Origin of the sequence: Marinobacter sp., assembly GCF_041984545.1 — a bacterium.
Taxonomy (GTDB): Bacteria; Pseudomonadota; Gammaproteobacteria; order Pseudomonadales; family Oleiphilaceae; genus Marinobacter.
On the sequence record NZ_JBHIXV010000028.1, the window covers coordinates 1 to 54,962 of the forward strand.

Genomic DNA, 54,962 nt, shown 5'->3' on the forward strand with positions numbered 1-54,962 from the left:
TGCCGGGTGGTGTGGGAGGGGTGGAGCCTCATGGCTCCCCCCTATCCCGATTTTTCTGGGGTTCCTGTATGGGTTTTCTCTATGGGTTTCTTGAATGTGTTCCCTGAATCGGTCCCAGGAATGGCTTCCGGAAATATTTTGTCCGATTTCTGCCTAGGGCAGTGGCCGTCGTGTCAGCTCTCCGGCAATGGTCTCGATGTCTCCGCTGGCCGTTTTCAGGTTGATCGACCAGTTCAGCGGCTCTTCAGTGCTTGTGGAAGACCGGTGCGAAGGGTAGAGGCGCGGGTCGAGCCAGCCAAAACTGCCGGAGCGTGACAGCTCCACCCAGTCATTGCCGCGCTCACCCGCGTTCTCGTCTGATTGCCGTGCCGGTCTGTTCGGCAGCGCCTGCCAGTCGGGGCTGTTCGGGTTGGCCATCACCGACCTGCCAGTGAACCGGAGGAAGGGCTCGCCCCCGGTGCCCAGTACGGTCACAGGCTGGTTGCCCTGGTAGCGCATCAGGATGCCGGGCCTCGGTCCTTCAAGGATCATAGCCCGGAATCCGGGCAGCGCTGGCTGATGGGTGATGCGTGGCTCGATAATGTCCGGCGGCGCGCCGTCAACGGTGGGCGCGCCGTGGCCCTCTGCCAGTCCTGCGACCGACAGAGAGACCAGCCCGAACAGAACCCGTCGCACCATGCCGGTTTGGCCAGGTTCTGGTGTCATGGGTCTGCTCCCGTATCAGAGAATCTCGATGGTGGATTCGATGATGCCGTCTTCGGTGGTGGTATCGCCGGCCACCTGGGTCGGCGCCATGCATTCCAGATCCTGATTGACCACCGTTATGGGCGCCGAAACCGACGGTACCCGGCCCTCGGGGGTGTTCTTGCTTACGAACAACATGTACTCCCCGGCTGGCACCACGTTGTGGTTGTCCGGCATCTGCAGGGTCAGCGTGTTACCGGCGTTCTTTTCCAGAACCAGCTCAATGGCACGCTGGTCGCCGTCGATTACATGGGTCATCACGGTTCTGCGGATCAACAGGGCCCGGTCGATCTGGTCGGCCTGGTCAACCGTGATGTTGAAGCGATCGCCAACGGTCAGGTTGCGCGGTGCACGCTTGATTGCCGGCCGATCATCGCGCAAGGCGTAGGGCGGCGTGTAGATCTCGAAGCTCGGGTCCCGGCCGTCGTAGGGGGCCAGGCCGAAGTCCTGCAGATCAACAAAGGTCAGGTAGGCGGTGTTGATGGGGGAATGCCCGGCAATCATCACCCGGCCATCCTCCATGAGCACCGCCGTGTTGTGGTAGGTGCGAGGGCGATTGGCCATGGCCATTTCCGTCCAGGTACCGGTTTCCGGGTCGAAGCGTTCGGCGGTGCGTATCGGGCCTTCCAGACCCGGTGCCACCACGCCATCGCGGTTTCCGCCGCTGAACACCATCACACTGCCGTCCGCCATGAGTACGTTGGTGCCGTACCAGCGTGGCTGGTTCAGGGGGCCGGTCAGGCGCGATTCGTAGTCAATCTCGTCACCGTTGGTGGTAATGCGGTCGATCCGGCTCTGGTCGGTGGGCAGGTAACCGCCGGGGTTGGTCAGCAGGGCATAGCTGGGCACGCCTCCGGCGGTCAACAGCTCCACCTCATGGTATTCGCCGTTGGCGTCGGGCTTCAGTGGCAGCATGGTGGACGAGGTAGAACCCCGCATACCACCGGCAATGGCTGTTCTCAGCTCGTCCTCCGACACGCCGAGCTCGGCGCCGCTCTGGAGCAGATCCGTGGGTGATTCCAGAACATCTCCAAGCAGGGAGCCCAGCTGGTCAAGCGAAAGGTTAGTGAGGTTCAGGGTACTGCTCAGGTGACCGAGGCCGGCTTCATCCAGTCGCAGCGGCAGTCCGGCATAACCGATGTCTGTCCAGCTCTGGGTGCGGGGGTTGTAACTGGCCACAATATTCCACAGGGCCTGGTCGTAGCCCTGGCCAAACGGGTTGAAGGCCTGACCACCGGCGTTGTAGAGCACGTGGCCGTTCGGCAACAGGTGCATGCGCGGGTACAGCGGCAGGGACCGGTCGGCGGTGGCCGGGTTCTCTGTCCAGGTGCCGGCACAGGGGTTGTAGGTTTCGGTCTGTACCACATTGCGGCCGCTGTTCACGGGCTCGTCCGGGTAGACCGGTTTCAGCAGTTTGGTAACGCCGCTGGCAACGAAGACATTGCCGTTGCCGAGGGTAACCAGGGAGGGATACCAGCGACCGTAGGTCATGTCGCCACTCTGGCGCCAGGTGTTGGTGGTCTCGTCAAAAATCCGGGAATTCTTGATGCCCTCCAGTTCGGCAACGCCGAGCGGCAGGCCGTCGATTCCCGGCTCGGAATAGTAATCGGTGCCGCCGACCGCCATCACATCGCCGTTGGCCAGACCAACCACGTCGGAGCAGAACAGGGCGCCGTCATTCTTGCTGGTGTTGTCAGCGGTATCCAGCAGTCCGTCCAGCTCGGTTCCGCTGAGCAGGGTTTCGCTGTCATTGCCGTCCGGGTTGGCACCGGCATCCAGCGGTGATGGTTTGAGCCAGGACGGGTTGTCGTTGGCATCCAGCGCCAGCACCCGGGTCTGGTCGTTTACCGAGACTTCACCGAACTCAGCCACGATGGAGAGCTCCACGTTTTCGGTGCCCTCCAGGGCGTTCAGATAGAGCAGCCGGCCGTCCCTGAGCAGGGCCATGGTGCCGGCCGCCGGCTTGCACTCAACCGAGCCGTCTGCGCGGGTAAGGCACTTTTCATCCGTTTCCACGGTCTGTCCGTCAACAATGATGGTGGGTTCGGCGAACGGCTCGCTGAAAAAGCCCAGGGGCCGGTCGCCGGTCTGATCGGCCTGGGTGGTTGTATCGTCGGTGGAACTTCCGACAAGCCCTCCCAGCAGATCTGCGCTGGCTGGCGAGATCCCGGCGGAAACCAGCAGGAGTGAACCGGTGAACTGACAAAATCGATGGGAAAAACTGGACATGGAGTCCTCCTGATCTTGTTGTTGTTGAAGAGGGATGAAGCATCCCTTCAGCAGGAACGGATCAGGGGGCCTGAAAGTTTCAGGCTTTGTGAAAAAAAGTGAAATCAGAGCCCGAGGTCACCAAGCAGGGCGCTCAGTGTGGCCTTGCCTTTTTTCTGGTTGGCTTCGGCGTCCAGATCGCCCAGGCCTTCCCACTTCAGGTCGTCCTCCGGCAGTTCGTCCAGAAACCGGCTGGGGATGGTTTCCAGCTTCTCGCCGTACTGTTTGCGGGTGGCGGCATAGGTGAGCGTGAGGGTCTCCCGGGCCCGGGTGATGCCCACGTACATCAGTCGCCGTTCTTCCTCAATGTTGCCTTCCTCGATGCTGCTGCGGTGCGGCAGGATCTCTTCCTCAAGGCCCATGATAAAGACGTGGGGGAATTCCAGGCCTTTGGATGCGTGCAGGGTGAGCAGCTGCACCTTGTCGCTGTCGTCCTCTTCCTCCCGCTGCTCCATCATGTCCCGCAGGATGAGCTTGGTGATGGCATCCTCGATGCCAAGTTCATCGGCGGTGCCCTTGCCGTCATCCAGCATGCGCTGGATCGATTCCACCAGGTACCAGATGTTCTCCATCCGGCGCTCCGCCTGTTTCGGTGTCCCCGAGTGCTGGTGCAGCCACTCCTCGTATTCGATGTCGGTGAACAGCTGCTTGATGACCGGCACCGGATCTTCCCGGTGCAGCCGCTCGCAGGTGGCATCTACCCAGTGGGCAAACCGGCGCAGCCGGTCCAGGCCTTTCTCGGCCACATGGGTTTCCGCTCCCATGTCGCCCAGGGCCTTGAACAGGCTGACATTGCGGGCGCGGGCATAGTGGCTGAGCTGCTCAAGCGTGCGCGGGCCGATTTCGCGGCGCGGCACATTGACCACCCGCAGGAAGGCGGCGTCGTCGTCCGGGTTGATAAGCAGCCGAAGGTAAGACATCGCATCCTTGATCTCGTTCTTGGAGAAGAACGACTGGCCGCCGGAGATGCGGTAGGGAATCTGGTAGGCCTGCAGCTTCATCTCCAGCAGGCGCGCCTGGTGGTTGCCGCGGTAGAGCACCGCGAAATCCCGGAAGTCCAGGCCCTTCTTCAACTTTTGGTCGAGGATCTCGGTGGCCACGCGCTCGGTTTCGGCGTCTTCGTTGCGGCAGCGCACAATCCGGATTTCCTCACCAATGGTGTGGTCACTCCACAGCGCCTTCTCGAACACGTGCGGGTTGTTGGCGATCACGGTGTTGGCACTGCGCAGGATCCTGGCCGTCGACCGGTAATTCTGCTCCAGCTTGACGATCTTCAGGCTGGGGAAGTCCTCCTTGAGCTGGGCCAGGTTCTCTGGCCTTGCACCGCGCCAGGCGTAGATGGACTGGTCATCATCGCCCACCACGGTAAACGACGCCCGCTCAGCCACCAGCTGCTTCACCAGCTCGTACTGGCATACGTTGGTGTCCTGGTACTCGTCCACCAGCATGTAGCGGATTTTCCGGCGCCACTTGGCCAGCACGTCCGGGTGCGAGCGGAACAGCATCACCGGCAGCAGGATCAGATCGTCGAAATCCACCGCGTTGTACGCCTTCAGGTACTCGTTGTACTTCTTGTAGATGATGGCGATGCGCTGTTCGCGCTCATCGGCGGCCTTGCTCAGGGCCTCGGCGGGCCCGCGCATGGCGTTCTTCCAGGAGGAGATGGTCATCTGTATGTCGTTGAGCTCGTCGCCGGCCTCGGCGCTCGCTTCCCGGAGCATCAGGTCCTGCAGCAGGGCCTTGGCGTCTTCGGCGTCAAAGATCGAGAAACCGGGGTGGTAGCCCAGGTGAGCGTGCTCCTCCCGGATCATGTTCAGGCCGAGGTTGTGAAAGGTGGAGACAATCAGGCCGCGGGTCAGTTTGCGGTCGACAATCCGGCCCACGCGTTCCTTCATTTCCCGGGCGGCCTTGTTGGTAAAGGTTACCGCGGCAATGTGGCGCCCGGGTATGCCCAACTGCTCAATCAGATAGGCAATCTTGCGGGTGATCACGCTGGTTTTGCCGCTACCGGCCCCGGCGAGCACCAGCAGCGGACCGTCGGCGTAGCGAACTGCTTCACTTTGTCTGGGGTTGAGCTTGTTCACAAATAGTCGGCCAGGGTGGAACGAAATGGAGATCACGAGCGTCGGCTTATTCTACACCAGCCGGCGTTTCTGTACCTTGCGGAACTATCGACTATTATTGGAGAAACGGACTCGGTTGTTCATGCACAAATGGATCCTGCTTGATGACATTGCCACTGGAAACCATGAGGCCAGGACAGTTGCGCCTTCTGGTTCTGACTCCGGACTACGCTGATTTTCTCTGGCTGAATGCGCTTCTGGCGGGTGACGTCGAGGTCAACGCGGACGCAACCTGGTGTCCCGACCTCGTGGACTGTGACGATCTGATCCGCAACGCCAGCTTCGATGTCATTGTCTGGGATTGTACGTTCCACGGCGGCTCCGAGGCCGCCTTCCTGCAGTATCTGGCCGTGGCCAGCAATGAAAAGCCGGTGCTGGCCATCAGTGCCGAGCTTCCCGGCGGCCGGGCGCCTGAGCTTCTGGCCTCCGGCGCCGCCGACTACCTGAGCCGCCAGACCCTCGATCACTGGACCTTCCGGCGTGCCGTGAAATGCCTCTGGTACCGGGAGCAGCTGGCCGAATCGGCCCACGGTCAGTTGGGCCGGGAGGTGGCCACCGGCTTTATCAACCGGGATCTGTTCTTCGACCGGCTGCAGCAGGCCCTGTTGCGGGCCGAAAGGGCGGGGCACCGGCTGGCGTTGCTGCACCTGAACATCGACGACTTCCGCAGCATCAACGAATCCTTTGGCTACCAGAAAAGCGACCAGTTGATGATGAAACTGGCCGAGCGACTCCGGCAAGCGCTGCGCCGGGTCGATTCTCTGATGCGCATCGGCGGTGACGAGCTGGCCATCATCGTTGAGAAGGTGGAGGATTCGCTCGACATTACCCGGATCATCCGGAAAGTGGTTTCCGCGCTGGATGAACCCATTACGGTTGATGGACACACGGTGATGGTGAGTGCGAGCCTGGGGGTTGCCACTTATCCCGAAGCGGGCGATAACGCCGAAAACCTCATGCGGCGCGCCAACCGCGCGATGTTTGAGGCCAAGCGGGACCCGGGCACCAGTTACCGCTTCTACGACCGGCAGCTGCATATTTCCGCCGGCTACCAGCTCCGGCTCGAGGCTGATCTGCGAAATGCGCTCCGGGGCAAGGAGCTGGAAGTTTACTATCAGCCCCGGATTGACCTGGCCACTGAGGAGGTCCGGGGCGTGGAATGCCTGCTGCGCTGGAACCATCCGGAGCGGGGGCTGGTGGGGCCGGATGAGTTCATACCGGTGGCGGAGCGCAGCGGCCTGATCGTGCCCATCGGTTATTGGGTCATTGAGCAGGCGTGCAAGCGCCTGCAGGAATCCGCCGAGCTTGGCTTTCCTGGCCTGGTGTTCGCGGTCAACCTGTCGTTTCGCCAGTTCCATGACCGGAAAATGACCGAGACCATCTTCCGGATCATCTTCAATGCCAACGTCGATACCAGTCTGCTTGAGCTGGAACTGACCGAGAGTGCCATGATGCACGACCCGGATTATGCCCAGCGCTGCCTCCGGGAGCTTAACCAGCTTGGCATAAGCTTCGCGCTGGACGATTTCGGCACCGGTTTCTCCTCTCTCAGTAATCTGCAGCACCTGCCCATCTCGCTGGTAAAAATAGACAAGTCCTTTGTCCAGGATCTGGGGCAGTCGGCGGACGCCGAGCACATCATCCGGGCCATCATCAGTCTCGCCCACAGCCTGCAGATCAGCGTGGTGGCCGAAGGCGTGGAAACCGAAGGGCAACTGGAGTTCCTGCGCCAGCAGCACTGCGATGAAATTCAGGGTTATTACTACGCCCGTCCCATGCCCTGGACCGATCTTGTGCAATTCCTGAACAAGCGGGGCGAGGCCGCTTGCCTGCAACAGTAAGCCGCTGTACCTTTGCTGCTTTATTGGCAAAGCATCAAGAACAGAGGTTTCATGAACAGTATCTCCAGGCGCATCGCCGACGAACTCGGAATTCGCGAACAGCAGGTTAACGCCACCGTCGCGCTGCTGGATGAAGGCGCCACCGTTCCGTTCATCGCCCGGTACCGGAAAGAGATCACCGGCTCGCTGGACGACAGCCAGTTGCGGAACCTCGAAGAGCGCCTGCGCTACCTGCGGGAGCTGGACGATCGCCGTGCCACCATCCTCAAGAGTATTGAGGAGCAGGGCAAGCTGACCGACGAACTCAAGGCCAGCATCAACGAGGCCGACACCAAGAACCGTCTGGAAGACCTGTACCTGCCCTACAAGCCCAAGCGCCGCACCAAGGCCCAGATTGCCCGGGAAGCCGGCCTGGAGCCCCTGGCGGACGCACTCTACGACGACCCGACCCAGGATCCTGAAGCCACCGCCGAAGCCTATCTCAACAAGGAGGCCGGCGTGGACGACACCAAGGCCGCCCTGGATGGCGCCCGCTACATCCTGATGGAGCGTTTTGCGGAGGATGCCGAACTGCTGGGCAGCCTGCGGGATTTCATCTGGCAGGAAGGGCAACTCAAGGTTTCCGTAGTGGAAGGCAAGGAGAACGAGGGCGCCAAGTTCCGGGACTACTTCGACCACGTTGAACCCCTGAAAAAGGTGCCTTCGCACCGGGCCCTGGCCATCCTGCGGGGGCGTAATGAGGGTATCCTGGCCTACTCGATAGTGGTCGGTGATGTCGAAGATGACCGCCGGGCACCGCATCCGGCCGAGCAGCGCATCGCGGCCCGCTGGAATATCCGGGACAACGGTCGCGCCGCTGACAAATGGCTGTCAGAGGTGGTGCGCTGGACCTGGCGCGTGAAGCTCTCCACCCAGATTGAAACCGACCTGATGGCGCAGGTGCGCGAAGCGGCCGAGACCGAGGCTATCAATGTGTTTGCCGCCAACCTGAAGGATCTCCTGCTGCTGGCACCGGCGGGCCCGCGCCCCACCCTGGGCCTGGACCCGGGGTTGCGCACCGGCGTCAAGGTGGCGGTGATTGACGGCACCGGCCAGGTTCAGGGCCACGGCGCCATCTTCCCGCATGCGCCCCAGAACCAGTGGGACCGCTCCATCGAGCAACTGGCGGCCTGGTGCCGGGAGTACAAGATCGAGCTGGTGGCCATTGGTAACGGCACCGCCTCCCGGGAAACCGAGAAACTGGTGGCCGATCTGTGCAAGCGCTACCCGGAGCTGAAGCTGGCGCGGATTGTGGTCAGCGAGTCCGGCGCGTCGGTTTACTCCGCCTCAGAATTTGCCTCCCGGGAACTGCCGGACCTGGACGTGACCATCCGCGGCGCCGTCTCGATTGCCCGGCGGCTGCAGGATCCATTGGCTGAGCTGGTGAAAATCGAACCCAAGTCCATCGGGGTGGGGCAGTACCAGCACGATGTGTCCCAGGTGCAGCTGTCCCGCAGCCTGGATGCGGTGGTGGAAGACTGTGTAAACGGCGTGGGCGTGGACCTGAACACCGCCTCCGCGCCGCTGCTGGCGCGGGTGTCCGGCCTGAACCAGACCATCGCCCAGAACATCATCGAGTATCGCAACCAGAACGGCCTGTTCCGAAACCGCAAGCAACTGCTCAAGGTTACCCGTCTGGGCGACCGGACCTTCGAGCAGGCGGCGGGCTTTTTGCGCATTGCCGGTGGCGAGAACCCGCTGGACCGCTCCTCGGTGCACCCGGAGGCCTACGGCGTGGTGGAAGCGATCGCAAAGCGCAACAATCGCAAGGTGGACGATATTATTGGCGATTCCGCGTTCCTGCGTGGTCTGAATCCGCAGGATTACGTAACAGAACAGTTCGGTTTGCCAACCATCAAGGACATTATCTCGGAACTGGAGAAACCTGGCCGGGATCCGCGGCCGGAGTTCCGGTTCGCCAGTTTCGAGGAGGGTGTGGAAACCCTCAGCGACCTGAAGCCGGGCATGGTGCTGGAAGGTTCGGTCACCAACGTGACCAACTTCGGTGCCTTCGTGGACATCGGCGTTCACCAGGATGGGCTGGTGCATATCTCGGCTCTGTCCCACACGTTCGTGAAAGACCCGAGGGAAGTGGTCAAGGCGGGGGATATCGTCAAGGTAAAGGTCATGGACGTGGACATTCCCCGCAAGCGGATTGCCCTGAGTATGCGTATGGATGACCAGCCCGGCGAAAAGAACGAAGGCAAGCCGATGTCCGCCAACCGTGCCGGCGCCGGTCGCAAGGGCGGAGGCAGGAACGCTGGCAGCGCAGGAACGGGCCAGAAATCGCCCCAGGGTGCCATGGCCGGTGCTCTGGCCCAGGCACTGGCCTCGGCACGCAAGGACAGCCGTTAACGGGTTTACACTATTTTCATGGGCCGGTGGCTGGTCAATCCGCCACCCGCCGTAGCAGGAGTCAACCATGGCTGAATCCCGCCATTCCGTTTTTCGCCAGTTCGCGGCCAGCGACTGGGACGGGTTTCTCAAGGGTGTGGAAAAAGAGGGGCTGCGGGTGGACCGCAATGGCTTTATCGCCCAGACGCCCCACCCGGAGGCACTGGGTTCGGCACTGACCCACCCACGTATCACCACTGACTACTCGGAAGCTCTGCTCGAGCTGATCACTCCGGTGTTCGACAACACCCGGGCCATGCTGAAATCCCTGCGGGATATCCATGTGTTTGTGCAGCAGAACCTGGGCGATGAGGTGTTCTGGCCCGCGAGCATGCCCTGCGAGCTCAACGGTGACCCGAGCATTCCCATCGCCGAATACGGCAGCTCCAATATCGGTCGGCTCAAGCATGTGTACCGGCAGGGACTGGCGGTTCGTTACGGGCGCATGATGCAGAGCATTGCCGGCGCCCACTACAATGTCTCTTTCCCCGACCGTTTCTGGCAGAAATGGCAGGCCTTGCTGGGTAACGAGCAGAGTCTCAAGGATTTCAAATCCGACCAGTATTTCTGGCTGATCCGCAATTTCCGCCGGCGCAGCTGGCTGCTGATGCTGCTGTTTGGCGCCTCCCCGGCCCTGGACGCCAGCTTCGTGGACGGCGTCAGCCACGACCTTGAGCGGTTTGACGACCGCACCTGGTATGGTGAATACGCCACGTCCCTGCGCATGGGCGACCTCGGCTACCACAACAACGCCCAGGCCTCCCTGAACATCTGTTTTAACGAACTGAGCACTTACACCCAGACCCTGGATCGCGCCATCCACACCACCTGGCCGGCTTACGAGGCCATCGGCACCCGTCGGGGTGATGAGTTCATCCAGATCAACACCAGCGTGCTGCAGATCGAGAACGAGTACTACAGTGCGGTTCGCCCGAAGCGCACCACGCAGCGGGAAGAAAAGCCCATCCAGGCGCTGGAGGCTCGCGGCGTTGAATACATCGAAGTCCGATGCCTGGATCTGGACCCGTTCTCGCCGGTGGGCGTGAGCCAGGCGCAGATCGATTTCCTGGACCTGTTCCTGCTCGATTGCCTGCTGTCGGATTCGCCGCGCATTGGCGATGCCGAATGCGAACGTCTGGATGACAATTACAAGGACGTGGTGGCCAACGGTCGTTATCGGGAGTTGACCCTGTGCCGCGGCGGGCAGCGAACCCGGGTTACCGACGCTGCCACCGAGCTTCTCGGGCAGTTGGAGCCGCTGGCGGAGCTGCTGGACAGCTGGCAGGGTGGCAGCACCTACCGCGAGGCCCTGGCCGCTCAGCGCGGGGTGCTTGATGGCGATGCGAACGTGACGTCGGCCCGGGTTCTGGAGACCATGCGCTCATCGGGGCTGGGGCATCGGGACTGGGTCATGGAAATGGCGCTTCAGCACCAGAGCCAGCTGAAGCAGGAGGGCCTTGACCCCGAAACCCTGCAGGCTTTCGAGGCGATGACATCGTCGTCCCTGGAGGAGCAGCGCCAGATGGAGCAGGCAGACACCCTGCCTTTCGGTGACTTCCTGGCGCAGTATCTTCGCTCCTGATGCCTTCACCGTAACCGGGTCTCGGTCCGGTGTGGACCTGCCGCACAGAAAACGAACAAAGATTTGTCACCCCCTGGTCAGACTGTTAATTTCTGTAACACAAGGATCGGGGGGAAGTACCATGGCACGGGATATCAGACTTGGCTGGGACGTGGAGGCGCTGAACAAGGCCTACCGGCAGGGGTATATGGCCGCCTCCATGGGTATGGACAAAAGCCGTTGCCCCTACCGGGGCGAAGTGGTCATTGCCGCCTGGGAAGCGGGTTGGGACGATGCCGAACAGGCAGTGAGGGCCCAGACCGATCCTGGCGACGATCTGTTCTCCCGGATTGCCTGAGCCGGCTTTCGGTACCGGCCTATTTCTGCACCACGAATTCCGTAAACAGCACGCCGACGATCTGTTCGCCGGTCTGCTGTTCCTCCAGAACCGCGTTAATCCGGCGTGTTGCCTCCTCCCGCAGGGCCTGTTGCCCTTCCAGAGAAGTCAGCCGGTTAACATCGGTTTGCTCGCCGAACAGCATCACCAGTTCATGCCGCAGGCGTGGCATATGGGCCTCCACCGCCGGTCGGGTTGAGGTGCTGCCTGCTCTCAGACTCACCGCCGCTTTCAGGTAGGTAGGCTTATTGCCCGGCGTGCCCACGTGGGTTACGAAGGCGGGTTCCATGCCAATGTAATCGGTGACGCCTCCTTCTTCGACCGTTTCTTCTTCCGCGGCTTCCTCCTCCTGGGAAAACACCGGTGAGGACGCCATGGCGAACAGCATGAACAGGATCATCAGAACGAATTTTGGCTGGTGTGTCATAAGCTTGAAGTTGTTCGTGGTTTAGGGTTAAGTGGCAGATCAGATACAAACATCGCCGGTAATCCGGAGCATAACAGGACCGGCGCGGGGTTGCAGTTTCCATTAAAGATCAGGGGTATTCTTTTGACCAGCAGATGGGTTTTCGGTTTCATCTTCCTTCTGTGTGCGGCGTTGCTGGGTGTGGCCTTCTACATGGAGCATGTCATGGGCCTCGAGCCCTGCCCGCTGTGCTGGCTTCAGCGTTTTGGCTTCATGGGAGCCGGGCTGGTCAGCTTTCTCGCGCTGCTGCACGGTCCTACCGGGTTCGGTGTCCGGATCTACGGGCTGCTGCTGGTGATCACTGCCGGCGCCGGTCTGGGCGTCGCCGGTCGGCAGCTTTGGCTGCAGAGCCTGCCGGCGGACCAGGTGCCCGCCTGTGGGCCCTCTGTGGACTACATGCTGGAGGTTCTGCCCTGGTTCGAAGTGCTTTCCACGGCGCTTCGGGGCACCGGTGACTGCGCGGAAGTCGTCTGGCGTTTCCTGGGGCTGAGCATTCCCGGATGGACGGCGGTGTTTTTCACTCTGCTGGTGATCACAGGGCTGGTTCTGCTGTTTCGCCGGCAAAAACCCCGGGAATGGATCCGCGGCTGAAACGGTTGCGGTTGACCGCGACCATGGGGTAACTTGATCAAAACCTGAAGCAAGTCGAAACCGGGAAAAGCATCGCAACAGCGAGTGGAGAACAGGTGTCATGTTGGAGAATTGCCGGAATGCCAGGGAGCGTTGGGGTGGCGTCAGCGATCTGATCGATCGCTGGCTCAAGGAACGCCAGGAGCTGCTGGTCCAGTATTGTGAACTGTCCGGCGAGAATGACTTCTCACAGACAGAAGCGCTGAAAGAGAAGTTCGTGCGCCTCTGTGAGGTGCTGGTGGATTATGTCTCCACTGGACACTTCGAGATCTACGAACAACTGGTTCGTGAAGCCCGTGAGTTCAACGACGGGGGGCTGGAGCTGGCGGGTAAACTGTACCCCCGGATTCAGGAGACCACCGAGGTGGCGCTCAACTTCAACGATCGACTGGACGGCCGGGAACTCACTGAGGCGGAGGTCCGCGAACTGTTCAGCGAGTTGTCGAAGCTGGGTGAGACGCTTGAAAGCCGTTTCGAGATGGAAGATTTCCTGATTGAGCACCTGCACAACGCCCATGCCGGCAAGGTGGCGTCCGCCTGACCGGTTGCTGACACAAAAAACCCCGGTACAGCCTCGCTGACCGGGGTTTTTTCATGGCCGGGCGGTTGCCACCTGGCCCTGAAGGGTGCTTACTCTTCGGCGCCCGGATTGATATCCAGCAGCTCCACGTCGAAGACCAGGGTTTCGTTCGGTCCGATGGAGCGGTTGCCGCCCGGGCCATAGGCCAGGTCAGCGGGAATGTAGAGCTTGTAGCGGGCGCCTTCGCTCATCAGCTGAAGGCCTTCGGTCCAGCCCGGAATCACCTGGTTCAGTGCAAAGGTGACCGGCTCGCCCCGCTCGCGGGAGCTGTCGAAGACTTCTCCGGACAGCAATTCGCCGGTGTAATGCACCTCAACGGTATCGGTCTCGGAGGGCTTCTCGCCTTCGCCTGCTTCCAGAACCTCGTACTGGAGGCCAGACTCAGTGGTCTTCACGCCTTCGCGCTCTGCGTTCTCCGCCAGGAATGCCTCGCCGGCTTCCTTGTTTTTCTGGGCGAGTTCTTCCATCTGCTTGGCCTGTTCCTGCTGCATCTCCTGCTGGTAGGCCATCAGCGCCTGCTGGATTTCCTCACGGCTCATCCGCCGGACCTTGTCGTCGTCGGAATGGCCATGCTGGATACCCTGGAGGAACTGGTCCATCTGCAGTTCCGGAAGGTCATTGCTCATCCGCTCGCCCAGTACCAGGCCCATGCCGTAACTCACCTTCTGGTCGGTGGTGTCCAGCTTGGGTTGCTCGGGCGCTTCCGGTGGCGTGGAGCAGCCTGCCATCAGGCCGGTCACCGCCACTGCAAGGAGAATCTTCTTCATTGCATCTTCCTTATCTAACGTCGGTTTACGGGGCGGCGCCCCGTGAAGTGTTGATCAGAACGGAGAAGGTAACGGGTTCTGTGCCGAGATGCCACTGAACATGTGTTAACCAAGCCGACGTGTCGGTCTAGCTGCCGTTGCTGCCTGCGGATGGTGGCCCGAGGGAGAACGGAGCATTGTAGGGGGACCGCCAGTCGGTCTCGGGCTCGGGAGAGCGACTGGGCGGAAAGACCTTGTCGCGCCTCTCGATCGCCAGAGTGTTCCAGGGACCCTGCGCAGGTGGCTGATCGGCATAGTGCCAGTTGCCGTCCGTATCCTGCCACTTGAACACGATTTCCGGGCCATCGGTCGGGACGGGAGACGGCACCAGCCCCTCGAAGGCAGGTATCTCCGGTTGTTCCTCGCTTGCCACCGGTTTTGACAGTTGCCCGGGATCGCTGAGGCCGAAGAAAATCAGTAGCAGCAGTAAACCGAGGGCCGGAAACGAGAGCCGTATGAGCCATCTCATCATCATGGCTTGTGGTCTCCCATGGAAAGTTGGGCCAGAGCACCGGCCAGTGCATGGATCAGCGGCAGCGCGCGTTGTTCAACGCTTGAGCCTGGCGCCGCCGCCGCGAGATTGGTATGGATCAGTGTGTCGCTTCCCTGCATGTCAGCATGGTCCGGGTTGTCGGTCATGAGCGTTTTCCACGCCAGAGCCAGTTCAATCTGTTCGGCTTCCAGTTCCAGCGCGGCAAGGCCGGAGCGAAGCTTGTGATAGGGCGCCAGGTCGGTCGGCAGCGTTTTGCGGGCAGAGCGCAGAGCGCCGGTTACACGGCGCCGCCACTCTGTTACCGTAGCGTCCTCGGCGCCGGTGAAGGTCCTGCCTCGAACCGACAGCCAGGCAGCGCACAGAAGCCGGGTAACACTCCAACCCTGGGCCTGCAAGGCAAGGCAGCTGGCCTCAACCTTTGGCTGCTGCCAGAGCATCAGGGCAAACTGCCAGAGCGGATTGTCGGCCTCCAGGTCGACCGGTAGTTCCAGCGGCAGAGTCGATGGATCCGGGGCTGTCGCCGAGCTGCTCGACATAAGCGCTGAGCCTTACCTGATTACATACGTTGAAAAAGTTAAACCATGTTAACGATAACCGATCTCAGTTTACAACGTGGTGGCGTCTGGTTGCTAGAATCCGTCAATCTGACCATCCAGCCGGGCCAACGCGTTGCCATTGTGGGGGCCAATGGTGCCGGAAAATCCAGCCTGTTCCAGCTCTTGTTGGGCCAGCTCAGCGCCGAGCAGGGCAGTGCCTCGCTGCCTGGTGGCTGCCGGATCGCCCACATGGCGCAGGAGGTCGAAGCGTCGGGCCGTAGCGCCCGCGATTTCGTGCTGGATGGGGACATCGACCTGCGCCGGCTGGAGCGGGCGCTGGCTGCGGCCGAGTCCGCCGGTGACGACCATGCCATGGCCCGAATCCATGGCGAGCTGGATGTCCACGAAGCCTGGTCGGCAGGCCGGCGCGCCGAGGCCTTGCTGCGTGGTCTGGGTTTCTCGGATTCCGATGCTGATCGACCGGTATCGGCGTTTTCAGGTGGTTGGCGGATTCGGCTGAATCTGGCGCAGGCGCTCATGCGCCCTTCGGACCTGTTGCTGCTGGATGAGCCGACCAACCATCTGGATCTGGATGCCTGTCTCTGGCTGGAGAACTGGCTGCGCCGCTACACGGGAACACTGCTGTTCATCTCCCACGACCGGGATTTCATGGACCGGGTGGCCACTCATGTGGTGCATTTTGATCAGCGCAAGCTGGAGCTCTACACGGGTAACTACTCGGCCTTCGAGGGCCAGCGTAGTGAACGGCTTGCTCAACAGCAGGCCGGCTACGAGCGCCAGCAGGCCCGGATTGCGGAAATCCAGCGCTTTATCGACCGGTTCAAGGCCAAGGCCACCAAGGCCCGTCAGGCCCAGAGCCGGGTCAAGGCCCTCGAACGGATGGAGCGGATTGCGCCTGCCCACATCGATTCGCCGTTCAGTTTCGAGTTTCCGGTCGCCGAAAAGGTCTCCAATCCGCTGCTGTCGATTCGTAACGGCCGTGCCGGTCATGGTCATACCACCGTGCTTGATGGCATCAACCTGACGTTGTTGCCAGGCAGCCGCATTGGCCTGCTCGGACCCAACGGTGCGGGCAAGTCCACACTCATGGACGCCCTTCGGGGGCAGGCCACCCTGCTGGCCGGAGAACGAACCTGCGGCGAGCACCTGGCCATTGGTTATTTCGCCCAGCACCAGCTGGAATCCCTGGATCTGGACGCCAGTCCTTTCCTGCACCTGCAGCGTCTGACCCCGAAAGCCTCGGAACAGAGCATCCGCAACTTCCTGGGCGGGTTTGATTTCCACGGCGATGAAGCCCTGAGCCCGATCCGGTCGTTTTCCGGTGGCGAGAAGGCCCGGGTGGCCCTGGCGACCATAGCCTGGCAGCGTCCCAACCTGTTGTTACTGGACGAGCCTACCAACCATCTCGACCTGGAAATGCGCCAGGCCCTGACCATGGCGTTGCAGAATTTCGATGGGGCCATTGTCGTGGTCTCCCACGATCGCCACCTGCTGCGGAATACCGTTGACGAATTCTGGCTGGTGAACGAGGGCCGGGTGACGGAATACCAGGGCGACCTCGAAGATTATGAGCGCTGGCTGGCCGATCGGAGAAAGGATGAGACCGAGGCCCCCAGACGGACGTCTGCGGATAGCGCCGGCTCCAATGCCGTGGCGAGTGCCGGCCAGGCCGCCGGCGAAAATACGGCCGAGAGCGCCGAAGACCGCAAGGCCCGAAAGCGTGCGGAGGCGGCCCTGCGCCAGAAGCTGAGCCCGTATCGCAAACAGCAGGCGGCCCTGGAGGCGGAAATGGAAAAGCTGCAGAAAACCCTTGCCGGTCTGGAGGAAGCCCTGGCAGACACGTCTCTCTACGAAGACAGTGGCAAAGGGCGCCTGAAGGAGTTGCTGGCAGAGCAGGCGGCCGCCAATACCCGGCTGGAAGAAGCGGAAATGCAGTGGCTTGAGGTCAGCGAAACGGTGGAATCCATGGAGGCCGAGCTGGCCGGCTGACGCTGCCCGGGAGTGAGGGCCGGGTCAGCCCCCGTTCAGTTCCAGGGTAAAGTCCTGTTTGGCGAGGTAGTCGCGCTCGTTCTCCAGATCGGCCAGGGTCAGTGGGCGGTCGTCCAGCCAGCCATCGGGGAAGCTCAGGGCCAGGGCGTCCTGCTTGGCGGTCAGCGTGAATTCCGGTGGTGCCTCCAGGTTTCGGGGGTGCTGCAACAGCACCGCCAGGCGCACCAGAACGCACAGGTAGCGGAGTCTGGGAATGTCCTCGGGCTCGACGCCCTCGAAAATGGCCGGGCTGAATTTGCGCCGGTGGCCGCGCACCAGGGTCGCCAGGTCTTTCTGGAACTGCTGGGTAAAGCCGGGCAGGTCCGAGTAACGCAGCAGGTAGGCGCCGTGTTTGTGGTACTGGCTATGGGAAATGGTCAGCCCGATCTCGTGCAGCCGGCAGGCCCAGCGCAGCACTTCCTCGTCCGCCGGGGTGTTCAATCCCCAGTCGCGGGCCACCTGCCTCCAGGCCGCGATGGCTGTCTGTTCCACCGCGGCACCGTGTTCCTGGTCCACATGGTAGCGCTCCTGCAAGGCAGAGATCGTGCGCTCCCGAACGTCCTCGTGCTGAATCCGCCCGGCAATGTCGTACAGCAGGCCTTCTCGCAGTGCGCCGTCGGCAAAGGCCATCTCGGAGATGCCCAGGGACTGGAAGGCGCCCATCAGGATGGCGAAACCGGCGGGGAAAATGCTCTGGCGATCAGCTCGCACGCCCAGATCCCCCAGGCGCTCGGTCTTGCCCATGTCCACCAGTCGTTTGCGGAGTTCCTGCATGGCGGTGAGAGTGATGGTCCCGTCGGTAATCTTGAGATTCGCCAGCACACTGGCAATGGCCTTGATGGAACCGGAGGAGCCGACGGTGCTTTGCCAGCCAACGTTCCGGTAGTGCTGCCGGATGTTGAGCATTTCCTGCTCGGCGTGGGTCACGGCACGATCCATCTGCCGGCGGGTAATCTTGCCATCGGCGAAATAGCGGTTGCGGAACGACACGCAGCCCATGTGGAGGCTTTCCAGCTCCAGGGGTTCAAAGCGCTGGCCGATAATGAATTCCGTGCTCCCGCCACCAATATCGATGACCAGCCGGCGACCGGAGTCGTCCGAGAGGGTATGGGCCACGCCCAGGTAAATCAGTCGAGCCTCTTCGCGACCGGCAATGATCTCCACCGGGTAACCCAGTACTTCCTCGGCGCGGTTCATGAACTGGTGGGCGTTACGGGCCACTCTCAGGGCATTGGTGCCAACGATCTGCACCGCCTCCGGCGGCATGCCTTTGAGCCGTTGGGCGAACCGGCCCAGGCAGGCCAGTGCCCGTTCCTGGGCGTCTTCGGTCAGACGATTGTGCGGGTCGAGACCAGCGCCGAGCTGGACCTTTTCTCCCATTTTCTCGAGCGTGCGGATTTCACCATGCACCAGCCGGGCAACCACCATATGGAAACTGTTGGAGCCCATATCGATGGCCGCGAGCACCTCCGGCGGGGAAACGGCATTGTCGGCGGTGGATGCGGCCGTCACGTGGTCGAAATCCTTTTGAGGTGAACTTGCCCGGTACTATAAGCGAAATCCCTCAGGCCTGTCAGCAACCGGTGGTTGAGCGATTTGGCTGCCGCCGGGCGGTGTTACCCCGACTGAGAAGGATCTACTGCTTCACATCCGGTTGATCAATCGCGTAAAGTAATGGCTACCGTGATTTGGGTGAAAGCCGCCCGGACGTCCGGAACGGTTTTCAGCGACAGTCAACAGCACCTGCGCCGGTTTCAGCTCCATGGGAGCGGTCCGGTGAATTCCCAGAGGTGCACGAATCAGGAAAAGGTAATGAGCGGAAATATCGTAAATGTAACCGATGCGTCTTTTGAGCAGGACGTACTCCAGTCTGATGTTCCGGTACTGGTGGACTATTGGGCCGAGTGGTGTGGCCCCTGCAAAATGATTGCGCCGGTGCTTGAAGAGATTGCCGATGAATACGACGGCAAGCTGAAGGTGTGCAAGCTCAACATTGACGAAAACGAGCAGACTCCGCCGAAGTTCAACATCCGTGGCATTCCGACCCTGATGCTGTTCAAGAACGGCAATGTGGACGCCACCAAGGTCGGCGCGCTCTCCAAGTCCCAGCTGGCAGCCTTCCTCGACAGCAATCTCTGATTGTCGTCCGGCTGAAAAAAAACCGTCCCTGAACCGAGTTCACGGACGGTTTTTTTGTGCCTGTTTCCGGAGTGTCGGTGAGCTTGCGGGCGGGGGTTACTGCCAGCCCCGGGACCGGTCCAGGTCGGACTCCTTCTGCTCGACCCAGTGCTCGGAATCGCTGGTGATTTCCTTCTTCCAGAACGGGGCGGTGGTCTTCAGAGCGTCCATGATGAATTCGCAGGCGGCAAAGGCGTCGCCCCTGTGCGCGCTGCACACACCAACGAAGACGATCTGGTCGGCCAGGGCCAGGCGGCCCACCCGATGGATCACCCGGGCCTTGCGCACATCCCAGCGTTTGGAGGCCTGGTCAATCAGGCCCTGAATCACCTGTTCGGTCATGCCCGGGTAGTGCTCTAGAAACAGTCCCGTTACACCCTGCAGGTCGCCGCTGTCCCGCACCAGGCCGGTAAACGTGGCAATGGCGCCGGTACCAGCGCCGCTGTCGCGCAGGGCAAGGTATTCCGCGGCCGGGTCGAAGTCCTCACGCTGTACCGAAATCATCTCAACCTCCGGTGACCGGTGGAAAGAAGGCGAGCTCATCGCCGGCCTGGACCGCGGAACCCGGCTTGGCCATGGCCTGATTGATCGCAATCATCACCGGCTGATCGCCCTTTAGCTGGGCCCAGGGGCCGCCTTTGGCAGACAGCCTGGCGAGTATGTCACCGGCGGTCAGCCCGGGCTCGGCTTCTACAGTCAGGGTGTCCGTGTTCAACTCTTCCCGCAGGCGGGCAAAAAAGCGAACGTGAATTGTGTTGTCACTCATACTCAGCTCGTTAACTGGTCAGTTCAAAAGTTCCGAGAAGGAATAATAGGTTAACAGGTCACCCGGGGATACCTTGGTGTCTTCCGGCACCACCGCCAGGCCCTCTGCCCAGCAGGCCGAACTCATCACGCCGGAGCTCTGGTTGCTGAACGCAGCGAGGGAGAGTCCGGAATCCCCGGTCTCTTTTCTGGCTCTCACGAACTCCCGCCGGAAGGAAGGTGTATCGATGGAGAAGCCAGCGGCCACCCGCTCGCCGACCGGACTGGTCCTGAGTCGGCCCTGGCATTTACGGATATAGGGCATGCCCACCACCAGGAAGGTGACCAGCACGGAGACGGGATTGCCGGGCAGGCCCAGTACCGGCGTGCTGCCAATGCTGCCAAAAGCCAGGGGTTTGCCCGGCTTGATCGCCATCCGCCAGAGCGACAGGGTGCCGGACTCTTCCAGCACCGCCCTCACATGATCTTCTTCGCCCACGGATACCCCGCCGCTGGTGATGACCAGATCAGACGACTCGGCTACCCGCAGCAAGGTCTCCCGGGTAGCCTCTCGCTGGTCACGGAGTGTTTCCGTGAGCACCACCTGGCATCCGGCCTGGGTCAGCATTCCGATCAGGGTGTAGCGGTTGCTGTTGTAAATCTGCCCCGGTGCCAGCGCGGTGCCTGGATCGACCAGTTCATCACCTGTGGACAGCACCGCAACCTTCAGGCGCTCGAACACCGGAACCCGGGCAATGCCCATGGAGGCGAGCAGCCCCATTTCCTGCGGTCGGATCCGGGTGCCCGCGGCCAGGGCTCGTTCGCCTACGGTGAGGTCCTGGCCACGCCGGCGGATGTTCTGGCCTTCTGTGACCTCGGCGTGAACGACAATACCCGCTTCGGTTACCTCGACCCGCTCCTGCATAACCACGGAATCGGCCCCTGCGGGGATTTCCGAGCCGGTGAAAATGCGGGCAGCGGTCCCCGGCGCCAGCGGCCGGGTTGCCTCACCCGCCGGATAGCGGGCGGACACCGGTATCGCCTCGCCGCGCACGTCTGCCTGCCGAACAGCGTAGCCGTCGACGGCACTGTTGTCCGAGGGAGGCACATCGCACGGTACGGTCTGGTCTTCGGCCAGTATCCGGCCAAGGGCGTCGGCGAGGGCAACCGTTTCCACGCGACCCGGTGCCCTGGCCTGCGCCAGTATCTGCGCCAGGGCGTCATCCAGCGAGGCTAACTGAGGGTTCGACATCAATCTTGCACTCCGTCCTGTTTGCCTGGAATCAGCGTTCGGCACGCTGGCCAATAACCTCATCAAGGCGGTGCATCGGCTTGTCGGGTTTGCGCAACACCAAACCGGCAAAGTTGCAGGGGGTATGGCGGCTGTCCAGCTGGCTGCTGAGAATGCCATTCCAGCCAGTCCGGCAGGCGCCGGTCGAGCCGGGCAGGCAGAAAATCACCGTGTTGTTGGCCATGCCCGCGAATGCGCGGGACTGAACCGTAGAAGAGCCGATTTCCTGGGCCGACAGCCGGCGGAATTCCTCGCCAAAGCCCTCGACGGCTTTATCAAACAGCGGCATAAGGGCCTCGGGGGTGCTGTCCCTTTCCATCAGCCCGGTACCGCCGGTGATCACCACCACCTGCACGCCGGGGTCGGCAATCCAGCCGGCGATCAGTGCCCGCATCAGGTACACGTCGTCCGGCAGGATGCGACGCGCCACCAGCCGATGGCCCGCCTCAAGCACGCTGTCCTCGAGAAACTGTCCAGAGGTGTCCTGCTCCGGGCCGCGGGTGTCGGATACGGTCAACAGGGCAATATTAAGAGGGGTCAGCTGGCTGCTCGGTTCACTGCTCATGAAAGGCACTCCTGAATGGCGCTTTGGTTTCCAGAAACGTGGTTATACGCCAGTATCTCCATCCCGGGCTTTCAATGGAAGGGAGTAACCCATCAGGGGGAGGCCGGGCCCGCCGTGCGCAGGTCGGGACAAAATTGGCGTTAATTTGGCCAGCGCACTTGACATTCGCCAGTCAGGTGGTCGATGATCCGTCATGCCCGGCGAACGGTTGTTCCCACTCTCTGGCTCCAGTACCCTAAATCCGGACTCCATCTTCACCGGTTGCTCCCACTGGCCAGCACCAAGTTCAGCGTTTATTTGATCAATTCGTTCAGGGGCGCCCCTGTCATTCCAATATTCGTTTACTTCCATTCCTGAAAATCCAACAAACTATGAATCTTACTGAACTCAAGCAGAAATCCGTGCCCGAATTGCTCGATATTGCGCAAGAAATGGGCCTTGATAACCTGGCTCGTTCGCGCAAGCAGGATGTGATCTTCACCATTCTGAAGAAGCATGCGAAAAGCGGCGAAGACATCTACGGTGACGGCGTACTGGAAATTCTGCAGGATGGTTTCGGCTTCCTCCGTTCCGCCGATGCCTCCTACCTGGCCGGTCCTGACGACATTTACGTTTCGCCCAGCCAGATCCGGCGATTCAATCTGCGCACCGGTGACACGGTCGCTGGCAAGATCCGTCCGCCGAAAGACGGCGAACGCTACTTCGCCCTTCTGAAAGTCAACGAAATCAATTTTGACAAGCCGGACAACGCGAAAAGCAAGATCCTGTTTGAAAACCTCACGCCGCTGTTCCCGGAAGAGCGGCTGACTCTGGAAGCGGGTAACGGCAGTACCGAGGATCTCTCATCCCGGGTGCTGGATCTCGTAGCGCCCATCGGCAAGGGCCAGCGTGGCCTGATCGTGTCTCCGCCCAAGGCCGGTAAGACCCTGTTGATGCAGGGCATAGCCCAGTCCATCACCCGCAACAATCCGGAGTGCCATGTGATGGTGCTGCTGATCGACGAGCGGCCGGAGGAAGTGACCGAGATGCAGCGCACGGTGCGCGGCGAAGTCATTGCCTCCACCTTCGACGAGCCGCCGGCCCGTCACGTCCAGGTGGCGGAAATGGTGATCGAGAAGGCCAAGCGCCTGGTGGAACACAAGAAGGACGTTGTCATTCTGCTGGACTCCATCACCCGTCTGGCCCGGGCCTACAATACGGTTATCCCGTCCTCCGGCAAGGTGCTCACTGGTGGTGTCGATGCCCACGCCCTGGAAAAGCCCAAGCGCTTCTTCGGTGCGGCCCGTAACGTGGAAGAAGGCGGTAGCCTGACCATTCTGGCCACGGCTCTGGTGAACACGGGCTCCAAGATGGACGAGGTGATTTACGAGGAGTTCAAGGGTACCGGTAACATGGAAGTGCACCTGGACCGCAAGATTGCGGAAAAGCGGGTGTACCCGGCCATCAACATTCGCAGCTCCGGCACCCGCCGTGAGGACCTGCTGATGTCCGAGGCGGATATCCAGCGCGTCTGGATCCTGCGCAAGCTTCTGCACTCCATGGAAGACGACACCGCGGCGCTGGAGTTCCTGCTTGACAAGCTCAAGGACACCAAGACCAACGACGAGTTCTTCCAGTCGATGAAGCGTCGTTGATGCTGCTTTAGCAACAGCGCCTCCGGGTTTGGGGGTGGGCAGAACCGGGGGTCGCCTCCCCGGACACGCCGTAAACCCATCCCTGGGGGCTCGGCATTGCCATCCCTGGCAATGCACGGTCCGGGGAGGCGACCCCCGGCTCCGCCTTCATACCCTGTGCGCGCACCTTGTTCTGAGCGACTGAAAGCGGTCCAGCGAACAGCGATCTCCGTAGTACTGGCATATCTGAACGGAGTAACCGATGAAATACAACGACCTGCGGGACTTCATCAACCAGCTGGAAAAGCTTGGTGAGCTCAAACGCATCCGCGTCGAAGTCGACCCCCATCTGGAAATGACTGAAATCTGCGACCGCACCCTGCGCGCAGGCGGCCCCGCGTTGTTGTTTGAAAACCCCAAGGGCTACGACATGCCGGTGTTGGCCAACCTGTTCGGTACGCCCAAGCGGGTGGCGCTGGGCATGGGGCAGGAGAATGTCACGGCGCTTCGGGACATTGGCAAGCTGCTGGCCTTTCTGAAGGAGCCGGATCCTCCCAAGGGGTTCCGCGACGCCATCGAGAAGCTGCCTTTGTTCCGGCAGGTGATGCGGATGAGCCCGAAGGTGCTGCGTTCCGCGCCGTGCCAGGACGTGGTGATCGAAAAAGATCAGGTGGATCTGTACCAGATTCCGGTTCAGCACTGTTGGCCGGGGGATGCCGGGCCGTTGGTGACCTGGCCGCTGGTGATTACCCGGGGGCCGAACAAGGAGCGTCAGAACCTCGGTATATATCGGCAGCAGGTGATCGGGCGCAATCGCCTGATCATGCGCTGGCTCAGTCATCGGGGTGGGGCGCTGGATTTCCAGGAATTCCAGAAAGCCAATCCCGGCAAGCCTTACCCGGTGGCGGTTGCCCTGGGAGCGGACCCGGCCACTATTCTCGGGGCCGTTACACCCGTGCCGGACACCCTGTCGGAGTATGCGTTCGCCGGTTTGCTGCGGGGTGGCCGTACCGAGCTGGTGCAGTGTGGCCTCAGTGATCTGCAGGTACCGGCCAGCGCGGAGATTGTCCTGGAGGGCTTTATCTACCCGGACGATGTGGCGCCCGAGGGGCCCTTTGGGGATCACACCGGTTATTACAACGAGGTAGACCATTTCCCGGTGTTTACCGTGGAGCGGATTACCCACCGTAAGGATCCGATCTACCATAGTACCTATACCGGCAGGCCGCCGGATGAGCCGGCGATCCTCGGCGTGGCCCTGAACGAGGTGTTCATCCCCATCCTGCAGAAGCAGTTCCCGGAAATTGTCGACTTCTACCTGCCGCCAGAAGGCTGTTCCTATCGCCTTGCAGTGGTGACCATGAAGAAACAGTACCCGGGCCATGCCAAGCGGGTGATGATGGGGGTATGGTCTTTCCTGCGGCAGTTCATGTACACCAAATTCGTGATTGTTACCGATGACGACGTGGATGCCCGCAACTGGGAAGACGTGATCTGGGCCATCACCACCCGCATGGACCCGGTGCGGGACACCACGATGGTGGAGAATACGCCCATCGACTATCTGGATTTCGCCTCGCCGGTGTCCGGCCTTGGCTCCAAGATGGGTATGGACGCCACCAACAAATGGCCGGGCGAGACCAGCCGGGAGTGGGGCGAGCCGATTACCATGACCGAGGAGGTCAAACAGCGGGTGGACAGCCTCTGGGATTCGCTGGGTATTGAAACTCCGCCTCGCCGCCCCGAGTGATATGACCAGAACAAGCCGGCGCGTCCGTCTGCAGCCTTCAGGTCTGTCCTTCGTGGCGGAGGCGGGATCTGATCTGCTCAGCGCCGCCGCCAGTGCCGGCATCAAGGTGCCGGCGGCCTGTCGAAACGGGGTGTGTGAGATCTGCGAGGCCCGCCTGCTGGCTGGCCGGGCGCACAATACCCGAAACCAAAAGACCTTTGCGACCGGTGAGCGTTTGATGATGTGCCGAACCGTCGCGCTCACGGATCTGGAACTGGAGATTTCCGCCGTTATGGCAGCTGGAAACAACAAGCCTGGCAAGTATCAGGCAAAAGTGGTGGATGTGCGATCCATCAGTCACGATGTCTATCGGGTTGAACTGCAGCTTCCGCGCCGCCGGGAGTTGTCGTTTCATGCCGGGCAGTATCTCTCGGTGAACCTGCCGGATGCCGACCCCTGCTATTTTTCCATTGCCAGCAGCCCGTCGGCACAGAACATTGAACTGCATATTCAGGCCACGCCGGAGTGGATCTCGGCCCAGAAAGTCATCGATGCCCTCACCTCGGGTGGCGAAGTGACAGTAGAGCTGCCCCATGGCAAGGCCTGTCTGGCATCGGTGCCGACCAAGCCCATGCTGCTGGTGGCCGCCGGGACGGGCTTTGCCCAGATGAAGAGTCTGGTGGACTATCTGCGGGAGACCTCGTTCAACCAGCCGGTCAAGCTTTACTGGGGTGTGCGCCGGCATGAGGATATGTATCTGCGCGCGCTGGCCCAGCAGTGGCAGGACGAGTGGCCTCCATTCAGCTTCCTGCCGGTGGTAGGCGACGACGAGGATAACGACTGGGGCGGACACCACGACCAGCTGGTGCGTGCCGTACTGGCCTCAGGAATGGACTGGAACAACGTTGAGGTGCACGCCAGCGGTTCCCCCACCATGGTCTACACCCTGCTGGATGCGCTGGTGGAGGCCGGCCTGCCCGAGCAGGCCTTCTTCTCGGACGTTCTGGAATACGCGCCCCGGGGCTGAGCCCGGCCGGGGCTAAAGGCCCCGGTGATCAGGCCCGGGGCATCGGCAGTTCAGGCAGGCCATTGTCCCTGGCCAGGCCCTGCATCATCAGCTTGATGCTGGTTTCCTCTTCACCCATGTGGGCGTTCAGCCGACTCAGCTCGGCCAGTGCCTCCCGTGTGCGCTTCAGCCGAAGGCTGGTTTCGAAGTATTCCTTCGCCTTGCCCCAGAGCTCATTACGCAGGCTCAGGCGGCCCAGTGCCAGTAGCAGCTCCGGATTGTTGGGTCGGTCTTTCAGCCACTGCTCGGCCAGCAGCAGCTGCTCATCAGGCTTCTGGCCCTGAACCCGTCCGTAGAGATTAATCAGCTCGTCGCTCCAGTGATTACGCAGCACCTTGCGCAGCAGGGTTTCGGTTTGCACTTCGTCGCCCAGGCTGGCCAGCAGGCGGGCGTAATCCCGAATGGTGTACTCGTCGCGGCGCAGGAAACCCGGGAGCTCATCCCATAGCCGGGTCAGGGGTTCCAGCGAGGCGTCGGGGTCCTGTTGCTGCCGACGCCGGCAATCCTCGGCGGCCCGCTCCAGCAGATTGTGCCACACCTGCCGTTCGAGGCTGTTCAGTTCGTCTTCGGGCAGGACGTTGCGCTTGCGCAGCTCCGGCAGTAGCTTCGACAGTTCCCGCCAGTCTTCCAGGCGCAGATAGGTGTTTTTCAGCAGCTTCAGTACGAATGGGTGGTGTGGGGACTGTTTGCGCAGGCGAACCAGCGTAGCCAGGGCCTGTTCCAGGCGATTGCCCGCCAGTTGCAGCTGGGCCTGGGTGATGCCCACGGCAAGATCGGAGCCGGGGGTGCTGTCGAACGCCTTGCGCAGTAACTCATCCACCGCGTCGTGATCGCCGGCCTCGAACGCCGCCTGGGCCGCGGCCAGGTAATTGATCAGCGGGGTATCGGCGTGACTCGCGGAGGAAGTCAGCAGTTTGCGCGCCCGTGGCCAGTTACCCTCGGCCAGTGCCAGCAGGCCCTGGGTGGTTCGGCGGCGCGCCCGGCGTTCATTGCTTCGGGCAATCCAGCCCGCCACCAGCCCTGTGCTGGCCCTCAGCCGGCGAATCAGGTTGACCAGCAGGACGGACAGCACCACCAGGGCGATCAGCAGCCCCAGCCCGACCCAGAAGTTGGTTTCGATGAGGTAGTGGCCCAGGCTGATGCGGATGTAGCCAAGATCGTACTGCAGACCGAGCGAGAGGCCGGTGCCGATCAGCAGTGCCAGCAGGACTATCAGCAGCAGGCGGATCATGACTCATCGCCCCCCTGACCGTTGGCGTTGCTGGTGCCGCCTTCCGACCCGGCATTCAGGCGTCCGGCCAGTCGCTCCTTGAGCAGGTCAAGAGACTGGCTGATGTCCGGCAGCTCCGGGTCGACGTTCTTGGCGGCCAGTTCGGCCAGGGACTGTGAAAGCGCCGCCACCCGCGGATGGCTGGCGTCGTACCATTCGTCGATCGCCGAGCGCGCCTTGGCCAGGGCCCGCTCATACAGCGCCTGGTTGCCGCGAAGCACGGCCAGTTCCGCTTCCTCCAGCATCAGTTGGAGGTTGAGGCGAGCATAGGCGCTCTGGTCTGGCGACAGCAGCGGCTTGACCTTCTCATCAAGCCGGCGGACCACCACTACCTGCTGGAGCGTGGATTTAACTTCGCGCCAGGCTTCGGTCAGCGGGTTACCTGCGCCATCGTTACCGGATTCGCCACTCTGATTGCCGGTCAGGAAACCGGGCGCGTTTTCGCTGATCAGGGCCTGGTCCGTCAGTTGGTGAATGCTGTCGATCGCCGCTTCCAGCTGCAGGTACAGGCCGGTCCGGTCAACACCGGCAATGCCTTTGAGCGCGAGAATTTCCTTTGCCAGCTGCTGGCGCACGGGGTAAACGCCGATGTCGTCCGACTCCGCCAGTACCTCATCGGCAGCCTGCAGGGCTGACAGCGCACCACGAATATCCTTTTCGATCATCAGACGCTGGTTGGCAATACGCAGCAGGTACTCTGCCTCGGCCAGCAGCCAGTCGGTGCGGGTGCGGTTACCGGCTTCCAGCAATTCGCGGGCGTTGTGGTCAATCTGGCGCTGCTGTGTGGCAATCAGTTCGCGCTGGCTGGCCAGCTTCTCTTCCAGGGCCTGCAGGCGCTGGCTTTGCTGGCTGCCACGGTCGCCGTACAAATCCTCCAGCTGGGCCGTGTCCTGTCGCAGATCCTGCAGGGTCTGCATCACCGCCTGGTGATTGTTCCACTGCTGCCAGCTCCATAATGCCAGGGCGACAGCGATGATCAGGGATATCAGGGCGACCAGCCATAGGGGCCAGAGTTTCTGACGGGCCGGCGTTTCCTTGGAAACGGGTACGGGCAGTTGGTTCGTTGTCTCTGTCACGGGCGTCCTTACTTGGCTTTTCCGGAGCCACCGTCCCGGCCGGCAAGTTGCGCTGCAACCGTGGCCACGATGTCGTTATCGGCAAGGCTTCCTGGTATACACGGGTTCTGGAATCCCGCCGCACGAGCCTGTTCGGCGACCCGATCTGCGGGAACAATCAATAACCTATCGTATAGATTATGGCCGTAATTCGCACACAGTGCGATGAGATTGTTCAAGGTTTCGCCCGACAGGGCAACGATGGCCTCCGGGGCAAAGTCTTTCAGAGTTGCGCGCAGAAGCTCGGGGGAGTGCTCCGCCGGAAGGCGTCGATACAGTGGCAGCACGGTCACCCGGGCGCCCCGTGCCTGCAGGGTCTTGTGGATCAGTTCACGGCCGGTGTCGCCCCGCGCCAGCAGGACCTTTTCTCCGTCCAGGTGATTCAGGGAGGGCAGGGCAAGCAGGGCCTCGCTGGTCCAGCCCTTGGGAGGGAGACGTGGGTTTAGCCCGTGCTCGGCCAGAACTGCAGCGGTCCCAGCACCCACGCCGTACCAGCGGATGCCGACCGGTATCTGGGGCCACCAGGTGTCGATGGCGTCCAGTAGCAGGCGAGCGGCATAAGGACTGACGGCGATGACGTGGGAAAACTCATCGAGACTGAGGATGAGCGTGCGGCGCTCGGGTGTTTCCGGCAGCGGCTGCCGGTCGATCATCGGCAGTACCCGAACCTCTGCGCCAACATCGCGGAACCGGCGCGCCAGGCGTGACGCCTCCGGTTCGGGCCGGCAAACCAGGATCCGCCGGCCGCTCAGGTCCGGCTCAGGTGGGCGTGTGGCCATAGATTTCTGCCAGCACCTTGTCGGCGCCCAGTGCCAGCAGGTCCTCTGCCAGCTCCCGGCCCAGGCGCTCGCCTTCGGCCCGCGGTGCGCGGCCTTCAACGCGGAAAATCTGGCTTCCATCCACGGCCCCGACCAGGCCCCGCAGCCAGATCGTATCGTTATCCTCGAGCAGGGCATATGCCGCAATGGGCACCTGGCAGCCGCCTTCCAGTCGCCGGTTCAGGGCCCGTTCGGCCTTGACCCGATCGGAGGTGTCCTTGTGGTTCAACGGCTCAAGCATGGCCAGCAGTTCGTGGTCACCCACCCGGCATTCGATGCCCAGGGCGCCCTGGCCCACGGCAGGCAGCGATACGGTATCCGGCAGGCAGTAGCGGATGCGGTCGTGAAAGCCCAGGCGTTTCAGGCCAGAGCTGGCCAGTACGATGGCGTCGTACTCGCCGGCGTCCAGCTTGGCCAGGCGGGTGTTGACGTTGCCACGCAGCACGCGAATCTGGAGGTCTGGTCGATAGGCCCGGAGCTGTGCCTCCCGGCGCAGGCTGGCGGTGCCAACCACGGCACCCTCGGGCAGGGCGTCGACGTTATCGAACCGGTTGCTGACAAACGCGTCAGTGGGATCTTCCCGCTCGCAGATGGCAACCAGGCCGAGCCCCTCCGGGAACTCCATGGGCACATCCTTCATTGAGTGCACCGCCAGGTCGGCCCGACCGTCGAGCATGGCTTCTTCCAGCTCCTTCACGAACAGGCCCTTGCCGCCAATCTTGGCCAGGGGAACGTCCAGGATCTTGTCGCCCTGGGTCTTGATTTTGACCAGCTCCACGCTGACGTTGTCGTGCAGTCTTTCCAGTTCTGCCTTGATGAACTCCGCCTGCCACAGCGCCAGCGCGCTGCTGCGGGTTGCAATGCGTAGGGTACGTTTGGACATCACACTCACAGTCGGTTCGGAAAATGTCCGCCAAGGTTACCTTGTGGCGGTCCAAATGTCCCGTGGCGAAGCCGCGCCCGGCGGCAAACCGGCCCGCTCCGCGTAATCAGCCCGGCTGATGTTCCTGGAGCCACTGGCGCACGCTGCTGGCGTGGCGGCGGCTCACTGGCAGTTCGCCCCGGTTATCCTTGAGCTGGATCAGGTTGTGGCCGTCCGGCGTCCGTCGAAGCCCCTCGATAAAACGCACGCCCACCAGAGTGTGCCGGTGGGTCCGAAGCAGGAATTCCGGGTAACTGTTCTCCAGTTCCTTGAGCGTGTAATCACACACCGTGTCGCCACGGGTATGGTGGATGGTGACGTATTTCTGGTCGGCCTCGCAGTAGAGAATCTCCGAGAGGTCGATCAGAACGGTGCCGCGGTGGGTGCGTACAGCCAGTTGCTCCGCCTGGTTGCCGGACTGGCCATTCAGAGTCTGCAGCTGGACCCGGTTGACCCTGCCGGCCCGCGCCAGGGCGTCGGCCAGGGCTTCCCGGCGAACCGGCTTCAGCAGGTAGGCGGATGCCTGCACATCGAACGCCTGGATGGCGTAATGGTCGTAGGCGGTGCAGAAGATCAGGGCCGGGGGATTGGGCAGTTGGCTCAGGCGGTTGGCCGCTTCCATGCCGTCCATGCCCGGCATGCGGATGTCCAGCAACAGGATGTCGGGCTCCAGTTCGGCGACCTGCCGGAGTGTGCTATCGCCATCGGCGGCCTCGCCGCAGACACGGTACCCGGGGATGGCGTCCACCAGCCGGCGGATCCGCTCCCGGGCAAGGGGTTCGTCATCGGCGATCAGGACGCTGCGGGGCTCAGTCATCGCAGGGCTCGCTCTTCGTTGTGTCCGTGGTGCGCTGGTTGCGCCAGTCCGCCTTTGCTGGCGGCGGTGCGGTGATTTTCTGGCGCGGCAAACGCAGGGTTACGGTGTAAATACCGTCATGGTGGCTATGTTTCAACACTGCTGGTTCGCCAAATAAGGCCTGGAGACGGGCCTGGATGTTGGTCAGAGCCATGCGGTTGCCCTGGTGCTGTCGGTTGCCGTGGTCCGGCTTGGGGTTCTGTACCAGAAGGTAGATAAACTTGCCCTTGCTCTGGACTTCAATGCGCACGGTACCGCCTTCCGGCCGCGGCTGGATGCCATGATAGATGGCATTTTCCACCAGCGGCTGCAGGGTCAGGGGCGGAATTGCCTGCTGCTCCAGGCCAGCTTCGACCTGCCATTCCAGCCGGAGCCGGTCATCCAGTCGCAGGCTTTCGATGTCCAGGTAACGATGGCAAAGCTCCAGCTCCTGTGACAGGGGAATCAGTTGATCGACGCTGCGGAGGCTGGCGCGGAACAGCTCCGAGAGGTCCAGTACGGCGTCTTCCGCCCGTTCCGGGTTGACGGCGATCAGGCTGGCGATGGTGTTCATACTGTTGAACAGGAAGTGGGGTTGTATGCGGGCCTGGAGGGCAGCCAGGTTGGCCTGCATCTCGGCCTCTCGTTGTTGCTGCCATTGGTGCTGCAGGTAGAAGTAACGCAACACCATCAGCACGATCAGCAGCGCCAGCAGGAGTTTCTTGGCCACACTCTGCCAGGCGGCCACACCGCCCACCGGATGCAGCACGCTGTCGGCAAACAGGCTGAAGGCCAGCACATCCAGTAGCACGATCGCCACGATGGTAGCGGTGGACCAGGACACCCGCATGCGCGCCAGCCGTGCCCGGAGCAGGCAGATCAGCGCGGCGCTGGTCAGCGTGGTCCATTGCACGAACAGGGACAACAGGCCGAAGTAGTTCCAGTCGATCCAGCCGCGCTCCGCCTGCACAATTGACAGCACCAGCACCAGCAGTTCGCTGGTGACCAGCAACAGGAAGACGGCCCGCACCCGGCACAGATCCGGCACGAAGAAGTCGTTCGTGGTCACGCTGTTGTCCCTGTTACGGGATGTCTCCTTAACCGGGGTCAGAATGGTATACTCCCGCCACGTTCAATGTACCCAGTTCCCGCCAGATGATGCCGGGCTGTCAGCAGGAAAGATAGACCATGACGGATCAGAAAAAGTCTGACCAGACCACAAGCTCTGAAAAACCCTGGGGCGGGCGCTTCAGCGAGCCCACCGATGCCTTTGTTGAGAAATTCACCGCATCGGTCGGTTTTGATCAGCGTCTGTACCACCACGACATCACCGGATCCATCGCCCACGCCACTATGCTGGCCGAGGTAGGGGTGCTCACCAACGCGGAGCGGGACCAGATTATTGAGGGCCTGAAGGGCGTCAAGGCGGACATCGAATCCGGCAACTTCCAGTGGTCGGTGAGTCTGGAAGACGTGCACATGAACATCGAAGCACGTCTTACCGACCGAATCGGTATTACCGGCAAGAAACTGCACACCGGCCGCAGCCGCAATGACCAGGTGGCCACCGACATCCGCCTGTACCTGCGCGACGAGATCGACGTGATTGCCGAGGAGCTTCGGCGCCTCAAGGCGGGCCTGCTGGACCTGGCCGAGCGCGAAGCGGACACCATCATGCCCGGTTTTACCCACCTTCAGACCGCCCAGCCGGTGACCTTCGGACACCACCTGCTGGCCTGGTACGAAATGCTGGTGCGCGACGCCGAGCGCCTGCAGGACTGTCGCAAGCGGGTCAATGTGATGCCCCTGGGCGCCGCTGCCCTGGCCGGCACCACCTACCCGATTGATCGTGAAATGACCGCGCAACTGCTCGGTTTTGATCGACCGACCGAAAACAGCCTGGATTCGGTCAGCGACCGTGACTTTGCCATCGAGTTCTGCAGCTTTGCCGCGCTGCTGATGACGCACCTCTCCCGATTCAGTGAGGAGCTGGTGCTCTGGACCTCGGCCCAGTTCGATTTCATCGATCTGCCGGACCGCTTCTGCACCGGCTCGTCGATCATGCCCCAGAAAAAGAACCCGGACGTGCCGGAGCTGGTGCGCGGCAAGACCGGCCGCGTGAACGGCCACCTGATCAGCCTGCTGACCCTGATGAAGAGCCAGCCGCTGGCTTATAACAAGGACAACCAGGAAGACAAGGAACCGCTGTTCGATACCGTGGATACCATCAAGGGGTGCCTCAAGGCCTACGCCGACATGATTCCGGCCATCCGTTCCAAGGCCGACAACATGCGGGTGGCGGCAAAACGCGGCTTCTCCACCGCCACCGACCTGGCGGATTATCTGGTCAAGAAAGGCGTGCCGTTCCGGGATGCCCACGAGATTGTCGGCAAGTCCGTGGCGTTCGGGGTAGCCGAAGGCCGGGATCTGTCCGACATGACCCTGGAAGAGCTGCAGCAGTTCTCCGACCACATCCGCGAAGACGTCTTCGATGTGCTGACCCTTGAAGGGTCGGTCCAGGCCCGGAACCACCTCGGTGGCACGGCACCGGATCAGGTGCGCGCTGCCATTGCCCGGGCTCGCAGCCAGCTGGGCTGACCAGCCCGGGATTTACCCGCCTATCCGCCCGGTGGCGAGGTCTACCGCCGCCGGGGTCAGCTCTGCCAGGGGCTGCGGGCGACACAGCCGGTAACCCTGGCCGTAGTGGATGCCCAGGGTCCGTACCTTGCGCAGGGCGTCGTCGCTCTCGATAAAAGTGGCCACCGTCACCTTGCCTGCGGCCTCGGCAATCCGGTGCAGGGCTTCGAGCATCACCTGCTGCACGGGGTCGTCCGCCAGGTGCTGAACCATGCGCCGGTCCAGTTTGATGATGTCCACAGGCAACCGGGCGGCCAGGCTGTAGCTCTCGACCGACGCACCCGCGCCGTCCAGCGCCACCCGGAAGCCCGCCTTGTGCAAGGCATCGCACAGTACCGCCACGTCATCGGGATACTGGGTGGCGTGGGCCTCGCGGATTTCCAGGCAGAAACAGTCGGGTGCGAACGCCGATCCACTCAGGGCGCCGGCCATGAACTCGGCAAAGGTGTCATCCAGTACGCTGGCCAGCGAAAGGTTGAAGCCACAGTATTTGAGCCTCGGCTCCAGCAGCGGCTGGCGGCCAAGCCACTCCAGGGTCTGGCGGATGACCTGGCGGTCGAGGCGTTTGGCGAGATCGAAACGCTCGGCAACCGGGAGGAAATCCTGGGGCATGAGCACCTCATCGGTGTCGCTGGCGGCCGGTATCCGGCACAGGATCTCGATGTGGTCACCCCAGGTCGGGCTGGCCACGGGGCGCATGGCCTGGTATTCAAGGATCAGGTTGTGGCTGTCCAGAGCCTCTCGCATCTGTGCCACCCGCTCATTGGCAACGGCGTCGTTGGTCTGGTGGGCCAGGGCTCTGGCGGTGTGCACCCGGTTTCGGCCAGAGGTCTTGGCGGTATGGCACAGATCTGCCGCCTGGGCGAGCAGCTGTTCCGGGTCTGTGGGTACATCCTGATCCATGATCAGCAGGCCGCCCGAGGCAGTCGTGCTGAGCTTGTGGCCCTGCCAGTCGAAAACGAAGTCGCCGATCAGCTCCAGGGTCTCCTCGGCGATCGCCCGCGCCCGGGGTTCGGGGCAGTTCTCGATCAGCAATGCAAAGGTGTCGCCTGCGAGGCGCGCGAGGGCATCACGTTGCCGGACCCGAACACCCAGACTGCCAGCCAGCTCACGCAGATACCGGTCACAGGTGCCGCTTCCGGCCTGCTCGTTGAAGCGCTCGAAATTATCCAGATCCAGATACAGAAGGCTGTCAAACGATGCCCGGTGCGCTTTCTGTTCGAGGGTTCTGAGCAACCGCGCCACCAGTTCCCGCCGGTTCATCAGACCGGTTACCGGATCATGACGGAGTCGATAGTCGTCGCTGGCCCCCTGGTTGGCGCGTGGCTCCACCGGTCGGGCCACGTGAACCGCGCCGGTAATCTCCCCGTGGTCGCCAAGCAGTCGCTGGTAGTGAAATTCGTACACCGGCAATGGCCTGGCTTGCTGGGCCATGGGCATCTCCAGCACAAAACTGTCCCGCTCGAAGGCTCGATGCCAGAGCCGCTCCATCATTCTGCGTTCGTTGGGAAAAGACTCCAGCAGACGGCTGAGATTGGCGCCCAGGGTGGGTTCCACGCCAAAGGTTTCCTGGAACTGTGTGGCCCATGCGGAATTGAAATGAGTCAGGTTGAACGCAGCGTCCACCGCAACCACCAGATCTCGGCTTGCGCTGCTGATGGCCGACAGGATCCGGTCTGCCTGCCGGCGGACTCGGTCCAGCTGCATCCGGGCGGTCTTGTCTACCAGAGTGCCACCCAACCGGGTCGTGCGGCCGCTGGCTTTGAGGGCCCGACAGTTAAGGCTGACGCGACGCGGGTTCTGGCGCGATGTAAGGATGTCGAGATCGAGGGAAAATCCCTGGCCGGTCCGGATGCATCGACGAAACAGGGCGCGCACCCTGGTCTGCCCGGTCTGGCAGTAGAACAGCGCCTGTTCCGGGGTGATTCCGGTGCCCGGGCGCAGCTCCAGAAGATGGAACATCCCTTCGGACCAGGTCATCTGATTGGTCTCGGTGTCGAGCTCCCAGAGCCCGAAGCCGGCGCCGGATTCCGCCGCCCGGAGCAGTCGCGCGTCCCGGCCGGGGGTGTCACTAAGGGCGATGGTGGCGCTGGCCGCGTTGTCGGCATCACGCATTTCCAGCCGGAGATTGAGGCTGGCGGTGTAGAAAAAACCCTCTTTGTGACGGAAGGTGACCAGAACCGTCTGGCCACGCTCGATCCGGTGGCGGTTGGCGGGCGCGAACGGGTCATCTTCGCGGGACGCCAGGATCCGGTGCACTGACTGGCCTTCCAGTTCGCCGCTGTCATAACCGAGGATCGCCTCAGCGTGGTGGTCTGCGAACAGGATCCTGCCTTCGTCGTCAATGCGAAGAACAGTGCTGCGTTCAGCAGTCGGGGAAGAATCCGGCCGATACCGGCGAATGATGAACTCTTTCACGAGCGGCGAGCCTCGGGGGTTCAGTAACTTTTATTTTTCTTCGGGTTTTGCAACGATGCCCACATCATACGCATACTGATTGCGAAAGGAACCTCTCGCCGGAGCCATCTTGACCGCCCACGCCGCCCCGATTTCCCTCGACTTCGAGGAGGGAATAGATCGCAAGACCCTGCGTCGTCTGAGGGACCGGTTCCTTCTGGTCAATCAGCAGCGCTGGAATCGTGCCCATTCGGCGCTGTCCTACCGCCAGCAGAGTGTTCTGGAAATCCTGCCGTTGGTGTTTCACCTCAATCACCCGGCGCTGCCCGGCTATCTGGACGGCGATTGCCCCTACGGTCTGGTGAACTACACGCCGTCGGCGGCCACACTCCATGCCGCACGCCGGCTGGCCCGGACGTTCAGTCTGAAAGATGAAGGCAAGCGTCGGCCCGACCTCGACGCCATGTTCCTGATGGGGAGCCCCGGCACGCTCGGCCACTCGGTGGCCAGTGACCTCGATGTCTGGCTGTGTCACCGCAGCGATTTGCCGGAGCGGGGCATCCGTTGTCTTGAGCGCAAGGCAGAACGACTGTCCCGCTGGGCTGAGTCGCTGGGTGTGGAGCTGCACGTCTTCGTCTTCTGCGCCGCCGACTGGCGGGCCGGTCGGGAGCGTGTGGAAGTAACTGGTGAAAATTGCGGAAGCGCCCAGCACTACCTCTTGCTGGACGAGTTCTATCGTACCGGCATTCACCTGGCCGGTGCCTGGCCCATGTGGTGGCTGGTGCCGGCGGAGCAGGAGGCCAACTACCAGCAGTGTCTGCGCACCCTGGTGGATTACCGGTTTGTGAAGGCCTCCGAGTACATCGATTTCGGGCCAGTGCCGGCGATCCCCGAGGCCGAGTTTCTTGGCGCCGGGGTCTGGCAGCTGTACAAGGGCATCGATGCGCCCTGGAAGTCGATTCTGAAGCTGCTGCTGATCGAGTGCTATGCCCGAACCGTTGATCAGCCGCTGTTGTCGGCTGAATTCAAGCGGGCCATTTACCGGGGGGAAACCCACGCCGACCGTCTGGATCCCTACGTCATGCTCTACGACCGGCTGGCGGGCTGGCTGTCGGGCCCGGAGTCGGGCGCGCGCATCGATCTGGTTCGCCGGAGCCTGTACCTGAAAGCCGGTCTGCCCCTGACCCGGGCGGAGGGATCGCCGGACCAGTGGCGGGCCGGTCTGCTTAGGCGCCTGGTGGCCGAGTGGGGCTGGACCGAAGATCAGCTGCTGGAGCTGGACGAGCGCCAGCGCTGGCGTGCCGAGCAGGTCACCGCGCTTCGCCGTACGGTGGTTGCCGAACTGACCCACAGCTACCGGTTGTTGTCGAAGATGGCCCGAAACCACGGTCAGCGTGCCGCGATCAGTGACAGTGATATCAATTTGCTGGGGCGCAAGCTGTACGCTGCCTTCCAGCGCAAGGCCGGCAAGATCGAGCAGATCAATCCCGGGCTGGCGCCTTCCCTGGCGGAAGAGAATCTGGCTTTTCATCACCAGTCGGAGCAGGGTGGGGCCGGCGAGGGGTGGCTGCTCTACCGGGATCTGGAAGATCCGGCCGATGCCTTCTGGAAGCCGGTGATTCGTCGCTCCGGCAACCTGGCCGAACTGATGGTGTGGTGCTACTGCAATGGTCTGCTGAACCGGGCGACCCGGCTGAACGTTCGCGCCGGCCCTACCGTGGCTTCGGTGAGTGAGCTGCGGGAAATGCTGGACGCCCTTGCCGGCTTTCTGTCGTTCCCGATTGCTCCGGCCGATCGGGACGCGCTGTCGCGGGGCGTGCGCCCGATGCGCCACCTGCTGCTGGTTAATGTCGGCATCGACCCGCAGGCGCACCTCACCGAAAAAGGCTTGCACAAACTCAGCGCCCGCCACGATTCCCTGGGTTTCAGCGGCGGCCGTGAAAATCTGGTGGTCAGCATTGATCAGATCACCTTCAACAGCTGGCACGAGGTGAGCCTGCAACACTATGCAGCCGGCGACACGCTGGTCCAGTGCCTGAAGAATGTGCTGGCGTCAGCGGCAGCAAACCCGGCCGAGCTGCCGGAGGTTCAGGTGCACTGTCACAACCGTGGGCACGGCCCGGCCATTGCCCGGCGGGTTCAGGAACTGTTTGCCGACGTGCTCCGCCCGTTCTTTGCCGGTGGCGCGGGTCCGCATCCCCTGCGCTACGTGATCGAAATGGACCGACGCTTTTTTGTGTTGCAGTTCAACGGGCAGGAGCCGGGGTTCATTGTATTGGACAGCCTGGCCGCGTTGATGGCGCACCTCGCTCTGCCCCAGGAGCGTTACCTGCCCGTGGTGTTTGATCGCCATGCCCTGCTTGAGGAGCCAGCCCTGCGGGCGGTGTGCCAGGCCAGTGAGCCGGACACCATACAGGTCTTTTTCCGGGTGTCCGGTGAACGGACCCGGTTCTGGGTGGTGGATGAACTGGGCTCGGTGTTCAGCTGGGAGCAGCCGATGAATAGCCGACGCCACCTGCTGGTACCGGTGCTCCGGTTCCTGGACAACCTGATAGAGCGACGGATGCTGCGGCAAACGGATTCCACCGGCGTGATTGCCGGCGTCCAGTGCTATGAGCTCGTGCGGCGCGAGGACGGCTGGCGCGCCGAGCGCCGCAATGAGTCCGATTCCGGTGCGCCCCTGCCGGGCCTGGAGGTTCAGGCGGTGGGCATCCAGGAAGGTGACAGCCGACTTAGATTCGACATCTTCTGTGGTGCCCAGGAGTTTACGGTACAGGAATACGGTGACCAGCTGATTCCCGCCGTCGCCCACTACATCCGATCGCTACGGCGCAGCGACGAGCACTACCCGGTGTACCTCACCGATGTGCACTTGCCCCACGATCTGGACCCTCGGGTGTACCAACAGGACATCCAGACCAGTCAGTATCTGTATTACCGGTCGTTTCTCGAGGACGCCCTCAACCGTCACCTGGAGCGCCTCTGACCTCGCCGGGCAGGGTCGGTGTCAGGTATACTGCCGGCATGACGAACTCAGGGGTAGCAGGAATGCGCATGTCGACTCTGCCGATCGTACTGCTGGTGCTGGCGGTTTTGCTCAGCGGGTGTGGCCAGAAAGGGCCGCTTTACCGGGAGGCCTCCGGTGTTGAGGCCCCAACCCGGGCTGAAACCGTTGATGATCGGCAGCAAGACGGCGACGGCGCGAATGCCAGCGATTAGTGGTACCGACCCGTTACTCCGCAAGACCAACCAGGAAACCCATGGATCATTTCAATTACCGTGACGGTGAGCTGTTCGCCGAAGACGTCCCTGTCTCCGACATTGCCCGACAGTTTGGCACGCCGGCGTATGTCTATTCCCGTGCCACCCTGGAGCGACACTATCGCGCCTACGACGAGGCCCTGAAGGATCGTCCCCACCTGGTGTGTTATGCGGTCAAGGCCAACAGCAACCTGGCGGTGCTCAACGTGCTGGCCCGTCTGGGATCCGGGTTCGATATTGTCTCGGCCGGCGAGCTGGAGCGGGTCCTCCGCGCCGGTGGCGACCCCGGCAAGGTCGTGTTCTCGGGCGTTGGCAAGCAGGAATGGGAAATGCGACGGGCCCTTGAGGTCGGGGTGCGTTGCTTCAACGTGGAATCCGACACCGAGCTGGATCGTCTGAATGCCGTGGCCGGCGAGCTTGGCGTGAAGGCCCCTGTGTCGTTGCGGGTGAATCCGGACGTGGACGCGGGCACCCACCCCTATATTTCCACCGGTTTGAAGGAGAACAAGTTCGGCATCGACATCGCGGAGGCGCCGGAGGTGTATGCCCGAGCGGCCGGCCTGCCCAATCTGGAGGTCAAGGGTGTGGATTGCCACATCGGCTCCCAGCTCACCAGCGTGTCGCCGTTTCTGGATGCCCTGGACCGGGTGCTGGCCCTGATTGACGATCTTGCCGGCCGCGGTATCCAGATCCGCCACCTGGACATGGGCGGCGGTCTCGGCGTGACTTACAACCAGGAGCAGCCACCGCAACCGTCCGACTATGTCCGGGCCCTGTCAGAGCGCCTGGGTGACCGTTCCCTTGAGCTGATTCTCGAGCCTGGCCGTTCCATTGCCGCCAATGCCGGCATCCTGGTGACCCGGGTCGAGTTCCTCAAGTGCACCGACCACCGCAACTTCGCCATCATCGATGCCGCCATGAACGACCTGATCCGGCCGGCCCTGTACAGCGCCTGGCAGGCCATCATCCCGGTCCGGCCGCACCAGGACGGTGACGAGAGAGCCTGGGACCTGGTGGGCCCTGTCTGCGAAACGGGCGATTTCCTGGGCAAGGACCGGCGCCTGCGCCTGAAGGCCGGGGATCTTCTGGCGGTAAGATCGGCCGGCGCCTATGGCTTTGTGATGAGTTCCAACTACAACACCCGGAACCGGCCCCCGGAACTGATGGTGGATGGTGACCAGGTGCACGTGGTGCGTCGTCGTGAAACCCTCGAGGATCAGCTCGGCCCCGAGAGCTGTCTGCCGGAATGAGCGGGAACCAGGAGATGAGTCAGCAGCGCCGCAGCCAGGGCCCGACACTGCGTTTCACCAAGATGCACGGTCTGGGCAACGATTTCATGGTGGTGGACGCCATCAGCCAGCCGTTCCGTCTGCGCCCGGAGATGATTCGCGAACTGGCCAACCGGAATTTCGGCATTGGGTTCGACCAGTTGTTGGTGGTAGAGCCTCCGGGCCTGCCCGATGTGGATTTCCGCTACCGGATCTTCAACGCTGACGGCTCGGAAGTGGAACAGTGCGGCAACGGGGCCCGATGTTTCGCCCGCTTTGTCCGCGACCAGCGCCTGACCAACAAGAAGGTGATCCGGGTCCAGACCGCCAAGGGCGTGATAGAGCTCCGGGTGGGCCGGGAAGGCATGGTTACAGTGAACATGGGCATCCCCGAGTTCAATCCTCCGGCCATTCCGTTCGCCGCCGATCGCCGCAAGGACGTCTACACCGTGGATGTGGACGGCCAGACCGTAGAGCTCAGCGCCGTGTCCATGGGCAATCCCCACGGCGTTCTGCTGGTGGATAACGTGGATACTGCGGCGGTGGAAACCCTGGGGCCCCTTCTGGAAAAGCACCCGCGTTTCCCGGCCCGGGCGAACATCGGCTTCCTGCAGATACTGGATCGCTCCCATGCCCGGCTTCGGGTGTTCGAACGCGGTTCCGGCGAGACCCTGGCCTGTGGCAGCGGCGCCTGTGCGGCGGTGGTCGTCGGCTGCGTGAGAGGGTTGCTGGATGCCCGCGTGGAAGTGGAGCTGCGTGGCGGCAAGCTGGTGATCGAATGGCAGGGTGAGGGGGCCCCTGTTATGATGGAAGGGCCTGCAACCAGCGTCTTTGAAGGGCAGTTAAGGCTGCCGGGTGACTCTGGTGGCCGCCGCCGGAAGAGCGGCCGCCCCCATAAACAACGGTCCTGACAGCCAGGAGTACACGATGACAGAACAAACGGCCCGCAAGAAGGCCGGTGAGCTCAGCCGGGAAGAAGTGGCTGACTACCTGCGCGCCAACCCCGATTTTTTTGTTGACCAGGACGAGCTTCTGCGCAGCCTGACCCTGCCCCACGACAGCGGGCGCGCGATTTCACTGGTGGAACGCCAGGTGCACCTGTTCCGGGAACAGCGGGATACCCTGCGTCGGGAGCTGGTGGAGCTGGTGTCTATCGCCCGCCACAACGACCGGTTGTTCGAAAAGAGCAAGCGTCTGCTGATGCAGGTGATCGAGGCCCGAACCCTGAACGACATGGCCGCGGCCATCGATGACAGCATTCGCGGGGATTTTGGTCTGGATGCGGCCTCGGTACTGCTGTTCACCGACAACGAGCTGCCGGAAGCCTCTCAGGGGGCGCTGCATGTGGTCAGTCCGGCCGTTGCCAGGGAGCGCCTGGGCAGCCTTCTTGATGGTGAGCGTGCGGTGTGTGGCCAGTTCCGGGAGAGCGAGCGGCAGTTCCTGTTTCCCGATCGCGAAGAGCCGATCGCATCTGTTGCCCTGGTGCCCCTGCGTCACGACACCCTGGTAGGCGTGTTTGCCGTTGGCAGTTGCCAGCCGGGCTATTTCGACCAGAGCATGGGATCTCTGTTCCTGAGTTACATCAGCGATACCCTCAGTCGGCTGCTGCCGCCCATGGTGCAGCGCCATACTGCGGCGGTTCCGGTCACCGAGATGGTGACGGAGTCTCGCTGAGGTGTCTGACAGCCCGGCAGCCTCTCTGCCCGATGCGCTGTCAGAACCGATTGCCGCATTTATCCGGCATCTGGCGTCGGAAAAGCGCCATTCCCTGCGAACCTGCGACAGTTACCAGCGGGACGTGCTGCGTCTGGCCGCCTGGATGTGTGAGCGGAATCTTGACCGCTGGCAGGGCCTGACCAACCACGAGCTCCGCCGCTACGTAGCGACCCTGAGCCGGGACGGGCTCGCCGGTCGAAGCATCGCACGGCACCTGTCCGCCACCCGCCGCTTCTATCAGTTTCTGCTGCGCGAGAAGCTCGCCTCCGACAATCCGGCCCTGGATATCCGTGCGCCGAAAAGCGGCCGGCCCCTGCCCAAGGTGGCCGATGTGGATCAGCTCAACCATCTGCTCGACAGCCAGCCGGATGATCCCCTCGAAATCCGCGATTTGTGCATGTTTGAGCTCATGTACTCCTCGGGGCTGCGACTGGCGGAGCTGGCCGGCCTTGACCTGGATCGTATTGACCTCAAGGGTGGCGAAGTTCGGGTGCTGGGCAAGGGCAGCAAGGAGCGCTTGCTGCCGGTGGGTTCCAGGGCGCTGGCCGCTCTGCGCGCCTGGCTGCCGCACCGGGCATCGTTGGTGGGTGATGGTGAGCCGGCACTGTTTGTCAGCCAGCGCGGCCAGAGGCTCAGTCACCGCAGTATCCAGGCACGATTGAACCGGTGGGGCATCATTCACGGCGCGGACCAGAGGCTGCACCCGCACCTGCTTCGACATTCTTTCGCCAGCCACATGCTGGAATCCAGTGGTGACCTTCGAGCCGTACAAGAGTTACTGGGTCATGCCGATATCGCCACGACCCAGGTGTATACCCACCTGGATTTTCAGCATTTGGCACGGGTTTATGACCAGAGTCACCCCAGGGCGAGGCGAGGTAGGTATCATGGCAACACCACCGAAGATGACAGCCCAGGCCGCTAGCCGGTCGCGGCAAGGCTTCAACACCGAGATTTGAACTACAGGGATTGACGGGAGCGCTCCATGACAACGGATCCGTCCTGGAAGGAAAAATACCTTCAGGAACTCGAATCGGCAGACCATCGGGAAAAACAATGGAAGGCGGAGCGTAATACCCTCGAGCGCATGCTGGTGAGAACCAGCCTGGCCTCGGAGGGCCAGACGCCGGAGCTGGACAAATTGCTGGCCCGGGTACGCAAGGATCTCCGGAAAGGGCGGGTGGATGTGGACGCCTGGAAGGAACTGCAGGACCAGATTGACCGCCAGGTGGCCCTGCTGGACGAGAGCCCGTCGTCCGAGCCCGGTCGGCGCTCGCTGTTTTCACGGCGGACACCGGCCCAGGAACCGGACGCGCCGGTACACCAGGAAGCCGTGTCGGAACCAGAGCCCGGTGACGGGAAGGACCTGGCGGACAACATCCAGCGCTTGCGCATTGCCCGGCGAGTGGGTCAGCTACTCGGCCAGATGCTGACGCAGGTGGCTCTGGAGCCGGCTGCCGAGGCGCGGGCGCGGACCTTACAGCAGTCCCTGCTGGTCAGCAATGACTGGGACGAGTTGCGGGAGGGGCTGAACCATGTTGCCGAGCTGGTGATCGCCGCTGTCACCCGGAGCAAGCGCGAATTCGAGGCTTTCCTGAAGCGACTGGACGAGCGGCTCAATGTGCTGCGGGAGCATTTCGCCACCCAGTCCTCGGCCCAGAGCGGCAGGCTCGAGGCCTCCGAGCATCTCGACCGTGAAATTCGTGAAGAGATCGAGAGAGTGGGCCAGAAACTGTCTGAAAGCGATGACCTGGCCGATCTGAAGCACTCCGTTACCCGTCATCTGGAATCCATTGGTGAGGCCGTAAGCCGTTTCCGCAGCCAAGAAACAGAACGTGAGCGCATGCTTTCGGAACAGCTGGAGACCATGCAGCAGCGGGTTGCCGCCATGGAAGCCAATTCCGAGCAGATGCAGGAACAGGTGCGCCGGGAACGTCTGCGGGCGATGACCGACCTGCTTACCGAACTGCCCAACCGGGAGGCCTGGCAAGAGAGGCTGGCGTTTGAATACAACCGCTGGCAGCGCTACGGCCATCCGCTGACGGTGGGGGTGCTGGATATCGATCTGTTCAAGCGGGTGAACGACAGCTACGGCCACAAGGCGGGCGACCGGGTATTACAGCTGGTGGCCCGGGAATTCCGGGAGCGCCTGCGCAATACCGACTTTGTCGCCCGTTTCGGCGGGGAAGAATTCGTGCTGCTGTTCCCCGAGACCGGGCCAGACGACGCCCAGCGGGTACTGGATGAGCTCAGGGCGCACGTCGGCCGCCTGCCTTTCCATTTTCGCGGTGAGCCGGTCACCGTGACATTCTCCGCCGGTCTGGCCGGGCTGGTGTCGGGAGACACCGAGGAGTCGGTATTCGATCGCGCCGACCGTGCCCTCTACCAGGCCAAGGACAACGGCCGAAACCGGGTAGTCGTCAGTGGTAACGACGGTACGGATGCCGGGCGTTAGTGGCGCATCAGGGCGTCCAGCTCGTCAATGACCTCAGCCCAGTCGCTGTCGTCCTCCAGGCCCTCCTCGAGGAAATGGGACTGGGCTTCGGACCAGAAAGGCGCATCCTGCAGCGCGATGTCGGGCGGCAGCGGTGAATGACGGGCCACGAAGGTCTCGATGCTTTTCTCGTCGGACGCCAGGCCCAACTGTTCAAACAGCGTGCTGAGGTTGTGTTTGCTGGTGTCCATGAGCGTTCATCTCCGGTTAGCTGTTCGCCTGAATGAAATCAACGACGTTTGCAGGTATTGTTCCCTGAAATGTAGTGGAACCCCCGAGGATATCCAGTGAAGGTTACCCTTACCGTCTTACTGTGCTGCCTGCTTGTGCTGTTTCAAGCCCCCCTGCGGGCAGAGCCCCCGCAATTGTCGCCGGCGCCGGTTCTGGGTAAGGAAGAGCTGGTGTGGCTGGCGGGGCAGGAGCAGTTCCGCGTGGGTATCCGGGGCGATCAGGTGCCGCTGGTGTTCGACACCGGCAATGGGGTCCTGGCGGGCACCTACATCGACTACCTGGCCCGTCTCTCGGAGAAGCTGGCTGTCGCCATCGAGCCTGTTCTGCTGGGGCGTGACGCGGGGCCGGTAACGGCTGAGCCAGCCACAGATGCGGTGCTCACAACCCGAATGCCAGGAATGCCGGTGGTGCCGGGCAAGCGATTCACGGATCCGCTGATGTCTCTCACCTACGGGCTGTTCGTCAGCTCCGGAGACGCAGCCATTCGCTCCATCGCCGACCTGGAGGGGGCTCGCATCGCGGTGATCACCGGTGATCCGAACCAGTATCCGTTGCTGGACCCGGTGGAGAAATTCACCCCGGTACCGGTTGCCGGGGTCAGCGAAGCGGTTGGGCGGGTACTTTCGGGGAAGGCGGATGCCTTTCTGGCACCCGTGCCGGTGGTTTCGGATTACCTGCAGTCCGCCATGGTCAACGGTATCGGTCTCGCCGTGCTGCTCGACACCCGACCTGTGGATGTGGTGTTGCAGGTAGACACCGACAATGAACGCCTTTACCAGGTGCTCAATAAAGCGGTGGCGGCCATCAGTCACAGCGAGCACCGGGTGATCCGTCAGTCCTGGCTGCAGTCGGACCAGCCGACCGTCCAGCGGACCGGGGTTGAACTGTCAGCATCGGATATCGACTGGCTTGAGCGCCACCCGAATCTGAAGGTGGCCTTCCGGTCGGACTGGCCCCCCTTCGAGTTTGCCCAGGATAACCGACCGACCGGTCTGGTGCCGGATCTGGTCAGCCGGCTGGAAAGCCAGCTCAACGTGCGCTTTACCCGTACCCTGGCGGGCGGGCGCATGGCGGTGGAGGAACAGCTCCGCTCCGGTGAGGTGGATATTCTGCCGGGCCTGTCCCGGACGCCGCGCACCGAGGGTGAGTTCCTGTTTACCCGGGCCTATCTTACCGTGCCCATTGCCCTGGCGATCCGCGACGACGGCCGGTTCATCGGCGACCTCCGGGAGCTGCGCAGCGAACGAGTGGGTGTGGTGAACCGGCAGGCCGCCCACGACTACCTGCTGATCAACCATCCCAATCTCGACCTGTACCCGGTGCAGACCGTGGAAGAGGGGTTGCTGGCGCTCTCCAACGGTGATCTGGATGTCATGGTCACCCACATACCCGCGGTAAGTTACACGGTGGCACGCCTGGGTTTGTCCAACCTGCGCATCACCAGCATCACGCCCTACCAGTACGACCTGCGGCTGGCAGTGCGCAAGGACGATGTCGAGCTGCACCGTATCCTGAACAAGGCGCTGGGCAGTCTTGAGGCCAGTGAAACCGAAGCCATCTACAACCGCTGGATTCACCTGGATATCGAGCAGGAGGCCGACTACACCGTGGTCCGCCGGGTGGTGATGATCGCCATTCTGGTGGTGCTGATCTTCCTGTACTGGAACCGCAAGCTGTCGCGGGAGGTGGATGAGCGCATCCGCTCCGAGAACGCCTTGCGACGGAGTGAGGATGAACTTCGGGCGGCCAAGTTGGAAGCCGAGCGGCTTGCCCGTGAGGCGGAGGCGGCGAGCCTGGCGAAAAGCGAGTTCCTGGCCAACATGTCCCACGAGATCCGTACCCCCATGAACGCTGTCATCGGCTACAGCGATCTGTTGAGCAACAGCGTGACGGATCCCCAGCAGCGCAACTACCTGGACTCGATTCGGGCCGGCAGCCGCAGCCTGCTGATGCTGATCAACGACATACTGGACTTGTCACGTATTGAGGCTGGCAAGATGCGCCTGGACTATTCGGCGGTGTCCGTGCGTCGGTTGCTGGATGATGTGCGGCACATCTTTGACCTGCGGGCGCGAGAGCAGGGCATTACCCTGGAGGTGAGCGTCGATTCCGGCATGCCGGCCGCCATGATGCTCGACGAGACCCGTCTGCGACAGGTGTTGTTCAATCTGGTGGGCAATGCCATCAAGTTTACCCACGACGGCGGTGTAACGGTACGGGCCACCGCCCGTCCCCTGAAGCCCCGCAAGACAGAGGCGGACCCTGAATCTGTCGAGCGCCAGTATTACAAGCTGGTGGTGACCGTCAGTGACACCGGCATTGGCATCCCCCAGGATCAGGTGGAGCGCATCTTCGATGCCTTCGAGCAGCAGGAAGGTCAGAATACCCGCCGCTATGGCGGCACGGGTCTGGGCCTGGCGATCAGCCGAAAGCTTGCCCGCATGATGGGCGGGGAGCTCGATGTGGAGAGTGAGCCGGGAGCCGGGTCGGTATTCACCGTGACCCTGCCCCGGGTCGAAGCCACGGTGGAACAGGCGGAAGACGAGGGCGCGCCGAAAGAATCCGATCGTCTCCTGGCCCAGACGCTCAGCATGCAGGAACGAGGCTGGCTGAGGGAGCAACTGGCGGCAGACTTCGGCGACGAATGGCAGACGGTCCGGGAAAGTGGCGACCCTGAACAGATGAAGGATTTCGCCCGTCGCCTGCTGGCGTGGGGGCACCGCTTCCGCTCCCGGTCGGTGACCCGTTACGGTGAAAAACTGCTGGCGGACGTGGAAGCGTTTAACCTGGATGCAGTAAACAGTGCCCTGGAGGCGTTTCCGAAACTGCTGGGCCGGGAAGAATGAGGGTCGGAGACCTACAGGCAGTCGAACTGGGAGTGACGGTCGAAGGCGACCGAAACCATATCGTAACCGGAGTTGGACAGCTGGCGGATCAGGTCGCGGTCTTTCAGCAGGGCCATACAGACTTTATGCACGCTCGCCTGAAGCTGGTCCGAAGCCATCTGGCCGGAGGCAAGGCGGAAGTCGACAATCAGGTATTTGCGTTCAACAGCGGCGGAGACGGGAATGTCCTCGCGTTCGACGCTTTCATAACCGATGTAGGTGGCCTGGCCGGCGGGGAAGACCTGGCTCATCAGAACGTCGATGTTTTCGGCCTGGGCCTGTGAGGCCGACAGCAGCAGCGCTGCAGCCGCGACCCGGAGTGTGGATGTGATGGTCATTGGAGGCCACTCCCTGGTGACAATCCGATTGCTCTGTAACCAAATGTTACGGATGGTTACGATGCATTATTGCAGAGTCTGTCGCATTTTGCGTGATATGTGACATTAATTTTTCAATTTTTTGCACTCTGGTTTTGCACTCTGGCAATCCTGAGGTTGTTGGTGGACGGCCAAAGCGCCGGTCAGACCTCCCGGTGGGTTGCCGTATCAACTATGATGGAATTCAGACGAACGCCAGGAGGAAGACCCCATGTTTCAGCTTGTTTTCAAAGGCGAGTGCGTTCCCGGAACGGATCTCGAAACCGCCCGGAGTAATGCCCGAAACCTGTTCAAGGCTTCGCTTGAACAGGTGGATCGCATGTTCAGCGGGCAGCCCGTGGTCATCCGCAACAAGCTGGAAGAGGTGCAGGCGGAAAAGTACCGGGCGGTGTTGAAAAAGCACGGCATGGTGGCCTACGTGCAGCCCATGGCCGAGGCGCAAACGCCCGCTGCCACTGGCTCGCGGCCGTCACCGGAACCATCGCAACCGTCTCAACCGGCGCCCGCGGCCAGGCCTGAGCCGACGCCGGCGGCGAACCGTCAGGTACCGGAACGTGAACCGGGGGATCGACTTCCGGTTGCCGGCGAGAAAGTGGATGACATCCTTTCGGGTTCGGGGCTCAGTCTGGATCCGGTGGGTGTCACGCTGGCTGAGCAGACCGAGGTGGAAGCGCCCATGTTCCAGCACCTGGATGAATGGAGCCTGGCGCCGGCAGGCAGCGACCTTGGCGTCAAGCGCGACTTGCCCCCGCCCATGGTGCCCGACGTGTCCCATCTTTCACTGGCGGACGACGACGCTCCGGACCGGAAATGAGGCAATCGTGATCCGATACCGATGTCGGCGTTGGCTCGCGCTGTTGTTGCTGTTGCCGGGGCTCTGGCACCCGGTGTTGCTGGCCCAGGCATCCGGGCAGGCACCGGAACGCCCGAAGGTTGGCCTTGTTCTCAGCGGCGGTGGCGCCAAGGGCATGGCCCATGTCGGCGTACTCCGGGTGCTCGAGGAGATGCGCATTCCGGTAGACCTGATTGTTGGCACCAGTGCCGGCTCGGCCGTCGGTGCCCTGTACGCCAGCGGTATGCCGATCAGGGACATCGAGAACCGGTTGATCGAGCTCGACTGGCTGTCGAGCTTCCGCGACGATCCCGGGCGGGTCTACAAGCCGGTCCGGCGCAAGCAGGATGACTGGCGCTTCCCGGTCGTCCCGGGCATTGGGGTACGTTCTGACGGGTTGCATGTCGGGGGCGGCCTGATTGCTGGTCAGAACCTCGGTTTCATCCTCAATGAACTGACCCGCAGCGCCGCCCTGGTTGAGGATTTCGATCGCCTGCCCATTCGCTTCCGGGCCGTTGCCACGGACCTCGAGACCGGCGAGCAGGTGGTCATTGGCGACGGCAATCTGTCCGAGGCCATCCGTGCCAGCATGAGTATTCCCGGCGTCTACGCTCCGGCACAGCGAAACGGCAGGCTGCTGGTCGACGGCGGCGTTGCCAATAACCTGCCGGTCAGTGTCGCCCGTGAGCTGGGCGCAGACGTGATCATCGCCGTCGATATCACCGACAGCCTGATGGAGACCGAGCAGCTGCGGGAGGCGTTCTCGGTGGTGGGCCAGCTGACCACCATCATGACCCGGCGTAACACCGAACAGCAACTGGCGTTGCTCTCAGAGCGGGATGTGCTGATCCGCCCGGATCTCCAGGGCTATACCTCCGCCGATTTCTACGATGCACCGATCCTGTTCGAGCTGGGCGCCTCGGCGGCCCGCGAGCACGGTGTCGAGCTGCGTCCTCTGGCGGTATCCAGGGCGCGCTGGCAGGCCTGGCGTGCGGCCGTCCGAGGTCCGGATCTGGTGGCCGAACCCATCGCGCGCATCGATATCGAGGGCAGTAGCCGCCTGGCCCGGGATTTCCTGCGTGAACGCATTCGCCAGAAGACCGGAGAGCCGCTGGACCGTTCCCAGCTGGAAGCCGACCTGAAGCGAATCTACGGGCTGGGCTACTACGAGATCGTGTCCTACTCCGTGGCGCGCTCCACGGCTTCCGAGGGAGCTGTACTGGTCATCCGCGTACAGGAGAAAAGCTGGGGTCCCAACTACCTCTCGTTCGGGCTCAATTACGAAGACAACTTCGATGGCGAGACGCGCTTCAATATTGCCTCCGCCCTGCGAATGACCGAGTTGAACCGCCTGGGGGGCGAATGGCAGACCGGTGTGCAACTGGGCACTGATCCCTGGGTTCGCAGTCAGTGGTACCAGCCCCTGGATTACGGGTATGAACGGTTCATGGTTCTGGGCGGCACCTATTCCCGGGACACCTTCAGCCAGTTCGATGCTGCCGGCGTGCGGGTGGCCGAGGTGGACGTGACTTTTCGTGAGGTGGACCTGGCCCTTGGCATGGAACTTGGCGGTAACGCTGAGGTTCGCCTGTCCTACACCCGCGGTTATGCGACGGTGGACGAGCAGATCGGCCAGGCGGTGGCACCGGAGGGCGCCATTCACCAGGGCGGTGTTTCGTTGCAGCTGGTGCACGACTCCCTCGATGATACCTTCTACCCCCGTGCCGGGGCTTTTGCCGGCATCCGTGGCCACCTGGAGCGCGAAGGTCTGGGATCCGAGCGGGAGTTTGATTCGCTGACAAGTCTTTTGCTGGGCACCCACAGCTGGAGGGGCCTGACCCTAACCGGGCTGGCCTATGGCCGGGCCATAACCCGTGGTACGCCGGGCATCGAGAATGCCGTGCGCCTGGGCGGATTCCGGCGACTGTCCGCCTATGCACCGGGGGAGATCACGGGCGATCATGCCCTGATGGCGGCGGTTTACGCCAGTCAGTCCTTCGGCGGTCCGCTGGTACCCTGGTTCGTTGGTGTCGGCCTGGAGGCGGGTAACGCCTGGCCTTCGCTGGACGACGCCAGTTGGGACAGCTCGGTGAAATCCACCAGCGTGTACACCGGCATCGATACGTTTCTGGGGCCGGTCCAGCTGGCCGCTGCCTACAACAACAAGGACAACTGGACGGCCTACCTCAATATCGGATTTTCCTTTACCCAGCTCTTTTATTGATGGCGTCCAGCACCTGCTGGCATTGCTGCAGGGCAAACCGGTGCAGAATCCCGGCGAGGCGCTCCTCTTCCCGGTCGCGGATGGCGCTGATGGACTGGCTCATGTGCAGCAGGTTGTCCTCCAGCACACGGTTGCCGCCTTCCTGAAAGGCAACAAACGCACAGCGCTTGGCGGATGGCCAGAGGTCATCAATGGCCGAGACGATGAAGTAGTTGTCGGCGTAGGCCAGTGACGCCTGGGTGTATTCGATACCCAGCTCCAGAAACGCCATCAGGTCGTTTCTCTGGAAGCAGGCCTGCATCCGGTCGTACAGGCTCTCCAGGCGCTCGATGTCCTCGGGCTGCTGGTTGCGCACCAGCTTGCGGCCGGTATGGGTAAGGTAGAGCTCGAGGGTTTCGTACAGGCTGCGAACGAAGAACTCATCCAGCGGCGTTACGAATGCGCCCTTGCGGGGCACGTTCCGCACGAGGTGCCGTTTCTCAAGCAACAGCAAGCCTTCCCGTATGGAGCCGTGGCTGACGTCCATCTGCTTGGCCATGGCACCTTCATAGATCCGTTCGCCGGATCTGAGCTGGCCAAAGGCGATGAGGTTCTCGATATGACGGGCGACCTGTTCGGTCAGGGTTTCTCTGGGCTTGAACGCGTTCATGTAATGATCTGTCGTTACCGGATACTGACAATTCGGAGAGGGCATAGTCGCACATCGGCCATGCCGGGGCCAGTCAGAGCAGTGGCGCCAGCAGTCGAACGGCCCTGATGCCCAGGCGGAACAGGATCGAGCGCTCACGGTAGTCACTTTCCGTCATTCGTCGCGAGCTTTCCAGATCCTGTTCGAGCATGGACTCCACGCTGTCGATAAAGTGCCGGGCGGTGGTGATGGCGCTGATCTCGAAATTCAGCCGCATGGACCGGTTGTCCAGGTTTGCGGTGCCTACCGCCGCGTACCGGTCGTCCACCAGAATGACCTTCTGATGCATGAAGCCTGGCTGGTAGCGGTAGATGCCGATGCCGGTCTGGCAGGCCTGAACCAGATAGGAATAGGCGGCCAGGCCGATCAGGCGACTGTCGGACTTTTCCGGGATCAGTATGCGCACATCCACACCCCGGAGAGCGGCCAGCTGCAGCGCGTTCATGATCTGGAAATCGGGCACAAAATAGGGCGAGGCAATCCACAGCCGCTGGCGGGCATTGTTGATGCAGTTCAGGAAGAACAGAGTGCAGGTTTCCCAGGTGTCCGCCGGGCCCGTCGGCAAAATCAGCACCTCATCGTTCCCGGGCTGGTTGTCCCGCGGTGCCCAGTCGAGCCGGGGGAATTCGTTGCTGGCCCAGTTCCAGTCCTCCAGCCAGGCCAGTTGCAGCCCGGTGACCGCCGGCCCCTCGATCCGGCAGTGGGTGTCGCGCCAGGGTTCCTGATCCATGGCCGTGCCCAGATATTCGTCCCCCAGGTTGATGCCACCTACAAAACCGATCCGGCCGTCACAAACCAGCAGCTTCCGGTGGTTGCGAAAGTTGATCTGGAAGCGCCGCCGGCGCACATTACCATCGCCGAACGACGCCACCCGGGCGCCGGCCGCCGCCAGCTGTTTCAGGTACTTGCTCGGGAGGAAGACGCTGCCGATGTCGTCGTACAGAAACCAGACCTCCACGCCCTGGGCAAGCTTGCGCTCGAGGATCGACTTGATCCGCCGGCCAACCCGGTCCGAGCGCACAATATAGAACTCCAGCAGGATGTAGCGGGTGGCGTCCTCCATGGCCTCGAACAGGGCTTCAAAGGTGGCCTCGCCATCGCGCAACAGGGTGCAGCGGTTGCCGTCGGTAAAGGGCTGGCGCCCCAGCCGGCACAGAACCTGAAGCTCATCGGTGAAACGGTCGGCAGCCGGCGGGGCAATCGATGTGGTTTGCTGTTCAAACCGGTTCAACAGGCTGGTGAGCGATTCGTCGCCGAGCCGCCGGGCCCGGACATAACCCCCAAAGCGGTGGCGCCCGAACAGCACGAACATGGGGACTGCCACGTAGGGAAGACCCACCAGGGCGATGATCCAGGCGATGGCGCCCTGGGTGGTCCGATAGCTCAGCAGGATTCGATAAATGCAGGCCAGCGCCCCCAAATAGATCAGGCCAACGGCGACGGCGAGCAGAGAGGAATCAGGCATCAGCGGTCCCCGAGGCTGGTCAGCGGCGCGTTACCGGTATCGCCGAGGCTGCGGGCCCGGTATTCGGCAGGAGAGACTCCCGTCCATCGTTTGAAGGCGCGGCTGAAGGCGCTCAGTTCCGAGAAGCCGAGCAGGAAGGCAATTTCGCCAAGGGAATAGTGGTCGGCGGCCACATAGCGGAGTGCCTTGTCCTGACGCACCTGTTCTACCAGCCCCTGGAAGCTCAGGCCTTCCTTTTTCAGTTTCCGGTACAGGGTCTGGCGGCTCATGTGGCACTGCCGGGCGAGGCTGTCGGCGTCGATGCGTTCGGTGGCCATTTGCCGGGAAATCAGTCGTCGGATCTTGCGCCCGAAGGAACGTCGGGTCTGCAGCCGTGCCAGCAGCGAATTGACCTGTTTGAGCACGGCGGAATAGACGTAGGGGTTGCGCCGTGGAATGGGGTGCCCCAGATGCCGACTGCTGAAGGCAAGCCGGGTCAGGCCGTGGTCGAAGGTTACCGGCCCGCCCAGGAGTTTTTCGTATTCGGCAGCGTAGGACGGCCTGGCATGGGCAATCTCCACCCATTCGGCACGGATGCCGGAATGGATAAAGTGGCGGGTGCGCGTGATGGCGGCCGCCAGCGTCCGGTCCATGTCCTGACGGCAGTAGTGGTTCGGGGAATCCGGTTGCCAGCACAGGATGGCCTGGTCTGCCGTCTGTTCGAAGCTCAGGAACACCGACTCGTTGATCAGTCGATGCAGGCGGACGTACTGGGTGACCGCCTCGCCCAGGGTGTCGCAGTTGAAAAACACGTGCCCCACCAGACCCATCCGTTCCGGGTCCACCACCTGTCCGGCGTGAAGGCCGACCCCGGGATCGCCGGTCACCTGTTCGGCGTGGGCCCAGAGTCGGTAATGGGCGTCGGCCGGAACCCGGCGATCGGGGTCTGAGAGTTCGGAGAGGGCGAGGCCCGTGAGCTGCTCTACCCGGGATGGATGTAACACACCCTGCTGTTCCAGATAGTGCACCAGCGCAAGCGTGCTGGAGGCTGCCACCATGGGGGATTCGGGAGTGTCCACTTGCGCTGTTATCACCTTGTCGGGTCCTATGATTAACGACCTGTCATGGAAGCTGATACAAAATGTCAAGCCGCTGCAACGGTCTGTCAACGGTCTCCGCCTGCTCTAACGATAGCATTAGCGTAACAGGTTGAAGCAATGGACAGGCATTCAGGAGGTGTTTGTTTTATGGAACAGGAAATCTTTGTACCGCATACCGAGCTCGAGCGCAGAAACGTGCTTGAACTGGCTGAGTATCTGAACAGCATCTTCTACTGCTGATCCTCAGACGAAACGTCTATGACCTTCATGCCGGGCTATGCCCGGCTTTTTTGGTGCGCCCGGCACGGGCGCACTCCTGGAGGTGCAAGTCCTCC

46 protein-coding genes are annotated in these 54,962 nt (G+C 62.3%); 22 read left to right on the plus strand and 24 right to left on the minus strand.

Translation table 11 applies throughout. The features are described from left to right. Positions 1-153 precede the first annotated feature (153 nt). The 3 genes from ACFC20_RS13085 to rep all read right to left on the minus strand — a co-directional run bounded on the left by ACFC20_RS13085 (position 154) and on the right by rep (position 5,096). Positions 154-705, minus strand: a complete 552-nt coding sequence (locus tag ACFC20_RS13085) for a hypothetical protein (protein WP_375193399.1) — start codon at positions 703-705, stop codon at positions 154-156. 15 nt (positions 706-720) lie between these two features. Further along, positions 721-2,973, minus strand: coding sequence for a galactose oxidase-like domain-containing protein (locus ACFC20_RS13090; RefSeq protein WP_375193400.1), 2,253 nt, complete (start codon positions 2,971-2,973; stop codon positions 721-723). A 104-nt stretch (positions 2,974-3,077) separates the two neighbouring features. Further along, positions 3,078-5,096 carry a DNA helicase Rep gene (gene rep, locus ACFC20_RS13095; protein WP_375193401.1) on the minus strand — a complete coding sequence of 673 codons (2,019 nt, stop codon included), beginning with the start codon at positions 5,094-5,096 and terminating at the stop codon, positions 3,078-3,080. A 143-nt stretch (positions 5,097-5,239) separates the two neighbouring features. Between rep and ACFC20_RS13100 the strand changes: the two genes are divergently transcribed. The 4 genes from ACFC20_RS13100 to rmf all read left to right on the plus strand — a co-directional run bounded on the left by ACFC20_RS13100 (position 5,240) and on the right by rmf (position 11,328). Beyond that, positions 5,240-6,976, plus strand: a complete 1,737-nt coding sequence (locus ACFC20_RS13100) for an EAL domain-containing protein (RefSeq protein WP_375193402.1) — start codon at positions 5,240-5,242, stop codon at positions 6,974-6,976. A gap of 51 nt (positions 6,977-7,027) precedes the next feature. Further along, positions 7,028-9,370 carry a Tex family protein gene (locus ACFC20_RS13105; RefSeq protein ID WP_375193403.1) on the plus strand — a complete coding sequence of 781 codons (2,343 nt, stop codon included), beginning with the start codon at positions 7,028-7,030 and terminating at the stop codon, positions 9,368-9,370. 67 nt (positions 9,371-9,437) lie between these two features. Next, the gene (gene gshA / locus ACFC20_RS13110; protein WP_375193404.1) at positions 9,438-10,991 is read left to right on the plus strand and encodes a glutamate--cysteine ligase; all 1,554 of its coding nucleotides are present in this window, start codon (positions 9,438-9,440) and stop codon (positions 10,989-10,991) included. A 121-nt stretch (positions 10,992-11,112) separates the two neighbouring features. Further along, positions 11,113-11,328: a ribosome modulation factor gene (gene rmf, locus ACFC20_RS13115; RefSeq protein WP_375193405.1), complete on the plus strand. Its 216-nt coding sequence runs from the start codon at positions 11,113-11,115 to the stop codon at positions 11,326-11,328. A 19-nt stretch (positions 11,329-11,347) separates the two neighbouring features. Here rmf and ACFC20_RS13120 read toward each other — a convergent pair whose 3' ends face one another. After that, on the minus strand, positions 11,348-11,794 hold the full coding sequence (locus ACFC20_RS13120; RefSeq protein WP_375193406.1) for a flagellar basal body-associated FliL family protein: 447 nt from the start codon (positions 11,792-11,794) through the stop codon (positions 11,348-11,350). 123 nt (positions 11,795-11,917) lie between these two features. Between ACFC20_RS13120 and ACFC20_RS13125 the strand changes: the two genes are divergently transcribed. Both ACFC20_RS13125 and rsd read left to right on the plus strand, forming a co-directional pair. Then, positions 11,918-12,424: a disulfide bond formation protein B gene (locus tag ACFC20_RS13125; RefSeq protein ID WP_375193407.1), complete on the plus strand. Its 507-nt coding sequence runs from the start codon at positions 11,918-11,920 to the stop codon at positions 12,422-12,424. A 100-nt stretch (positions 12,425-12,524) separates the two neighbouring features. Continuing rightward, entirely contained in the window at positions 12,525-13,004 is a 480-nt protein-coding gene (gene rsd / locus ACFC20_RS13130; RefSeq protein WP_091990262.1) for a sigma D regulator, read from the plus strand. Positions 13,005-13,093: 89 nt separating this feature from the next. Here rsd and ACFC20_RS13135 read toward each other — a convergent pair whose 3' ends face one another. The 3 genes from ACFC20_RS13135 to ACFC20_RS13145 all read right to left on the minus strand — a co-directional run bounded on the left by ACFC20_RS13135 (position 13,094) and on the right by ACFC20_RS13145 (position 14,878). Beyond that, the gene (locus tag ACFC20_RS13135; RefSeq protein ID WP_375193408.1) at positions 13,094-13,810 is read right to left on the minus strand and encodes an FKBP-type peptidyl-prolyl cis-trans isomerase; all 717 of its coding nucleotides are present in this window, start codon (positions 13,808-13,810) and stop codon (positions 13,094-13,096) included. A 127-nt stretch (positions 13,811-13,937) separates the two neighbouring features. Further along, positions 13,938-14,324: a DUF4124 domain-containing protein gene (locus tag ACFC20_RS13140; RefSeq protein WP_375193409.1), complete on the minus strand. Its 387-nt coding sequence runs from the start codon at positions 14,322-14,324 to the stop codon at positions 13,938-13,940. After that, entirely contained in the window at positions 14,321-14,878 is a 558-nt protein-coding gene (locus tag ACFC20_RS13145; RefSeq protein ID WP_375193410.1) for a TIGR02444 family protein, read from the minus strand. Before ACFC20_RS13145 ends, ACFC20_RS13140 begins: the two co-directional genes overlap by 4 nt. Positions 14,879-14,923: 45 nt before the next feature. On the opposite strand from ACFC20_RS13145, the gene ACFC20_RS13150 reads away from it, so the two are divergent. After that, positions 14,924-16,888 carry an ATP-binding cassette domain-containing protein gene (locus tag ACFC20_RS13150; RefSeq protein ID WP_375193411.1) on the plus strand — a complete coding sequence of 655 codons (1,965 nt, stop codon included), beginning with the start codon at positions 14,924-14,926 and terminating at the stop codon, positions 16,886-16,888. A gap of 24 nt (positions 16,889-16,912) precedes the next feature. Here the strand turns inward: ACFC20_RS13150 and ppx are convergent, their stop codons facing one another. Beyond that, the gene (gene ppx / locus ACFC20_RS13155; RefSeq protein ID WP_375193412.1) at positions 16,913-18,439 is read right to left on the minus strand and encodes an exopolyphosphatase; all 1,527 of its coding nucleotides are present in this window, start codon (positions 18,437-18,439) and stop codon (positions 16,913-16,915) included. A 300-nt stretch (positions 18,440-18,739) separates the two neighbouring features. On the opposite strand from ppx, the gene trxA reads away from it, so the two are divergent. Beyond that, positions 18,740-19,066, plus strand: coding sequence for a thioredoxin TrxA (trxA, locus tag ACFC20_RS13160; RefSeq protein WP_008169901.1), 327 nt, complete (start codon positions 18,740-18,742; stop codon positions 19,064-19,066). Positions 19,067-19,162: 96 nt separating this feature from the next. Here trxA and ACFC20_RS13165 read toward each other — a convergent pair whose 3' ends face one another. Genes ACFC20_RS13165 through moaB form a run of 4 tightly spaced genes read right to left on the minus strand, consistent with a single transcriptional unit; the run spans position 19,163 to position 21,705 of the window. After that, positions 19,163-19,609 (minus strand): molybdenum cofactor biosynthesis protein MoaE, encoded by a 447-nt coding sequence (locus ACFC20_RS13165; protein WP_375193413.1) that lies wholly within the window; start codon positions 19,607-19,609, stop codon positions 19,163-19,165. Between the two features lies 1 nt (position 19,610). Further along, a complete protein-coding gene (moaD, locus tag ACFC20_RS13170; RefSeq protein ID WP_375193414.1) occupies positions 19,611-19,871 on the minus strand; it encodes a molybdopterin converting factor subunit 1 in 261 nt (86 codons plus the stop codon). Positions 19,872-19,889: 18 nt separating this feature from the next. Beyond that, positions 19,890-21,101, minus strand: a complete 1,212-nt coding sequence (glp, locus tag ACFC20_RS13175) for a gephyrin-like molybdotransferase Glp (protein ID WP_375193415.1) — start codon at positions 21,099-21,101, stop codon at positions 19,890-19,892. A gap of 31 nt (positions 21,102-21,132) precedes the next feature. Further along, positions 21,133-21,705, minus strand: a complete 573-nt coding sequence (gene moaB, locus ACFC20_RS13180; protein WP_375193416.1) for a molybdenum cofactor biosynthesis protein B — start codon at positions 21,703-21,705, stop codon at positions 21,133-21,135. 371 nt (positions 21,706-22,076) lie between these two features. Between moaB and rho the strand changes: the two genes are divergently transcribed. The 3 genes from rho to ACFC20_RS13195 all read left to right on the plus strand — a co-directional run bounded on the left by rho (position 22,077) and on the right by ACFC20_RS13195 (position 26,074). Further along, a complete protein-coding gene (gene rho / locus ACFC20_RS13185; protein WP_375193417.1) occupies positions 22,077-23,339 on the plus strand; it encodes a transcription termination factor Rho in 1,263 nt (420 codons plus the stop codon). A 241-nt stretch (positions 23,340-23,580) separates the two neighbouring features. Beyond that, positions 23,581-25,068, plus strand: a complete 1,488-nt coding sequence (gene ubiD, locus ACFC20_RS13190; RefSeq protein WP_375193418.1) for a 4-hydroxy-3-polyprenylbenzoate decarboxylase — start codon at positions 23,581-23,583, stop codon at positions 25,066-25,068. A gap of 1 nt (position 25,069) precedes the next feature. Continuing rightward, the gene (locus ACFC20_RS13195; protein ID WP_375193419.1) at positions 25,070-26,074 is read left to right on the plus strand and encodes a 2Fe-2S iron-sulfur cluster-binding protein; all 1,005 of its coding nucleotides are present in this window, start codon (positions 25,070-25,072) and stop codon (positions 26,072-26,074) included. A gap of 28 nt (positions 26,075-26,102) precedes the next feature. On the opposite strand, the gene ACFC20_RS13200 is transcribed toward ACFC20_RS13195, so the two are convergent. From ACFC20_RS13200 to ACFC20_RS13225, 6 genes are all read right to left on the minus strand, one after another. Continuing rightward, positions 26,103-27,344 (minus strand): heme biosynthesis HemY N-terminal domain-containing protein, encoded by a 1,242-nt coding sequence (locus tag ACFC20_RS13200; RefSeq protein ID WP_375193420.1) that lies wholly within the window; start codon positions 27,342-27,344, stop codon positions 26,103-26,105. Beyond that, complete coding sequence (locus ACFC20_RS13205; RefSeq protein WP_375193421.1) at positions 27,341-28,459, minus strand: uroporphyrinogen-III C-methyltransferase; 1,119 nt, start codon at positions 28,457-28,459, stop codon at positions 27,341-27,343. Before ACFC20_RS13205 ends, ACFC20_RS13200 begins: the two co-directional genes overlap by 4 nt. A gap of 8 nt (positions 28,460-28,467) precedes the next feature. Beyond that, positions 28,468-29,277, minus strand: a complete 810-nt coding sequence (locus ACFC20_RS13210; RefSeq protein ID WP_375193422.1) for a uroporphyrinogen-III synthase — start codon at positions 29,275-29,277, stop codon at positions 28,468-28,470. After that, the gene (gene hemC / locus ACFC20_RS13215) at positions 29,258-30,199 is read right to left on the minus strand and encodes a hydroxymethylbilane synthase (RefSeq protein WP_375193423.1); all 942 of its coding nucleotides are present in this window, start codon (positions 30,197-30,199) and stop codon (positions 29,258-29,260) included. Before hemC ends, ACFC20_RS13210 begins: the two co-directional genes overlap by 20 nt. Before the next feature lie 106 nt (positions 30,200-30,305). Then, positions 30,306-31,055: a LytR/AlgR family response regulator transcription factor gene (locus tag ACFC20_RS13220; RefSeq protein WP_375193424.1), complete on the minus strand. Its 750-nt coding sequence runs from the start codon at positions 31,053-31,055 to the stop codon at positions 30,306-30,308. Beyond that, positions 31,048-32,142, minus strand: a complete 1,095-nt coding sequence (locus ACFC20_RS13225) for a sensor histidine kinase (RefSeq protein WP_375193425.1) — start codon at positions 32,140-32,142, stop codon at positions 31,048-31,050. The genes ACFC20_RS13220 and ACFC20_RS13225 overlap by 8 nt, the downstream gene beginning before the upstream one ends. Positions 32,143-32,261: 119 nt before the next feature. Between ACFC20_RS13225 and argH the strand changes: the two genes are divergently transcribed. Next, positions 32,262-33,671, plus strand: a complete 1,410-nt coding sequence (gene argH, locus ACFC20_RS13230; protein WP_375183528.1) for an argininosuccinate lyase — start codon at positions 32,262-32,264, stop codon at positions 33,669-33,671. Positions 33,672-33,683: 12 nt separating this feature from the next. On the opposite strand, the gene ACFC20_RS13235 is transcribed toward argH, so the two are convergent. Then, positions 33,684-36,128, minus strand: coding sequence for an EAL domain-containing protein (locus tag ACFC20_RS13235; RefSeq protein WP_375193426.1), 2,445 nt, complete (start codon positions 36,126-36,128; stop codon positions 33,684-33,686). Positions 36,129-36,237: 109 nt separating this feature from the next. Between ACFC20_RS13235 and ACFC20_RS13240 the strand changes: the two genes are divergently transcribed. The 7 genes from ACFC20_RS13240 to ACFC20_RS13270 all read left to right on the plus strand — a co-directional run bounded on the left by ACFC20_RS13240 (position 36,238) and on the right by ACFC20_RS13270 (position 44,807). Beyond that, entirely contained in the window at positions 36,238-39,093 is a 2,856-nt protein-coding gene (locus tag ACFC20_RS13240; protein ID WP_375193427.1) for a class I adenylate cyclase, read from the plus strand. Between the two features lie 68 nt (positions 39,094-39,161). Continuing rightward, positions 39,162-39,326 carry a lipoprotein gene (locus ACFC20_RS13245; RefSeq protein WP_375193428.1) on the plus strand — a complete coding sequence of 55 codons (165 nt, stop codon included), beginning with the start codon at positions 39,162-39,164 and terminating at the stop codon, positions 39,324-39,326. Between the two features lie 41 nt (positions 39,327-39,367). After that, a complete protein-coding gene (gene lysA / locus ACFC20_RS13250) occupies positions 39,368-40,618 on the plus strand; it encodes a diaminopimelate decarboxylase (protein WP_375193429.1) in 1,251 nt (416 codons plus the stop codon). A 14-nt stretch (positions 40,619-40,632) separates the two neighbouring features. Further along, the gene (gene dapF / locus ACFC20_RS13255) at positions 40,633-41,547 is read left to right on the plus strand and encodes a diaminopimelate epimerase (RefSeq protein WP_375193430.1); all 915 of its coding nucleotides are present in this window, start codon (positions 40,633-40,635) and stop codon (positions 41,545-41,547) included. 16 nt (positions 41,548-41,563) lie between these two features. After that, positions 41,564-42,310: a DUF484 family protein gene (locus ACFC20_RS13260; protein WP_375193431.1), complete on the plus strand. Its 747-nt coding sequence runs from the start codon at positions 41,564-41,566 to the stop codon at positions 42,308-42,310. Position 42,311: 1 nt separating this feature from the next. After that, positions 42,312-43,277 carry a tyrosine recombinase XerC gene (xerC, locus tag ACFC20_RS13265; protein WP_375193432.1) on the plus strand — a complete coding sequence of 322 codons (966 nt, stop codon included), beginning with the start codon at positions 42,312-42,314 and terminating at the stop codon, positions 43,275-43,277. Between the two features lie 60 nt (positions 43,278-43,337). After that, entirely contained in the window at positions 43,338-44,807 is a 1,470-nt protein-coding gene (locus tag ACFC20_RS13270) for a diguanylate cyclase (RefSeq protein WP_375193433.1), read from the plus strand. On the opposite strand, the gene ACFC20_RS13275 is transcribed toward ACFC20_RS13270, so the two are convergent. Continuing rightward, complete coding sequence (locus tag ACFC20_RS13275; RefSeq protein WP_375193434.1) at positions 44,804-45,037, minus strand: DUF2789 domain-containing protein; 234 nt, start codon at positions 45,035-45,037, stop codon at positions 44,804-44,806. The genes ACFC20_RS13270 and ACFC20_RS13275 overlap by 4 nt on opposite strands. A 96-nt stretch (positions 45,038-45,133) precedes the next feature. Between ACFC20_RS13275 and ACFC20_RS13280 the strand changes: the two genes are divergently transcribed. After that, positions 45,134-47,923: an ATP-binding protein gene (locus tag ACFC20_RS13280; RefSeq protein WP_375193435.1), complete on the plus strand. Its 2,790-nt coding sequence runs from the start codon at positions 45,134-45,136 to the stop codon at positions 47,921-47,923. Between the two features lie 11 nt (positions 47,924-47,934). Here ACFC20_RS13280 and ACFC20_RS13285 read toward each other — a convergent pair whose 3' ends face one another. After that, positions 47,935-48,300, minus strand: coding sequence for a hypothetical protein (locus tag ACFC20_RS13285; protein ID WP_375193436.1), 366 nt, complete (start codon positions 48,298-48,300; stop codon positions 47,935-47,937). A 250-nt stretch (positions 48,301-48,550) separates the two neighbouring features. Here ACFC20_RS13285 and ACFC20_RS13290 point away from each other — a divergent pair, with 250 nt between their 5' ends. Together ACFC20_RS13290 and ACFC20_RS13295 are read left to right on the plus strand one after the other, a co-directional pair. Then, complete coding sequence (locus tag ACFC20_RS13290; protein WP_375193437.1) at positions 48,551-49,153, plus strand: hypothetical protein; 603 nt, start codon at positions 48,551-48,553, stop codon at positions 49,151-49,153. 7 nt (positions 49,154-49,160) lie between these two features. Continuing rightward, positions 49,161-51,395 carry a patatin-like phospholipase family protein gene (locus tag ACFC20_RS13295; RefSeq protein WP_375193438.1) on the plus strand — a complete coding sequence of 745 codons (2,235 nt, stop codon included), beginning with the start codon at positions 49,161-49,163 and terminating at the stop codon, positions 51,393-51,395. Here the strand turns inward: ACFC20_RS13295 and ACFC20_RS13300 are convergent. The 3 genes from ACFC20_RS13300 to ACFC20_RS13310 all read right to left on the minus strand — a co-directional run bounded on the left by ACFC20_RS13300 (position 51,376) and on the right by ACFC20_RS13310 (position 54,621). After that, positions 51,376-52,044, minus strand: a complete 669-nt coding sequence (locus tag ACFC20_RS13300) for a GntR family transcriptional regulator (protein ID WP_375193439.1) — start codon at positions 52,042-52,044, stop codon at positions 51,376-51,378. The genes ACFC20_RS13295 and ACFC20_RS13300 overlap by 20 nt on opposite strands. Before the next feature lie 73 nt (positions 52,045-52,117). After that, positions 52,118-53,548 (minus strand): cardiolipin synthase, encoded by a 1,431-nt coding sequence (gene cls / locus ACFC20_RS13305; protein ID WP_375193440.1) that lies wholly within the window; start codon positions 53,546-53,548, stop codon positions 52,118-52,120. Further along, positions 53,548-54,621, minus strand: coding sequence for an AraC family transcriptional regulator (locus ACFC20_RS13310; protein WP_375193441.1), 1,074 nt, complete (start codon positions 54,619-54,621; stop codon positions 53,548-53,550). The genes cls and ACFC20_RS13310 overlap by 1 nt, the downstream gene beginning before the upstream one ends. Positions 54,622-54,962: the final 341 nt, after the last annotated feature.

Bases quoted from the DNA above. Each gene is read 5' to 3' on its own strand.
- ACFC20_RS13085 (WP_375193399.1), bottom strand. From the start codon at position 705: ATGACACCAGAACCTGGCCAAACCGGCATGGTGCGACGGGTTCTGTTC.
- ACFC20_RS13090 (WP_375193400.1), bottom strand. From the start codon at position 2,973: ATGTCCAGTTTTTCCCATCGATTTTGTCAGTTCACCGGTTCACTCCTG.
- ACFC20_RS13100 (WP_375193402.1), top strand. From the start codon at position 5,240: ATGACATTGCCACTGGAAACCATGAGGCCAGGACAGTTGCGCCTTCTG.
- ACFC20_RS13105 (WP_375193403.1), top strand. From the start codon at position 7,028: ATGAACAGTATCTCCAGGCGCATCGCCGACGAACTCGGAATTCGCGAA.
- gshA (WP_375193404.1), top strand. From the start codon at position 9,438: ATGGCTGAATCCCGCCATTCCGTTTTTCGCCAGTTCGCGGCCAGCGAC.
- rmf (WP_375193405.1), top strand. From the start codon at position 11,113: ATGGCACGGGATATCAGACTTGGCTGGGACGTGGAGGCGCTGAACAAG.
- ACFC20_RS13120 (WP_375193406.1), bottom strand. From the start codon at position 11,794: ATGACACACCAGCCAAAATTCGTTCTGATGATCCTGTTCATGCTGTTC.
- rsd (WP_091990262.1), top strand. From the start codon at position 12,525: ATGTTGGAGAATTGCCGGAATGCCAGGGAGCGTTGGGGTGGCGTCAGC.
- ACFC20_RS13135 (WP_375193408.1), bottom strand. From the start codon at position 13,810: ATGAAGAAGATTCTCCTTGCAGTGGCGGTGACCGGCCTGATGGCAGGC.
- ACFC20_RS13140 (WP_375193409.1), bottom strand. From the start codon at position 14,324: ATGATGATGAGATGGCTCATACGGCTCTCGTTTCCGGCCCTCGGTTTA.
- ACFC20_RS13145 (WP_375193410.1), bottom strand. From the start codon at position 14,878: ATGTCGAGCAGCTCGGCGACAGCCCCGGATCCATCGACTCTGCCGCTG.
- ACFC20_RS13150 (WP_375193411.1), top strand. From the start codon at position 14,924: ATGTTAACGATAACCGATCTCAGTTTACAACGTGGTGGCGTCTGGTTG.
- trxA (WP_008169901.1), top strand. From the start codon at position 18,740: ATGAGCGGAAATATCGTAAATGTAACCGATGCGTCTTTTGAGCAGGAC.
- ACFC20_RS13165 (WP_375193413.1), bottom strand. From the start codon at position 19,609: ATGATTTCGGTACAGCGTGAGGACTTCGACCCGGCCGCGGAATACCTT.
- moaD (WP_375193414.1), bottom strand. From the start codon at position 19,871: ATGAGTGACAACACAATTCACGTTCGCTTTTTTGCCCGCCTGCGGGAA.
- glp (WP_375193415.1), bottom strand. From the start codon at position 21,101: ATGTCGAACCCTCAGTTAGCCTCGCTGGATGACGCCCTGGCGCAGATA.
- moaB (WP_375193416.1), bottom strand. From the start codon at position 21,705: ATGAGCAGTGAACCGAGCAGCCAGCTGACCCCTCTTAATATTGCCCTG.
- rho (WP_375193417.1), top strand. From the start codon at position 22,077: ATGAATCTTACTGAACTCAAGCAGAAATCCGTGCCCGAATTGCTCGAT.
- ubiD (WP_375193418.1), top strand. From the start codon at position 23,581: ATGAAATACAACGACCTGCGGGACTTCATCAACCAGCTGGAAAAGCTT.
- ACFC20_RS13195 (WP_375193419.1), top strand. From the start codon at position 25,070: ATGACCAGAACAAGCCGGCGCGTCCGTCTGCAGCCTTCAGGTCTGTCC.
- ACFC20_RS13200 (WP_375193420.1), bottom strand. From the start codon at position 27,344: ATGATCCGCCTGCTGCTGATAGTCCTGCTGGCACTGCTGATCGGCACC.
- ACFC20_RS13210 (WP_375193422.1), bottom strand. From the start codon at position 29,277: ATGGCCACACGCCCACCTGAGCCGGACCTGAGCGGCCGGCGGATCCTG.
- hemC (WP_375193423.1), bottom strand. From the start codon at position 30,199: ATGTCCAAACGTACCCTACGCATTGCAACCCGCAGCAGCGCGCTGGCG.
- ACFC20_RS13220 (WP_375193424.1), bottom strand. From the start codon at position 31,055: ATGACTGAGCCCCGCAGCGTCCTGATCGCCGATGACGAACCCCTTGCC.
- argH (WP_375183528.1), top strand. From the start codon at position 32,262: ATGACGGATCAGAAAAAGTCTGACCAGACCACAAGCTCTGAAAAACCC.
- ACFC20_RS13245 (WP_375193428.1), top strand. From the start codon at position 39,162: ATGTCGACTCTGCCGATCGTACTGCTGGTGCTGGCGGTTTTGCTCAGC.
- lysA (WP_375193429.1), top strand. From the start codon at position 39,368: ATGGATCATTTCAATTACCGTGACGGTGAGCTGTTCGCCGAAGACGTC.
- dapF (WP_375193430.1), top strand. From the start codon at position 40,633: ATGAGTCAGCAGCGCCGCAGCCAGGGCCCGACACTGCGTTTCACCAAG.
- ACFC20_RS13260 (WP_375193431.1), top strand. From the start codon at position 41,564: ATGACAGAACAAACGGCCCGCAAGAAGGCCGGTGAGCTCAGCCGGGAA.
- ACFC20_RS13270 (WP_375193433.1), top strand. From the start codon at position 43,338: ATGACAACGGATCCGTCCTGGAAGGAAAAATACCTTCAGGAACTCGAA.
- ACFC20_RS13275 (WP_375193434.1), bottom strand. From the start codon at position 45,037: ATGGACACCAGCAAACACAACCTCAGCACGCTGTTTGAACAGTTGGGC.
- ACFC20_RS13285 (WP_375193436.1), bottom strand. From the start codon at position 48,300: ATGACCATCACATCCACACTCCGGGTCGCGGCTGCAGCGCTGCTGCTG.
- ACFC20_RS13290 (WP_375193437.1), top strand. From the start codon at position 48,551: ATGTTTCAGCTTGTTTTCAAAGGCGAGTGCGTTCCCGGAACGGATCTC.
- ACFC20_RS13300 (WP_375193439.1), bottom strand. From the start codon at position 52,044: ATGAACGCGTTCAAGCCCAGAGAAACCCTGACCGAACAGGTCGCCCGT.
- cls (WP_375193440.1), bottom strand. From the start codon at position 53,548: ATGCCTGATTCCTCTCTGCTCGCCGTCGCCGTTGGCCTGATCTATTTG.